This window comes from Niallia sp. FSL K6-0212 (assembly GCF_038007605.1).
GTDB lineage: Bacteria > Bacillota > Bacilli > Bacillales > Cytobacillaceae > Niallia > Niallia circulans.
Genome location: NZ_JBBOXL010000001.1, coordinates 1,252,501 through 1,310,171 on the forward strand (window position 1 = coordinate 1,252,501; position 57,671 = coordinate 1,310,171).

General features: G+C 37.9%; 50 protein-coding genes, 3 tRNA genes, 5 rRNA genes, 1 other RNA gene, 1 pseudogene, 1 riboswitch and 1 other annotated feature (1 of these 62 running past the window's edge). Of the genes and pseudogenes, 53 read left to right on the forward strand and 7 right to left on the reverse strand.

Annotated features, from left to right (window positions below; genetic code table 11):
* Together MHH96_RS05725 and rrf (MHH96_RS05730) are read left to right on the forward strand one after the other, a co-directional pair.
* A 23S ribosomal RNA gene (locus MHH96_RS05725) occupies positions 1 to 2,889 on the forward strand (it extends 45 nt beyond the left edge of the window).
* A gap of 129 nt (positions 2,890 to 3,018) precedes the next feature.
* A 5S ribosomal RNA gene (gene rrf, locus MHH96_RS05730) occupies positions 3,019 to 3,135 on the forward strand.
* A 100-nt stretch (positions 3,136 to 3,235) separates the two neighbouring features.
* On the opposite strand, the gene MHH96_RS05735 is transcribed toward rrf (MHH96_RS05730), so the two are convergent.
* Entirely contained in the window at positions 3,236 to 4,198 is a 963-nt protein-coding gene (locus tag MHH96_RS05735) for a YaaC family protein (RefSeq protein WP_328283224.1), read from the reverse strand.
* A gap of 113 nt (positions 4,199 to 4,311) precedes the next feature.
* Between MHH96_RS05735 and guaB the strand changes: the two genes are divergently transcribed.
* The 6 genes from guaB (at position 4,312) to MHH96_RS05765 (ending at position 10,841) form a co-directional block, all read left to right on the forward strand.
* Positions 4,312 to 5,778: an IMP dehydrogenase gene (gene guaB, locus MHH96_RS05740; protein ID WP_047944872.1), complete on the forward strand. Its 1,467-nt coding sequence runs from the start codon at positions 4,312 to 4,314 to the stop codon at positions 5,776 to 5,778.
* 174 nt (positions 5,779 to 5,952) lie between these two features.
* Positions 5,953 to 7,284: a D-alanyl-D-alanine carboxypeptidase family protein gene (locus tag MHH96_RS05745; protein WP_061801298.1), complete on the forward strand. Its 1,332-nt coding sequence runs from the start codon at positions 5,953 to 5,955 to the stop codon at positions 7,282 to 7,284.
* Positions 7,285 to 7,454: 170 nt separating this feature from the next.
* Complete coding sequence (pdxS, locus tag MHH96_RS05750; RefSeq protein ID WP_061801297.1) at positions 7,455 to 8,336, forward strand: pyridoxal 5'-phosphate synthase lyase subunit PdxS; 882 nt, start codon at positions 7,455 to 7,457, stop codon at positions 8,334 to 8,336.
* A 1-nt stretch (position 8,337) separates the two neighbouring features.
* The gene (gene pdxT / locus MHH96_RS05755; protein ID WP_047944865.1) at positions 8,338 to 8,943 is read left to right on the forward strand and encodes a pyridoxal 5'-phosphate synthase glutaminase subunit PdxT; all 606 of its coding nucleotides are present in this window, start codon (positions 8,338 to 8,340) and stop codon (positions 8,941 to 8,943) included.
* 51 nt (positions 8,944 to 8,994) lie between these two features.
* Positions 8,995 to 9,220, forward strand: a binding site (T-box leader).
* Positions 9,221 to 9,314: 94 nt separating this feature from the next.
* Positions 9,315 to 10,595, forward strand: coding sequence for a serine--tRNA ligase (serS, locus tag MHH96_RS05760; protein ID WP_061801296.1), 1,281 nt, complete (start codon positions 9,315 to 9,317; stop codon positions 10,593 to 10,595).
* A gap of 153 nt (positions 10,596 to 10,748) precedes the next feature.
* Positions 10,749 to 10,841, forward strand: a tRNA-Ser gene (locus MHH96_RS05765).
* Positions 10,842 to 11,057: 216 nt separating this feature from the next.
* Here the strand turns inward: MHH96_RS05765 and MHH96_RS05770 are convergent.
* On the reverse strand, positions 11,058 to 11,729 hold the full coding sequence (locus MHH96_RS05770; RefSeq protein ID WP_061801295.1) for a deoxynucleoside kinase: 672 nt from the start codon (positions 11,727 to 11,729) through the stop codon (positions 11,058 to 11,060).
* On the reverse strand, positions 11,707 to 12,366 hold the full coding sequence (locus MHH96_RS05775) for a deoxynucleoside kinase (RefSeq protein ID WP_047944861.1): 660 nt from the start codon (positions 12,364 to 12,366) through the stop codon (positions 11,707 to 11,709). Before MHH96_RS05775 ends, MHH96_RS05770 begins: the two co-directional genes overlap by 23 nt.
* A gap of 293 nt (positions 12,367 to 12,659) precedes the next feature.
* Positions 12,660 to 12,769, forward strand: a riboswitch (TPP riboswitch).
* A 133-nt stretch (positions 12,770 to 12,902) separates the two neighbouring features.
* Here MHH96_RS05775 and MHH96_RS05780 point away from each other — a divergent pair.
* The 5 genes from MHH96_RS05780 to MHH96_RS05800 are packed head-to-tail and all read left to right on the forward strand — an operon-like array spanning position 12,903 to position 16,597.
* A complete protein-coding gene (locus MHH96_RS05780; protein ID WP_341116890.1) occupies positions 12,903 to 13,517 on the forward strand; it encodes a thiamine phosphate synthase in 615 nt (204 codons plus the stop codon).
* A complete protein-coding gene (gene thiO / locus MHH96_RS05785; RefSeq protein WP_061801292.1) occupies positions 13,498 to 14,604 on the forward strand; it encodes a glycine oxidase ThiO in 1,107 nt (368 codons plus the stop codon). The genes MHH96_RS05780 and thiO overlap by 20 nt, the downstream gene beginning before the upstream one ends.
* 15 nt (positions 14,605 to 14,619) lie before the next feature.
* Positions 14,620 to 14,823 (forward strand): sulfur carrier protein ThiS, encoded by a 204-nt coding sequence (gene thiS / locus MHH96_RS05790; RefSeq protein WP_047944857.1) that lies wholly within the window; start codon positions 14,620 to 14,622, stop codon positions 14,821 to 14,823.
* 2 nt (positions 14,824 to 14,825) lie between these two features.
* Positions 14,826 to 15,593, forward strand: a complete 768-nt coding sequence (locus MHH96_RS05795) for a thiazole synthase (RefSeq protein ID WP_061801291.1) — start codon at positions 14,826 to 14,828, stop codon at positions 15,591 to 15,593.
* A complete protein-coding gene (locus tag MHH96_RS05800) occupies positions 15,590 to 16,597 on the forward strand; it encodes a ThiF family adenylyltransferase (protein WP_047944851.1) in 1,008 nt (335 codons plus the stop codon). The genes MHH96_RS05795 and MHH96_RS05800 overlap by 4 nt, the downstream gene beginning before the upstream one ends.
* Before the next feature lie 127 nt (positions 16,598 to 16,724).
* Here the strand turns inward: MHH96_RS05800 and MHH96_RS05805 are convergent, their stop codons facing one another.
* A complete protein-coding gene (locus tag MHH96_RS05805) occupies positions 16,725 to 18,011 on the reverse strand; it encodes a glycosyl hydrolase family 18 protein (RefSeq protein WP_095323156.1) in 1,287 nt (428 codons plus the stop codon).
* Positions 18,012 to 18,045: 34 nt separating this feature from the next.
* Positions 18,046 to 18,609, reverse strand: coding sequence for an isochorismatase family cysteine hydrolase (locus MHH96_RS05810; protein ID WP_047944847.1), 564 nt, complete (start codon positions 18,607 to 18,609; stop codon positions 18,046 to 18,048).
* 171 nt (positions 18,610 to 18,780) lie between these two features.
* On the opposite strand from MHH96_RS05810, the gene tadA reads away from it, so the two are divergent.
* The 12 genes from tadA (at position 18,781) to rrf (MHH96_RS05870) (ending at position 29,025) form a co-directional block, all read left to right on the forward strand.
* Positions 18,781 to 19,293, forward strand: coding sequence for a tRNA adenosine(34) deaminase TadA (tadA, locus tag MHH96_RS05815; RefSeq protein WP_047944845.1), 513 nt, complete (start codon positions 18,781 to 18,783; stop codon positions 19,291 to 19,293).
* Positions 19,294 to 19,378: 85 nt separating this feature from the next.
* An RNA gene (gene ffs, locus MHH96_RS05820) (signal recognition particle sRNA large type) lies at positions 19,379 to 19,643 on the forward strand.
* A gap of 208 nt (positions 19,644 to 19,851) precedes the next feature.
* A complete protein-coding gene (dnaX, locus tag MHH96_RS05825; RefSeq protein WP_047944844.1) occupies positions 19,852 to 21,558 on the forward strand; it encodes a DNA polymerase III subunit gamma/tau in 1,707 nt (568 codons plus the stop codon).
* Between the two features lie 78 nt (positions 21,559 to 21,636).
* The gene (locus MHH96_RS05830; protein WP_047944843.1) at positions 21,637 to 21,957 is read left to right on the forward strand and encodes a YbaB/EbfC family nucleoid-associated protein; all 321 of its coding nucleotides are present in this window, start codon (positions 21,637 to 21,639) and stop codon (positions 21,955 to 21,957) included.
* A gap of 11 nt (positions 21,958 to 21,968) precedes the next feature.
* A complete protein-coding gene (recR, locus tag MHH96_RS05835) occupies positions 21,969 to 22,565 on the forward strand; it encodes a recombination mediator RecR (protein WP_016205308.1) in 597 nt (198 codons plus the stop codon).
* 18 nt (positions 22,566 to 22,583) lie between these two features.
* On the forward strand, positions 22,584 to 22,802 hold the full coding sequence (locus MHH96_RS05840) for a YaaL family protein (RefSeq protein ID WP_047944839.1): 219 nt from the start codon (positions 22,584 to 22,586) through the stop codon (positions 22,800 to 22,802).
* Positions 22,803 to 23,050: 248 nt separating this feature from the next.
* Complete coding sequence (locus MHH96_RS05845; protein WP_047944838.1) at positions 23,051 to 23,314, forward strand: pro-sigmaK processing inhibitor BofA family protein; 264 nt, start codon at positions 23,051 to 23,053, stop codon at positions 23,312 to 23,314.
* A gap of 416 nt (positions 23,315 to 23,730) precedes the next feature.
* Positions 23,731 to 25,278: ribosomal RNA gene (locus tag MHH96_RS05850) — 16S ribosomal RNA — on the forward strand.
* A 123-nt stretch (positions 25,279 to 25,401) separates the two neighbouring features.
* Positions 25,402 to 25,478 (forward strand) — tRNA-Ile (locus tag MHH96_RS05855).
* Between the two features lie 28 nt (positions 25,479 to 25,506).
* Positions 25,507 to 25,582 (forward strand) — tRNA-Ala (locus MHH96_RS05860).
* A 261-nt stretch (positions 25,583 to 25,843) separates the two neighbouring features.
* Positions 25,844 to 28,779 (forward strand): 23S ribosomal RNA (locus MHH96_RS05865).
* A 129-nt stretch (positions 28,780 to 28,908) separates the two neighbouring features.
* A 5S ribosomal RNA gene (gene rrf, locus MHH96_RS05870) occupies positions 28,909 to 29,025 on the forward strand.
* The 16S, 23S and 5S rRNA genes sit together here with 2 tRNA genes alongside, the layout of an rRNA operon.
* A gap of 49 nt (positions 29,026 to 29,074) precedes the next feature.
* Here rrf (MHH96_RS05870) and MHH96_RS05875 read toward each other — a convergent pair.
* Positions 29,075 to 29,278 (reverse strand): sigma factor G inhibitor Gin, encoded by a 204-nt coding sequence (locus MHH96_RS05875; RefSeq protein WP_047944345.1) that lies wholly within the window; start codon positions 29,276 to 29,278, stop codon positions 29,075 to 29,077.
* 252 nt (positions 29,279 to 29,530) lie between these two features.
* On the opposite strand from MHH96_RS05875, the gene MHH96_RS05880 reads away from it, so the two are divergent.
* The 10 genes and pseudogenes from MHH96_RS05880 to rsmI all read left to right on the forward strand — a co-directional run bounded on the left by MHH96_RS05880 (position 29,531) and on the right by rsmI (position 36,890).
* Positions 29,531 to 30,967 (forward strand): aminotransferase class I/II-fold pyridoxal phosphate-dependent enzyme, encoded by a 1,437-nt coding sequence (locus tag MHH96_RS05880; RefSeq protein ID WP_047944346.1) that lies wholly within the window; start codon positions 29,531 to 29,533, stop codon positions 30,965 to 30,967.
* A 20-nt stretch (positions 30,968 to 30,987) separates the two neighbouring features.
* A complete protein-coding gene (gene tmk / locus MHH96_RS05885; protein ID WP_095323102.1) occupies positions 30,988 to 31,617 on the forward strand; it encodes a dTMP kinase in 630 nt (209 codons plus the stop codon).
* Positions 31,618 to 31,791: 174 nt separating this feature from the next.
* The gene (locus MHH96_RS05890) at positions 31,792 to 32,121 is read left to right on the forward strand and encodes a cyclic-di-AMP receptor (RefSeq protein ID WP_047944348.1); all 330 of its coding nucleotides are present in this window, start codon (positions 31,792 to 31,794) and stop codon (positions 32,119 to 32,121) included.
* Positions 32,122 to 32,461: 340 nt separating this feature from the next.
* A pseudogene (locus MHH96_RS25590) lies at positions 32,462 to 32,557 on the forward strand (hypothetical protein); the annotation flags it as partial.
* Positions 32,558 to 32,683: 126 nt separating this feature from the next.
* Complete coding sequence (gene holB, locus MHH96_RS05895; protein ID WP_047944349.1) at positions 32,684 to 33,691, forward strand: DNA polymerase III subunit delta'; 1,008 nt, start codon at positions 32,684 to 32,686, stop codon at positions 33,689 to 33,691.
* Positions 33,684 to 34,511 carry a PSP1 domain-containing protein gene (locus MHH96_RS05900; RefSeq protein ID WP_047944350.1) on the forward strand — a complete coding sequence of 276 codons (828 nt, stop codon included), beginning with the start codon at positions 33,684 to 33,686 and terminating at the stop codon, positions 34,509 to 34,511. The genes holB and MHH96_RS05900 overlap by 8 nt, the downstream gene beginning before the upstream one ends.
* Before the next feature lie 12 nt (positions 34,512 to 34,523).
* Complete coding sequence (gene yabA / locus MHH96_RS05905; protein ID WP_047944351.1) at positions 34,524 to 34,901, forward strand: DNA replication initiation control protein YabA; 378 nt, start codon at positions 34,524 to 34,526, stop codon at positions 34,899 to 34,901.
* A 127-nt stretch (positions 34,902 to 35,028) separates the two neighbouring features.
* Positions 35,029 to 35,772, forward strand: coding sequence for a tRNA1(Val) (adenine(37)-N6)-methyltransferase (locus tag MHH96_RS05910; RefSeq protein WP_047944352.1), 744 nt, complete (start codon positions 35,029 to 35,031; stop codon positions 35,770 to 35,772).
* Positions 35,762 to 36,049 (forward strand): GIY-YIG nuclease family protein, encoded by a 288-nt coding sequence (locus tag MHH96_RS05915; protein ID WP_047944353.1) that lies wholly within the window; start codon positions 35,762 to 35,764, stop codon positions 36,047 to 36,049. Before MHH96_RS05910 ends, MHH96_RS05915 begins: the two co-directional genes overlap by 11 nt.
* The gene (rsmI, locus tag MHH96_RS05920; protein ID WP_047944354.1) at positions 36,027 to 36,890 is read left to right on the forward strand and encodes a 16S rRNA (cytidine(1402)-2'-O)-methyltransferase; all 864 of its coding nucleotides are present in this window, start codon (positions 36,027 to 36,029) and stop codon (positions 36,888 to 36,890) included. Before MHH96_RS05915 ends, rsmI begins: the two co-directional genes overlap by 23 nt.
* A 169-nt stretch (positions 36,891 to 37,059) precedes the next feature.
* Here rsmI and MHH96_RS05925 read toward each other — a convergent pair whose 3' ends face one another.
* Positions 37,060 to 37,344, reverse strand: coding sequence for an AbrB/MazE/SpoVT family DNA-binding domain-containing protein (locus MHH96_RS05925; protein WP_047944355.1), 285 nt, complete (start codon positions 37,342 to 37,344; stop codon positions 37,060 to 37,062).
* A 468-nt stretch (positions 37,345 to 37,812) separates the two neighbouring features.
* Between MHH96_RS05925 and metG the strand changes: the two genes are divergently transcribed.
* The 18 genes from metG (at position 37,813) to mfd (ending at position 57,534) form a co-directional block, all read left to right on the forward strand.
* Complete coding sequence (gene metG, locus MHH96_RS05930; protein WP_047944356.1) at positions 37,813 to 39,801, forward strand: methionine--tRNA ligase; 1,989 nt, start codon at positions 37,813 to 37,815, stop codon at positions 39,799 to 39,801.
* A gap of 196 nt (positions 39,802 to 39,997) precedes the next feature.
* Positions 39,998 to 40,765: a TatD family hydrolase gene (locus MHH96_RS05935; RefSeq protein WP_047944357.1), complete on the forward strand. Its 768-nt coding sequence runs from the start codon at positions 39,998 to 40,000 to the stop codon at positions 40,763 to 40,765.
* Positions 40,766 to 41,002: 237 nt separating this feature from the next.
* Positions 41,003 to 42,184 (forward strand): G5 and 3D domain-containing protein, encoded by a 1,182-nt coding sequence (locus tag MHH96_RS05940; protein WP_061801126.1) that lies wholly within the window; start codon positions 41,003 to 41,005, stop codon positions 42,182 to 42,184.
* 260 nt (positions 42,185 to 42,444) lie between these two features.
* Positions 42,445 to 43,005: a ribonuclease M5 gene (gene rnmV / locus MHH96_RS05945; protein ID WP_047944360.1), complete on the forward strand. Its 561-nt coding sequence runs from the start codon at positions 42,445 to 42,447 to the stop codon at positions 43,003 to 43,005.
* Entirely contained in the window at positions 42,998 to 43,879 is an 882-nt protein-coding gene (gene rsmA / locus MHH96_RS05950) for a 16S rRNA (adenine(1518)-N(6)/adenine(1519)-N(6))-dimethyltransferase RsmA (RefSeq protein ID WP_047944362.1), read from the forward strand. The genes rnmV and rsmA overlap by 8 nt, the downstream gene beginning before the upstream one ends.
* A gap of 253 nt (positions 43,880 to 44,132) precedes the next feature.
* A complete protein-coding gene (gene yabG / locus MHH96_RS05955; RefSeq protein WP_047944409.1) occupies positions 44,133 to 45,017 on the forward strand; it encodes a sporulation peptidase YabG in 885 nt (294 codons plus the stop codon).
* Between the two features lie 325 nt (positions 45,018 to 45,342).
* Positions 45,343 to 45,606 carry a biofilm formation stimulator Veg gene (gene veg, locus MHH96_RS05960; RefSeq protein WP_016204729.1) on the forward strand — a complete coding sequence of 88 codons (264 nt, stop codon included), beginning with the start codon at positions 45,343 to 45,345 and terminating at the stop codon, positions 45,604 to 45,606.
* Positions 45,607 to 45,805: 199 nt separating this feature from the next.
* The gene (locus MHH96_RS05965; RefSeq protein WP_016204730.1) at positions 45,806 to 45,988 is read left to right on the forward strand and encodes a small, acid-soluble spore protein, alpha/beta type; all 183 of its coding nucleotides are present in this window, start codon (positions 45,806 to 45,808) and stop codon (positions 45,986 to 45,988) included.
* 419 nt (positions 45,989 to 46,407) lie between these two features.
* The gene (gene ispE / locus MHH96_RS05970; RefSeq protein WP_047944410.1) at positions 46,408 to 47,277 is read left to right on the forward strand and encodes a 4-(cytidine 5'-diphospho)-2-C-methyl-D-erythritol kinase; all 870 of its coding nucleotides are present in this window, start codon (positions 46,408 to 46,410) and stop codon (positions 47,275 to 47,277) included.
* Positions 47,278 to 47,332: 55 nt separating this feature from the next.
* A complete protein-coding gene (purR, locus tag MHH96_RS05975; protein WP_047944363.1) occupies positions 47,333 to 48,154 on the forward strand; it encodes a pur operon repressor in 822 nt (273 codons plus the stop codon).
* Positions 48,155 to 48,174: 20 nt separating this feature from the next.
* On the forward strand, positions 48,175 to 48,549 hold the full coding sequence (locus MHH96_RS05980) for a RidA family protein (RefSeq protein WP_341116900.1): 375 nt from the start codon (positions 48,175 to 48,177) through the stop codon (positions 48,547 to 48,549).
* A 184-nt stretch (positions 48,550 to 48,733) separates the two neighbouring features.
* Positions 48,734 to 49,024 (forward strand): septation regulator SpoVG, encoded by a 291-nt coding sequence (gene spoVG / locus MHH96_RS05985; RefSeq protein ID WP_026574035.1) that lies wholly within the window; start codon positions 48,734 to 48,736, stop codon positions 49,022 to 49,024.
* Positions 49,025 to 49,327: 303 nt separating this feature from the next.
* Entirely contained in the window at positions 49,328 to 50,686 is a 1,359-nt protein-coding gene (gene glmU / locus MHH96_RS05990) for a bifunctional UDP-N-acetylglucosamine diphosphorylase/glucosamine-1-phosphate N-acetyltransferase GlmU (RefSeq protein WP_047944365.1), read from the forward strand.
* An 85-nt stretch (positions 50,687 to 50,771) separates the two neighbouring features.
* Positions 50,772 to 51,728, forward strand: a complete 957-nt coding sequence (locus tag MHH96_RS05995; RefSeq protein ID WP_047944366.1) for a ribose-phosphate diphosphokinase — start codon at positions 50,772 to 50,774, stop codon at positions 51,726 to 51,728.
* Between the two features lie 169 nt (positions 51,729 to 51,897).
* Positions 51,898 to 52,539 (forward strand): 50S ribosomal protein L25/general stress protein Ctc, encoded by a 642-nt coding sequence (locus tag MHH96_RS06000; protein WP_047944368.1) that lies wholly within the window; start codon positions 51,898 to 51,900, stop codon positions 52,537 to 52,539.
* Between the two features lie 156 nt (positions 52,540 to 52,695).
* Positions 52,696 to 53,259 carry an aminoacyl-tRNA hydrolase gene (gene pth, locus MHH96_RS06005; protein ID WP_047944369.1) on the forward strand — a complete coding sequence of 188 codons (564 nt, stop codon included), beginning with the start codon at positions 52,696 to 52,698 and terminating at the stop codon, positions 53,257 to 53,259.
* A gap of 89 nt (positions 53,260 to 53,348) precedes the next feature.
* A complete protein-coding gene (locus MHH96_RS06010; RefSeq protein WP_047944370.1) occupies positions 53,349 to 53,579 on the forward strand; it encodes an anti-sigma-F factor Fin family protein in 231 nt (76 codons plus the stop codon).
* 415 nt (positions 53,580 to 53,994) lie between these two features.
* Positions 53,995 to 57,534 (forward strand): transcription-repair coupling factor, encoded by a 3,540-nt coding sequence (gene mfd / locus MHH96_RS06015; protein WP_047944371.1) that lies wholly within the window; start codon positions 53,995 to 53,997, stop codon positions 57,532 to 57,534.
* Positions 57,535 to 57,671 lie beyond the last annotated feature (137 nt).

The following is a 57,671-nucleotide window of genomic DNA, read 5'->3' on the forward strand; positions in this document are numbered from 1 at the left end:
CCGATGAAGGACGGGATTAACACCGATATGCTTTGGGGAGCTGTAAGTAAGCTTTGATCCAGAGATTTCCGAATGGGGAAACCCTCTATCCGTAATGGGATAGAATCTTTACCTGAATACATAGGGTACTGAAGGCAGACCCGGGGAACTGAAACATCTAAGTACCCGGAGGAAGAGAAAGCAAACGCGATTCCCTGAGTAGCGGCGAGCGAAACGGGATTAGCCCAAACCAAGAGGCTTGCCTCTTGGGGTTGTAGGACACTCTATATGGAGTTACAAAGGAACGGGGTAGACGAATCGATCTGGAAAGGTCAGTCGTAGAAGGTAAAAACCCTGTAGTCGAAACTTCGTTCCCTCTTGAGTGTATCCTGAGTACGGCGGGACACGAGAAATCCCGTCGGAAGCAGGGAGGACCATCTCCCAAGGCTAAATACTCCCTAGTGACCGATAGTGAACCAGTACCGTGAGGGAAAGGTGAAAAGCACCCCGGAAGGGGAGTGAAATAGATCCTGAAACCGTGTGCCTACAAGTAGTTAGAGCCCTTTTATGGGTGATAGCGTGCCTTTTGTAGAATGAACCGGCGAGTTACGATTACATGCGAGGTTAAGTTGAAGAGACGGAGCCGCAGCGAAAGCGAGTCTGAATAGGGCGAAATAGTATGTGGTTGTAGACCCGAAACCAGGTGATCTACCCATGTCCAGGGTGAAGTCCAGGTAACACTGGATGGAGGCCCGAACCCACGCACGTTGAAAAGTGCGGGGATGAGGTGTGGGTAGCGGAGAAATTCCAATCGAACTTGGAGATAGCTGGTTCTCTCCGAAATAGCTTTAGGGCTAGCCTCAAGATTTAGAGTATTGGAGGTAGAGCACTGTTTGGACTAGGGGCCCCCATCGGGTTACCGAATTCAGACAAACTCCGAATGCCAAATACTTATTCTTGGGAGTCAGACTACGAGTGATAAGATCCGTGGTCAAGAGGGAAACAGCCCAGACCACCAGCTAAGGTCCCAAAGTATACGTTAAGTGGAAAAGGATGTGGAGTTGCTTAGACAACCAGGATGTTGGCTTAGAAGCAGCCACCATTTAAAGAGTGCGTAATAGCTCACTGGTCGAGTGACTCTGCGCCGAAAATGTACCGGGGCTAAACGTATCACCGAAGCTGTGGATTGACATCTATGATGTCAGTGGTAGGAGAGCGTTCTAAGGGCGTTGAAGCTAGACCGTAAGGACTGGTGGAGCGCTTAGAAGTGAGAATGCCGGTATGAGTAGCGAAAGATGAGTGAGAATCTCATCCACCGAATGCCTAAGGTTTCCTGAGGAAGGCTCGTCCGCTCAGGGTTAGTCGGGACCTAAGCCGAGGCTGAAAAGCGTAGGCGATGGACAACAGGTTGATATTCCTGTACCACCTTTAAATCGTTTGAGCAATGGGGGGACGCAGGAGGATAGGGTAAGCGTGCTGTTGGATTAGCACGTCCAAGCAGTTAGGCTGGTAATGAGGCAAATCCCATTACCACATAAGCGGAGCTGTGACGGCGAGGGAAATATAGTACCGAAGTTCCTGATTCCACACTGCCAAGAAAAGCCTCTAGCGAGATTTAGGGTGCCCGTACCGCAAACCGACACAGGTAGGCGAGGAGAGAATCCTAAGGTGAGCGAGAGAACTCTCGTTAAGGAACTCGGCAAAATGACCCCGTAACTTCGGGAGAAGGGGTGCTCTTGCGGGTGCAAGCCTGCGAGAGCCGCAGTGAATAGGCCCAGGCGACTGTTTAGCAAAAACACAGGTCTCTGCGAAGCCGCAAGGCGAAGTATAGGGGCTGACACCTGCCCGGTGCTGGAAGGTTAAGAGGAGGGGTTAGTCGTAAGACGAAGCTCTGAATTGAAGCCCCAGTAAACGGCGGCCGTAACTATAACGGTCCTAAGGTAGCGAAATTCCTTGTCGGGTAAGTTCCGACCCGCACGAAAGGTGTAACGATCTGGGCACTGTCTCAACGAGAGACTCGGTGAAATTATAGTACCTGTGAAGATGCAGGTTACCCGCGACAGGACGGAAAGACCCCGTGGAGCTTTACTGCAGCCTGATATTGAATTTTGGTACAGCTTGTACAGGATAGGTAGGAGCCTTGGAAGCCGGAGCGCCAGCTTCGGTGGAGGCATTGGTGGGATACTACCCTGGCTGTATTGACATTCTAACCCGCACCCCTGATCGGGGTGGGAGACAGTGTCAGGTGGGCAGTTTGACTGGGGCGGTCGCCTCCTAAAAAGTAACGGAGGCGCCCAAAGGTTCCCTCAGAATGGTTGGAAATCATTCGTAGAGTGTAAAGGCACAAGGGAGCTTGACTGCGAGACCTACAAGTCGAGCAGGGACGAAAGTCGGGCTTAGTGATCCGGTGGTTCCGCATGGAAGGGCCATCGCTCAACGGATAAAAGCTACCCCGGGGATAACAGGCTTATCTCCCCCAAGAGTCCACATCGACGGGGAGGTTTGGCACCTCGATGTCGGCTCATCGCATCCTGGGGCTGTAGTCGGTCCCAAGGGTTGGGCTGTTCGCCCATTAAAGCGGTACGCGAGCTGGGTTCAGAACGTCGTGAGACAGTTCGGTCCCTATCCGTCGTGGGCGTAGGAAATTTGAGAGGAGCTGTCCTTAGTACGAGAGGACCGGGATGGACGCACCGCTGGTGTACCAGTTGTCTTGCCAAAGGCATCGCTGGGTAGCTATGTGCGGAAGGGATAAGTGCTGAAAGCATCTAAGCATGAAGCCCCCCTCAAGATGAGATTTCCCATAGCGCAAGCTAGTAAGATCCCTGAAAGATGATCAGGTTGATAGGTCAGAGGTGGAAGCATGGCGACATGTGGAGCTGACTGATACTAATAGATCGAGGACTTAACTAAAATGAAAAGCGGAGACGCCTGTTTATCGGAAGTTTGATAGGCGTTGGAGCTGGACAAAATGATTACTTGGCAACTTGGAATACTTCTAAATGATTTAGTTTTGAGAGAATAATTCTCGAAATAAATAAGTCTGGTGGCGATAGCGAGAAGGTCACACCCGTTCCCATACCGAACACGGAAGTTAAGCTTCTCAGCGCCGATGGTAGTTGGGGGTTCTCCCCCTGTGAGAGTAGGACGTCGCCAGGCAATAAGGAAACAAGCATCTATTCGTTAGATGCTTGTTTTTTTTTAAAATAAAAATTGCCTTTTAGTGGGCAAATATGTCTTGGACAGAAATTGGTAAGTCTTAGCTTATGGCTAGATTCTCTAAAAATTGATAAATTAATTCAGGACCTTTTTCTGCAGAAACTTGTATAAAAGACTCAATAAAGGGATAGTCTCTATTTGGCATCGTCTTTAATAGTTCACTCCACCATTCAATTTCATACCGTGCAATCATACTTAAGTTATATAGGATTAAATAATGGCTTAATAATTCATTGGAAAAACAAGTTTTTTCTTTATCAGCAGAAACGACATAAGATTCTTCTTTACTATCCCATTTAATAAAACTACCTTGGCTGAGCGGTTCTAACAGGCGAATGGTCAACTCGTTCTTATTCTCTTCTATTCCCTCTATTTGTATACTATGATTCCTTTCTAAATAATTTTTAAAGTGATTTATGTTCATATAGTATAAATCTAATATTTGATTCGAAATAATAATTTTATTACCTGTTTGATCATGTACTTTAAAAAAGGTTGGTCTTCCTTCTAATGCTTGAAATAAGTTAGATAATTCAGGGATATGACTTAAAAGATGCCCCATTTTTACTTTTTCCCCTTCTAAATTTTTGCAGGCAAACATTTTTTCAGCCATATAAGTGAAAAGTCCATTTTTTTGTATCTTTACTTCATCTTGGAAAAATAAATACTGTTGTTTTTTTAGTTTTCTTGTTGAAACTCCGTGGGCAAGAACAGAGGTGGAGTTTGGATAATTAGGGTCGATCGTAAGCAAACATGCTTTTATTAAATGAACAAGACCATAAAATAAGAGAATGGGCTGAATACTCATTGGAGCATTTATAGCTTGGTGATAATACAATTTGCCGTGTTCTAAAAAGTACATAAAGGGATAACAATTCTGATAACTTTTAGAGTCTATATCAGAAATATGTAAATTGCGATAACATTTTTTTAGAAAATTTTGGGTGTATTCTGCTGAAAAAAAACAACTATAAGAGCTCCAGCCTTTGTAGAATTTGGACATTTGTAAACCTCCTTAAATTTTTTGAAAAATTAAACATATTAAACTGACCTTGACAGTATTTTGTCCAATTGATAACCTACTAATAATATTTTTAACAATATGGAGGCGTTAAAATGTGGGAAAGTAAATTTGCTAAAGAAGGATTAACGTTTGATGATGTTCTTTTAATTCCAGCTAAATCTGAAGTTTTGCCTCGTGATGTAAGCTTAAAAGTACAATTAGCAAAAAATTTAAATTTAAACATTCCGCTAATTAGTGCAGGAATGGATACTGTAACAGAAGCAGAAATGGCTATTGCTATTGCTAGACAAGGTGGATTAGGTATTATTCATAAAAATATGTCTATCGAGCAACAGGCTGAACAAGTAGACAAAGTAAAACGCTCAGAAAGTGGTGTAATCACAGATCCTTTCTTTTTAACCCCTGAACACCAAGTATTTGATGCAGAGCATCTAATGGGTAAATATAGAATCTCTGGTGTGCCAATTGTTAATAACAACGAAGAGCAAAAGTTAGTAGGTATTCTTACTAACCGTGACCTTCGCTTTATTGAAGACTTTTCCATTAAAATTTCGGATGTTATGACCAAAGAAAATTTAGTAACGGCTCCTGTAGGAACTACATTAGAGGAAGCAGAAAAAATCTTACAACGATATAAGATTGAAAAATTGCCTTTAATTGATGAAGAGGGTGTATTAAAGGGATTAATCACCATTAAAGATATAGAAAAAGTAATTGAATTTCCACATTCAGCAAAAGATTCTCAAGGAAGATTATTAGTTGGTGCTGCAGTTGGGGTAACAAACGATGCATTAAAACGAGTTGAGCTGCTTGTTAAATCTAATGTCGATGTAGTTGTCATTGATACTGCTCATGGCCACTCACAAGGTGTGCTAGAGGGTGTCAGAGATATTAGAAATGCGTACCCTGATTTAACTATTATTGCTGGTAATGTAGCTACGGCAGAAGGAACAAAAGCTTTAATTGAAGCCGGAGCAGACATTGTTAAAGTAGGTATTGGACCTGGTTCCATTTGTACAACACGTGTAGTTGCTGGTGTAGGTGTACCTCAAATTACAGCAGTTTATGACTGTGCTACCGAGGCAAGAAAGCATGGTAAATCAATTATTGCAGATGGAGGAATTAAATACTCTGGTGATATTGTAAAAGCTTTGGCTGCAGGTGGACATGCGGTGATGTTAGGTAGTTTACTTGCAGGTGTTTCTGAAAGCCCTGGAGAAACAGAGATTTTCCAAGGAAGAAGATTTAAAGTATATAGAGGAATGGGCTCTGTTGCTGCAATGGAAAAGGGATCGAAGGACCGTTATTTCCAAGAAGATAATAAAAAGTTTGTTCCAGAAGGTATTGAGGGCAGACTTCCTTATAAAGGACCACTTTCCGATACTATTTACCAATTAGTAGGCGGTATCCGTTCAGGTATGGGATATTGTGGAACAAAAGATTTGTATGAATTAAGAGAAAATGCACAATTTGTAAAAATGACAGGTGCTGGTTTAAGAGAAAGTCATCCACATGATGTTCAAATTACAAAAGAAGCACCAAACTATTCTCTTTCTTAAACAAAGAAGGCTAGAGTTATATTAGTTTATGGAAAGTTTCCTTAATTTACTTTAGACAGTGAAGATGTCACTGTCTATTTTTTTTATTTTTTTTATGTTAAACTGTACAAGGGAAATAATTAACTTAAAAATAAAGATAGATTAATAGATAAAATAGTTTTGGAGGTTTTAATATTGAAACAAGTAAAAAAGTGGACGGTGTCATTCATCATTGCTGTACTTTTCCTAAGTACACTATCAACGGTTCTACCCTATCAAGCAAATGCTGCTGAAAAGGACGAACTAGGATTAGATACAGGAGCAGCTATACTGGTAGATGCTAAGACTGGGGAAATATTATATGAAAAAAATTCAGATGAACTCCTTGGTGTTGCCTCCATGTCAAAAATGATGACAGAATATATTGTTCTGGAATCGATAAAGAACGGGAAAATTTCTTGGGATCAAAAGGTAAAAATAAATAATTATATTCATAGATTATCTGGAGCTCCAGAGTTATCAAATGTAGGGTTAACTGAAGGAGAAGAGTATACAGTTAAAGAATTGTATGAAGCAATGGCAATCCACTCAGGAAATGCAGCTACTGTTGCATTGTCAGAATTAATTGCTGGTACAGAGAAAAATTATATTAGTGTAATGAATAAAAAAGCCGAGGAATTAGGGTTAAAGGATTTCAAATTTGTTAACTCTTCTGGTTTGAATAACAGTGATTTATTAGGGAATATCCCAGCTGGATCTGAAAAAGATGAAAATAAAATGTCTGCTAAGGCTGTTGCTAAGCTAGCATATCGTTTAATCAATGATTTTCCAGAAATACTAGAAACATCTGGTATGCCGAGCTTAAAGTTTAGAGATGGAAGAGAATATAAAAACTTTAATTGGCTAATTCCTTCTCTAATTTATGGATATGAGGGTGTAGATGGGTTAAAAACAGGTTCTACTGATTATGCTAAATTTAATGTTACCGCTACTGCAAAAAAAGGTGATCAACGATATATTGTCGTTATTATGAAAAGTGAAACAAAGGATTCTCGTTTTGCAGAAGCTAGAAAAGTTTTAGACTATGCTTTTAATAATTTTTCTACTGAAGAGGTACTTCCAGCAAGTTACGTAGACGCAAAAAATAAAACAATTGATGTTATAAAAGGAAAAGAAGATAAAGTAAGCATTGGAACAAAAGATGCCGTTAACTTAGTAATCAAAAACAATGAGAAAGAAAACTACGTTGCCAAGGTTGTACTAGATAAGAAGAAATTAAATAAAGATGGTGAACTAACAGCTCCAATTAAAAAAGGAGATAAGGTTGGTTATGTAACAGTGCAAACGAAGGACGGAAAAGATGTGCCATTCTTAACAAATGATGGAAAAGAGAAGGCACAAGTGGATTTAGTAGCAAACGAAACAGTTGAAAAGGCAAATTGGTTTGTTCTGGCAATGCGCGGAATTGGTTCATTCTTCGCCAATGTATGGGGGAGCGTTTCTGATACAGTAAAAGGTTGGTTTTAATTAAAAACCATTTAATAGCTAAGAACAATAATTTTGGAAATTGAAAGAAAAAGAGCTTCTTGTATTGACAGAAGCTCTTTTTTATTGTTTATTTTCATTAGGAATAATAATTTTATTTGAAAGATTACAATAATTCAGACTAGAAAAAGATACTTTACAGGGGGCAAACAATGAAAACTGGGACTGATAGAGTAAAACGTGGTATGGCTGAAATGCAAAAAGGCGGAGTAATCATGGATGTCATCAACGCAGAACAGGCCAAGATTGCAGAGGAAGCAGGAGCAGTAGCCGTTATGGCTCTTGAACGTGTTCCTTCAGATATTCGTGCAGCTGGCGGAGTTGCTAGAATGGCTGATCCTACAATAGTAGAGGAAGTAATGAATGCTGTAACTATCCCTGTAATGGCAAAGGCGCGTATTGGTCATATTGTCGAAGCAAGAGTGCTTGAAGCTATGGGTGTGGATTATATTGATGAGAGTGAAGTTCTAACTCCGGCAGATGAAGAGTTTCATTTAAATAAAAATGAATATACTGTTCCATTTGTATGTGGTTGTCGTGACCTTGGAGAAGCAGCAAGACGTATCGGCGAGGGTGCTTCTATGCTTCGTACAAAAGGGGAACCAGGAACAGGAAATATTGTGGAAGCAGTCCGTCACATTAGAAAAGTAAATGCACAAGTCCGTAAAGTTGTTTATATGAATGAAGATGAATTAATGACAGAAGCGAAGATATTAGGAGCGCCATATGAGCTTCTTTTAGAAATTAAAAGTCTAGGCCGCCTGCCAGTTGTTAATTTCGCTGCTGGCGGTGTTGCAACGCCTGCTGACGCAGCTTTAATGATGCAATTAGGTGCCGATGGTGTATTTGTTGGTTCTGGTATTTTTAAATCAGATAATCCTGAAAAATTTGCTAGAGCAATAGTAGAAGCCACTACTCATTATCAAGATTATGAGCTGATTGCGGAAATTTCTAAAAACCTTGGAACAGCAATGAAAGGGATTGAAATTTCTAGTTTAGCTCCAGAAGCTCGTATGCAAGAGCGTGGTTGGTAAGATGAGCGCAACAGCAAACATAAAAATAGGGGTCCTTGGTTTACAAGGAGCTGTTAGAGAACATGTTAATGCAATTGAAGCGAATAATGCAGAGGCAGTTGTCGTAAAGAAAGTAGAACAATTGGATGACATTGATGGTCTTATTATCCCTGGTGGAGAAAGTACAACTATGCGACGCTTGATTGATAAATATGAATTTATGGAGGCGCTGCAGGCATTTGCTCAGTCAGGGAAACCAATGTTTGGGACATGTGCAGGGTTAATTTTATTGGCAAACTCCATTAAAGGCTATGATAAACCACATATTGGTGTAATGGATGTACAAGTGGAGCGTAATTCCTTTGGGAGACAACGAGAGAGCTTTGAGGTCAACCTAGATATTGCAGGAGTCGCGGAGGATTTTACTGCTGTATTTATCCGAGCACCGCATATTGTTAGTGTTGGTGAAAATGTCGAGGTTTTAGCTAAATACAATAATCATATTGTAGCGGCGCGGGAAGGTCAGTTCTTAGGATGTTCTTTCCATCCTGAGTTAACGGAGGATCATCGCTTAACTGGCTATTTTATTAAGATGGCGATGGAAGCGAAGCAACACTTATTTGCATAAGCTGTTGAATTTCGGAAATAATTATAGTAAGATAAATGCAACTAATATATGGAATCTACTATGATAGGAAATAGTAACAGGTTACTTATTCTTTAAAGAGAGCCGATGGTTGGTGTGAATCGGTGAATAAAGCCTGCGAATCCATCCTAGAGTAAAAACAAGGAACGCACATGCTGCAAGTAATTGTTTTCGGCTGAAAACCGTTATGATCTTTAAGGTGAAAAGCAGTTTTATGCTTTTAACTAGGGTGGCAACGCGGGTAACTCTCGTCCCTTTTGGGGATGGGAGTTTTTTATTTGCAAAAAAGATTAAGATCACAGGGCGTTGTAACAGTAGATTGCATGTAGAAATAAAACATAGGAGGAATAATAATGTTAGATATCAAATTTGTTCGTGCTAATTTTGATTTTGTAAAAAGTCAGTTACAGCATCGAGGAGAAGATTTATCAGAGCTTGATAATTTTGAAGCATTAGATGTCAGAAGAAGGGAATTAATCGTTGAAACAGAGCAGTTAAAAAGTAAACGAAACGAGGTTTCTCAGCAAGTTGCTGTATTAAAGAGAGAGAAAAAAGATGCAGAAGCTCTTATTGTGGAAATGAGAGAAGTTGGCGAAAAAATTAAAGAATATGATAATGAGCTCCGTGATGTAGAAGAAAGATTACAAACAATTATGCTCGGTATTCCAAATCTCCCTCATGAAAGTGTTCCAGTAGGAGATACGGAAGAGGATAATGTTGAAATTAGAAAATGGGGCGAAATTAGAAAATTTGATTTTGAACCAAAACCTCACTGGGATGTTGCAACAGATTTAGATTTACTTGATTTTGAACGAGCAGCGAAGGTGACAGGAAGCCGCTTTGTATTTTATAAAGGATTAGGGGCAAAACTAGAAAGAGCGTTATTTAATTTCATGCTTGATTTGCATACAGAGGAACATGGCTATAAAGAAATTATCCCACCATTCTTAGTAAATCGAGCTAGCTTAACAGGAACTGGCCAATTACCTAAGTTTGAGGAAGATGCTTTCTTAATAGAAAAAGAAGATTATTTCTTAATTCCAACATCTGAAGTACCAGTAACGAACTTGCATAGAGATGAAATTCTGGATGGGGATCAGCTACCAATCAAGTATGCTGCATTTAGTGCAAACTTCCGTTCAGAAGCAGGATCTGCTGGAAGAGATACTAGAGGATTAATTAGACAGCATCAATTTAATAAAGTAGAGCTAGTTAAGTTTGTTAAGCCAGAGGATTCTTATGAAGAGTTAGAGTCTTTAACCAAAAATGCAGAAAAGGTATTACAGCTTCTAGGTTTACCATATCGTGTATTGAGCATGTGTACAGGTGATTTAGGGTTTACAGCGGCAAAGAAATATGATGTTGAAGTATGGATTCCAAGCTACAATATGTACCGTGAAATTTCTTCTTGCAGTAACTTTGAAGCATTCCAAGCAAGAAGAGCTAATATTCGATTCCGTAGAGAGCCAAAAGGAAAACCGGAGCATGTGCATACATTGAATGGATCTGGCCTTGCTATCGGAAGAACAGTTGCTGCGATTTTAGAGAATTATCAGCAAGCAGACGGTAGTGTGATAATTCCTGAAGTACTACGACCTTATATGAGAAATAGAGAAGTAATTGCACCCGAATAATAGGTTAAACAGTTAAAAAGGGTTGACCTCTTTAGAAGGATTGTATATCCTTTGGAGGTCAGCTATTTTTCCTAACTTTTTGATTAGAAAAATAAAAATAAAAAATATAGTTGACTTATGAATTAATAGATGATATATTATTACTTGTCTGATGGAGGAATACCCAAGTCCGGCTGAAGGGATCGGTCTTGAAAACCGACAGGCGGGTCAAACCGCGCAGGGGTTCGAATCCCCTTTCCTCCTCCATGATTTTATATTTTACATTGCGCATAATATTTGGAGATATATGTGACCTGCTACTACGGTAGCAGGTTTTTTATGTTTTATAAGGCTTTTTTATAAAAATTATTACTAGTAGCATCCATAGATTGAATAAATAAAAAAGGATTTTCCTTTGTTTTCTTTACAGCCAGACTTTTTGATGAACGCCTGGCTGTAAAAGGGAAAACATGGAAAGTCCTTTTACGCTTTTTTGCTATAGTTTTTATGTTGAAGAATAGTACCTATTTTTTCTATTATAGGTTCGATAGATTGGCTGCCAGCAATTGCATCATATTCGTTAATATTTAGACGAAGTACTGGACATGCGGAGAAAGAATCAATCCATTTCTCATATCTTCCATGCATCTCTTTCCAATAATCAATTGGCGTTTGCTTTTCCATTTCTCGGCCTCTTCGATCAATACGCTGTAAAATGTCTTCGAGAGAGCCTTCTAGGTATATTAAAAGGTCCGGATGTGGGAAGTATGGAGTCATAACCATCGCTTCAAAAAGACTTGTATATGTTTCGTAATCTACTTCCGACATGGTTCCTTTTTCATAATGCATTCTTGCGAATATACCAGTATCCTCATAAATGGAACGATCTTGAATAAATCCGCCGCCATATTCAAAGATTCTCTTTTGTTCTTTAAATCGTTCTGCTAAAAAATATACTTGCAGATGAAAACTCCAGCGACTAAAGTCGTGATAAAATTTATCAAGATATGGATTTGTGTCAACTTTCTCAAAGGAAGTCCTAAATTGCAAGGCATCTGCTAGTGCATTTGTTAATGTAGATTTTCCTACGCCAACTGTTCCAGCAATTGTAATAACAGAATTACTCGGAATATTATATTTTGTTCGTAGATTCATGATTAAAGGCTCCTATATTTAAAGTTTCTTTTATTGTGTTTATAATTTTTATTAAGTCTTGTTTGTTTTGAACAAAGTCCAATGTATCACCATTGAAATCTAATACTGGGATCTGTGGGTTATTCTTTTTGAAGTCATTCATGACAACATCGTAATCAGAAGCTAGTTGTTCTAGATAAAGAGGACTAATATTTTTTTCGATGTCTCTATCTCTTTTTTTGATTCTTGCCATAAGCGTATCTAAACTTGCATGTAAATAAATAATAATATTCGGCATCGGCAGGTCTTCTGTTAATATGTCGTATATCCGAACATACTTGTCTAGATCACTATCCTGCAGGGATCTTTTTGCGAAAATGAGATTTTTTAATATATGATAATCTGCAACTACAGGTATGTTTTTATTTAAGTAATGGTCTCTTGTATCGTTTAATTGCTTAAATCGATTACATAAGAAAAACATTTCTGTTTGAAAACTCCATTCATCAATGTTTTCATAAAATTTTCCGAGAAAGGGATTTTCCTCTACAATCTCCTTAAGAAGTTCGTATTTAAAATACTCTGAGAGCAATTTAGCTAAAGAAGTTTTCCCCACTCCGATAGGTCCTTCTACTGTAATAAAAGGGATACTATTCACACTTGTCCCTCCAGTTCTTTTATTTTAAGAAGCGAACTTTTTTAGGCTGCCTATTAATGGCTATCAATGGACAACAGCTTTTATAAGGATTGCTTCTTTTAGTAGGTAATAAAAATAGTACAAGAGTCATTTTAACACATGGAAGGGAATGTGGACATATGCTTGTTTTTTCCTGAAAAAATATTTTTAGATTCTAGGAGTACTTTTTAAATGAATGATTAAAAAATAAAAAATTGAGAATTTTTATTGCGAAATTATCAGTCTATGGTATTATATGGGTAAAGTTTATAATTGAATCACACTAGGGGATCCCTTGATAAGGGCTGAGAATAAAGTAGTTACTTTTAAACCCTTAAAACCTGAACAGGTTCGTACCTGCGTAGGAAAGTGGATACCTTTAAATATGTGTGCCTAATGGTCTTTTTTCATTAGGTGTAATTATTAACCACTTTTCTATTATGGGGAAAGTGGTTTTTTGTTGTTTTTTTTAAAATTTTAATATTAAAACGCTGAAATTGATAGTTGGGGGTGATGAAATGAAGATAATGGCTGTAACAGATAATAAACATTCTTTTGAAAGACTCTCCTCCATTTTATTAGAAATCCACCCATATGTGGACTATGTGCAAATTAGAGAGAAAGCAAAAAGCCCAAAAGAAATTTATTTACTTGGTGAGAGGCTGCTTAAGGAAGGGATACCAGCCCGGAAAATAATCATAAATGACCGCCTAGATGTTGCAGCATTGCTCTCTTTAACACATGTGCATTTACCAGGCAATGGATTACCTATTCAACCAGTAAAAAATATTTATCCAACATTATCTATTGGTGTATCTGTTCATAGTCAACAGGAAGCAATTATAGCAGAAAATGTTCGGGCTGATTATGTGATATATGGCCATTGCTATCCAACTGATAGTAAAAAAGGAAAGATACCTATCGCATTGTCATCGATCACTGGCATAAAGAGAGATCTAACTATTCCTCTCTATGCTATAGGCGGAATAAATGAAGAACGAGTAGGTCAATTAGCAAGTTTAGGCGTAGATGGAGTAGCGATTATGTCTGCTATATTTTCAGCGTCTCAGCCATTAAGGGCAGTACAACGAATAAGGGAAAGATGTGAAGAGTGTGGAAACCAAAAAATTTGATGTTGTTATTGTTGGTGGGGGAATTATTGGTAGTTCTATTGCTTACTATTTAGCAAAAGAAAACAGGAAGGTAGCTGTATTAGAAGCAAATACAATAGGCGGAAAATCAACAAGTGCAGCAGCTGGGATGCTTGGTGCTCACTCTGAATATAAAGAGTTTAAGCAGCTTTATCCATTTGCAAGAAGTAGTCAGCTTCTATATAAGGAGCTTTATGAAGAGATAAGGGAGCTTACTGCTATTGATTTTGAGAAAAGAAATGGCGGTTTATTAAAGCTTGCTTATTCAGAGGAAGAAAAAAGGGAACTAGAAACTATTTTGGCTCTATCATCTGTGGAATGGCTGGATGCTGAACTAGCAAAGAAAATGGTTCCCCAGCTTTCTGGCAACATCATTGGAGCAGCATTTTTGAAAGAGGATGTACATATCACTCCATTGATAGCATGTAACGGTTTAAGTAAAGGAGCGCAGCTATTCGGAGCAGAGGTTTATGAATATACCCGCGTATTAGGAGTCAAAAAGAAGGGGATAGACTACGTAATAAAAACGTTGCAAGGTGATTTTTTTGCAGAAAATGTAGTCATTGCAAGCGGAGTATGGAGCAATTACTTCTTCCAGAAATTAGGATTATCACACCAAGTTATCCCGGTTAAGGGAGAATGTGTATCTGTAGAAAATGAAGGATTTCCCTTGCAGTATTCTGTATTTCATAATCAATATTACATTGTACCAAGAAACAATAAGGAGTTTATTATTGGAGCAACGAAAAAATGGAATGAATGGAGCGAGGAACCTTCAGTAGATGGGATAGAAGAAGTTATACAAAAAGCAAAGGAGATGATACCAGAAGTTGGAAATATGAAGTGGAAGAGAGCGTGGGCTGGTCTAAGACCACAAACATATGATGGTTATCCATTTATAGGAGAGCATCCAGAGATGAAAGGCTTGTATTTTGCAACTGGCCACCAAAGAAATGGGATTCTTTTAGCTCCTATAACAGGAAAGATGATTAGAGATTTAATGTTGGGTATGCCTGTAAAAAGTGAATGGCTAGATGCCTTTAAAGTTGAGCGTCCTATTTTAGTTTAATGGGGAGGGTAGTAATTGAATATACAATTGAATGGTAAGGAACAACAGCTGCCTAAAGAGGTTGTTACAGTAGAGGATCTCCTACACTTTTTTGAATTAAATAATCGTATTGTCATAGTAGAAATAAATCGAGATATTTTGCGAAAAGAACAGTACCAAACACATGTATTAAAAGAAAGCGATAGAGTAGAATTAATTCACTTTGTTGGAGGAGGATAAAAATGTTAAAAATAGCAAATCGTACTTTTCAGTCTCGTTTATTACTTGGAACAGGAAAATACCCATCATTTGAAATTCAAAAAAAAGCGGTAGAAGTATCAGAAAGTGAGATTCTAACCTTTGCGGTACGAAGGATGAATATATTTGAAAAATCACAGCCTAACTTCTTGGAACAGCTAGATTTAAAGCGTTATACTCTCCTTCCGAATACGGCGGGAGCGAAGACTGCAGAAGAAGCGGTAAGAATTGCTAAACTTGCGAAGTCATCTGGACTATGTGACATGATTAAAGTAGAAGTAATCGGTTGTGATAAGTCGCTGCTGCCAGATCCAATAGAAACTTTGAGAGCATCTGAACAATTATTAGAAGAGGGATTCATTGTGTTACCTTATACCTCTGATGATGTTGTGCTGGCTAAACGGTTAGCACAGTTAGGTGTACATGCTATTATGCCGGGTGCTTCCCCAATTGGGTCTGGAAAGGGAATTATCAATCCGCTAAATTTACAATTTATTATAGAGCAAAGTAATGTACCTGTTATAGTGGATGCGGGAATTGGCTCGCCAAAGGACGCAGCATATGCAATGGAGCTTGGCGCAGATGGGGTACTTTTAAATACAGCGGTTTCGAATGCATATGATCCAGTTACAATGGCTCAGGCGATGAAATTAGCTATAGAAGCTGGGAGATTGGGATATGAAGCAGGGAGAATCACAGAGAAGAATTATGGTGTTGCAAGTAGTCCGATTACGGGGATGATTCCATCTTGACTAGTCGTTTTTTAAAGCAGGAATTATTTATTGGTAAAGAAGGACAAAGAAATATTGAAGCTAGTCATGCCGTTATTTTAGGGGCAGGAGCCTTAGGATCAGCTAGTTCCGAAATGCTGGTAAGAGCAGGAATAGGAAGGCTGACTATTATCGATCGTGATTACGTAGAAGAAAGCAATTTGCAAAGACAACAGCTCTATACGGAAGAGGATGCAGCCGATAAACTCCCTAAAGCAGTTGCAGCAAAGAGGAGATTAAAGGATATTAGCAGTCATACGGTTATAGAGGCAGTGGTGGAGGATATAAACTGTCATACAATCGAAAAATTTATAGATGGTGCTTCTATTCTAATAGATGGTACCGATAATTTTGAAACAAGATTAGTCATAAATGATGCTGCAATTAAGCTGAAAATACCATTTCTTTTTGGGGCATGTGTAGGGAGCTATGGGCTTTCCTATCCAGTTGTTGGGGAGGATGCGCCATGTCTTCATTGTTTAATTGAACAGCTCCCTTCCCAGGAAATAACCTGTGATACCGCAGGGGTTATCAGTCCTATTGTTCAATGGGTTGCTGCTATGCAAGTATCGCAAGCCATACAGATTCTTTCCGGTGAAAAGCTGTTCCCAGTATTGCGCTCTTTTGATATTTGGAAAATGGAATATGCGGAAATGAATGTTGAAAAGCTAAAAAAATTAGAGTGTCCTACATGCGGAACAAGAGCAGATTTTCCGTATTTGTCTTTTCAAAATCAAACAAAGGCAGCGGTGTTATGTGGGAGAGATGCTGTTCATATTCGCCCAGCTATGCCAAAGGGGTTGGATCTCTATGTGCTTTCAAAGCAATGGAAGGCGCTTGTCCAAAACTTAATTACCAATCCTTACTTAGTGTCTTTTCAATACAATGATTATCGGGTAATTCTTTTTAAAGATGGACGTGCGATCATCCATGGAACATCAGAAATAAGTGTAGCAAAATCCATTTATTCGCGATTGATTGGATAGAGTTAAAAAAGAAAAGATCTTATCAAATAGATCTTTCCTTTTTTAATCAATATACTCCAATTGGTCTTGCTTGGTGTACAGGAGTTTAGCCGAATCATGCATGTTCTTTTAAGTGAAAACAAGTTGACTATGTTCTTTTGGTTATGTGAAAATTATCGGCCAGTAAAAGCCAGTTTTGGGGAAAGGCTAAACCTAATTTCCAATAACTAATGCCTCTTAAATTCAACTCTTTGATTAAATTAAATTTTGCTTGAATAGAACGAGCATCCTCAAACCATACTTCATGCAGTCTGCCTTCACTGTCTGTGTATTTAAAATAGGGAGCCTGTGCTTTTTGATCATATAGTATCTCCGCATTATAATCTGCTGCAAGTTGAATGGCGGCTTGAGGGCTAAGTGCTTTTGCTACTGTTCCTTCGACAAAGGGAAGGGTCCAATCATAACCATACAAATTTTGCCCCATCGTAATTTTAGAGGGAGGCATCTCCGTGATGGCATATTCTAAAACATCTCTAACGGGTCCAATAGGAGAAACAGCCATCGCGGGTCCCCCGCTATACCCCCATTCATAAGTCATGATAACGACAAAATCGACAATTTCTCCGTGTGCTCTGTAATCATGTGCTTCATACCATTTTCCTTTTTGAGCAGCGCTAGTTTTTGGAGCCAAAGCAGTAGATATTAACCAACCCTCTTGGGAAAAACGATTTTTCGCTCTACGGAGAAAACGATTATAGGCTTCCCGATCTTCCGGGCGTAAATATTCAAAATCAAAATGGATATCTTGAAATCCATATTTCTTAGCGGTAGTAACAATATTATGGAGAAAGTTATTTTGAATGGATTCCTCATTTAATAGGATTCGTCCGAGTTCATCACTGAATTGATCATTTTCTTGATTCGTAATTACCATCATAAGTACATTATTATTTCTCTGGGCAATTTCAGGGAAATTATTAAGAAGCGGTTCTTTTAAACTGCCATCTCGTAACGCTTGAAAACTGAATGGTGCAAGATAGGTTAAATAAGGAGCTGCTTCTCGTGCACTTGCCTCAAGATTAGGTGCGACATATGTACCACGTGGTTCTACATATGCATTAGACTCGACCGGTCTTTTCGGCCTCTCGGGGATGTATAAACGTAAACCAACTTGTAAAGGTTGGTTAACAGCAATAGAATTGATAGAAGCTAATTGTTCATAATTCAGCCGAAACCGTTGAGCAATAGACCAAAGTGTATCTCCTGATTGAACCCAATAAAAGCTGCCGATAATAGGGATAACGAGTGCTTGCCCTATTACTAATCGGTCTGGATTTGGTACATCATTCGCTTCTACTATATCATTAACCGTAGTACCGTATGCAGCTGCAATGCCTGTTAATGTTTGATTATTACGAACAACGTGAATTTGCATATTCTTCCCTCCTGACAGGATACATTATTATAGTTTATGAGGAAGAAAGAGCAGAAATGATTGTATTTTCATTGAATGTAAATATTTTCGCATTCATGACATTCTTCATCATGCGAATAGCATATTGATTATCCTCATTATCAACAGAAGCAATGCAATTATCTGGAATAAGAAGCGGGTACTCTCGCATATAGGCATCATTAGCAGTAAATAAAACGCAAATATTTCCGGCAATTCCAGTAAGAATAAGGTTTTTGACCTGCAATTGGTGAAGTAGTGTATATAAAGCCGTGCCATAAAAAGCAGAATGTCTCGGTTTGATTAAAAAATAGTCGGTATCATCAGGTCTGATTTTATCAATAATAGGTTCACTTTTTTCATTACTACAATAATCAATTACTTTATTCAATTCAGCTTGCCATAGATTATAATGGTCGTTGATATAAATAATCGGTATTTTTTCTTTTTTGCATTGTTTTTTTAGCAATTGAATATGTTCTGCAATTATTAATGCTTTTTCTGCTAAAATATTTCCATGCTCAAAGTGAAAGTCATTTATCATATCAATAATCAAGAGAGCTGTGTCAGATGATTTCATATGGTTCTCCTTTTCTATGTAAGATGGTAGAATAAAAAATTAGCTAGTGCGATGGAAGATAAACTAAATTCCAGCATAGGTTAGTTGGAAAAGAGGATTGATTTTCTTAGTTTAAGTAAAAGAAGAATTTTCATTACAAATTTTGTGTTTTTATATAGGTGGGCTGTAATTATGGAAGTAAATCAAGATCAATTATTTATGAAAATAGCTATAGAGGAAGCAAGGAAGGCTGCAGAAATAGGAGAAGTGCCGATTGGTGCAGTTGTTGCTTATAAAGGAGAAGTAATTGCTAGAGCACATAATTTAAGAGAAACAGACCAATCTGCCATTGCTCATGCTGAATTGCTTGCTATTGAGAAGGCATGCACAGCATTGGGAACATGGAGACTAGAGGAAGTTACGCTTTATGTTACGTTAGAGCCATGTGCTATGTGTTCTGGGGCTATCCTGCTGTCACGAATTCCAAGGGTGGTTTATGGTGCAGCTGATCCAAAGGGAGGATGCGCGGGTACTTTTATGAATTTGCTTCAAGATAACCGATTTAACCATCAGAGTGAAGTAATTACAGGTGTATTAGCAGAAGAGTGTGGACAGTTATTAACATCTTTTTTTCGGGAGATTAGAAACCGAAGAAAGAAGAAAAAAGAACGGAAGACAAGCAATTCGGATGCTTACAATAATTAACAAATGCTTTATGTTGATTTTTCCGTCCATTATCAGTATACTAAGAGTGTGTCTTAGGACACCTAATACTTCGGTATCAATTTTGTCGTGCTAAGCGGGGAGGTAGCGGTGCCCTGTACTCGCAATCCGCTCTAGCGAGGCTGAATTCCTTTCTGAGGCTGGTATCCTGTAGGGTCTGCCTTAAGTAAGTGGTGTTGACGTCCGGGTCCTGCGCAATGGGAATCCATGAACCATGTCAGGTCCGGAAGGAAGCAGCATTAAGTGGACACCCCCATGTGCCGCAGGGTTACCTGGACTGAGCTAACTACTTAAGTAACGCTTATGGGTGCCAGTCGATGAAAGGTGCACGGCAGTTATATTTATACATACAAAACTCATCCTATGTGGATGAGTTTTTTTGTAAGTTAAAGGGAGTGGCTGCATTCCTTTTGTTTGAAAATAGTTGTTCTCTTAGAAAAAGAGAATAACTATTTTCATGTCTTTATGTATGCTATTATGGATGTAAAAATATAAACGGATAAGCTATAATAAAAAGGAAAATAAAAAATGGAGGGTACTATGAACTATCAAGCTTTATATCGGGTTTGGCGTCCTCAACAGTTTATAGATGTAGTAGGGCAGGAACACGTAACAAAGACATTACAAAATGCCCTTCTTCAGCAAAAAATCTCTCATGCTTACTTGTTTTCTGGGCCGAGAGGGACAGGGAAAACAAGTGCGGCAAAAATATTAGCGAAAGCTGTTAACTGTGAGAGAGCACCCATTAGTGAACCTTGTAATGAATGTGATGCATGTAGAGGAATTACAGATGGTACTATCCCTGATGTAATTGAAATAGATGCTGCTTCCAATAATGGAGTAGAAGAAATAAGGGATATAAGAGATAAGGTGAAATTTGCTCCTAGCTCTGTACCTTACAAAGTATATATTATTGATGAAGTTCATATGCTGTCAATTGGAGCGTTTAATGCGCTTTTAAAAACATTGGAGGAACCCCCTAAACATGTAATCTTTATTTTAGCCACTACTGAGCCTCACAAAATTCCTTTAACCATTATTTCAAGATGTCAGCGGTTTGATTTTAGACGAATTACATCGCAAGCGATTGTCAATCGAATGAGATTGATTATGGATGAATCAGCGATCTCTTGTGAGGAAAAAGCATTACAAATGATTGCAAGAGCAGCAGATGGTGGAATGCGTGATGCTTTAAGTTTACTAGATCAAGCGATTTCTTATAGTAATGAAGTAGTTACGGTTGAAGATGCTTTGACAGTCACGGGTGCTGTTTCACAAAACTTTTTAAATACATTGTCGAGAGCTATTTTAGATGGAGATACGGTAAGAGGGCTCCAATCCTTAGATGAATTACTGCTTGCCGGGAAGGACTCTAATCGATTTATCGAAGATTTCATCTTTTTCTATCGCGATATGCTGCTTTATAAAACGGCCCCTAATTTAGAGGAATCCTTAGAAAGAGTTTTATTGGATGATGATTTTAAAGATCTTGCAGAAACACATTCACATGAACAAATTTATGAGCTCATAAATTTGCTGAATAAAACACAGCAAGATATGCGCTGGACAAACCATCCGAGAATATTTTTAGAAGTAGCCATTGTGAAATTATGTCAGTTGGAAGCACCAAACATATCTGGACAATCCAATGTAAACATCCCAGAAATCCAATCTTTGCTGAGTAAGATAACTTCTTTAGAAGAAGAGTTGGCGAATATTAAGCAAAAGGGTGTTACAGTAGTCACTGAAGCACAGCCTACACAGAAAAAAACAAGAACAAATAGAAAAGGATTTCAAGCACCTTTAGGGAAAATAACAGAAACACTAAAAAATGCAACAAAGCAAGAATTGCAAAGTATAAAGAGTAATTGGGGAGCTATGCTGAATACTCTTGTGCAAAACCAAATGAGATCGCAAGCTGCATTGCTGAATGAAGCAGAACCAGTTGCTGCATCAACGGATTCCATCATTATTAAATTTAAATATGAAATCCACTGTCAAATGGCATTAGATAATGTTAAATTTATAGAGACAATCACTAATTCTTTGTATCAACTCCTTGGAAAAAGGTATAATTTATTAGGAGTCCCTGAAGATCAATGGCTCAACATTAGAGAAGAATTTCTCAATAGCTCCCAGCACTTAGATTCTTCTGAAGAAGGAGACGGTGAAGAGCGACAAGATAACTCCGTTGTATCAGAAGCAATAAAATTATTTGGTGAAGAATTATTAGAAGTGAAGGATTAATTTTGAACCTATTGGTTATATATGTAAGTAATCTATTATGTAAAAACCAATGGAAACTATAAATTGGAGGTAGTATATATGCGTGGAATGGGAAATATGCAAAATATGATGAAACAAATGCAAAAGATGCAAAAGAAAATGGCAGAGGCGCAAGAACAGCTTGGTGAAGAAAAGATTGAAGGAACAGCAGGCGGCGGAATGGTAACTGTTGTTGTATCTGGTCATAAAGAAATTATTGATGTGATTATTAAGGAAGAGGTTGTGGATCCAGAAGATGTAGAAATGTTGCAAGATTTAGTTTTAGCAGCAACAAATGATGCTTTGAAAAAAGCGGATGAATTAACAAATTCTACAATGGGTCAGTTTACAAAAGGATTAAACCTTCCTGGAATGTTTTAAGGGGGGAGATTATGCATTATCCTGAACCTATATCAAAGCTAATTGACAGCTTTATGAAATTGCCAGGCATTGGGCCTAAAACGGCCTCTAGACTGGCTTTTTTTGTATTAAATATGAAGGAAGATACCGTGCTGGATTTTGCGAAAGCACTAGTTAATGCGAAAAGGAACTTAACTTATTGTTCTGTTTGTGGACATATTACAGATCAAGATCCATGCTACATCTGTGAAGACAGTAGAAGAGATCGAAGTATTATATGTGTAGTACAAGATCCAAAGGATGTCATTGCAATGGAAAAAATGAAAGAATATAACGGGCTTTATCATGTTCTCCACGGGGCTATTTCTCCGATGGATGGGATTGGACCAGAAGATATTAATGTACCTTCGTTGATAAAGAGATTACAGGATGATGAGGCCCAAGAAGTTATTATGGCAACAAATCCGAATATAGAAGGAGAAGCGACGGCTATGTATATTTCTCGTCTGCTCAAACCATCAGGTATTAAAATCACTAGAATTGCTCATGGTTTACCGGTAGGTGGAGATTTAGAATATGCAGATGAGGTTACACTATCTAAAGCATTAGAAGGTCGAAGAGAAGTGTAGGGTACAGGAGGGCTAGCGATGTTCTTTCGAAGAAAGGGAAAGTTAAGGAAGGAATTTGATGAGAAGCTATTAGTTCAATTTAGCCATTTGAAAAAAGAATGGTTAAATGATAAAAGTTTGTTAGATAAGAGTTTTGATCCTTCCGATGAAGTAATTAGTGAGGCTAAATTATCAGAGGCAAAATATTTCTTTTTATTTAAAGAAGCAAAACAAAGAAAAATAAATTTATTGAAATAATAAGCAGACCGAGTGAAGAATGAACTGCTCCTCCATTAGATAACAGATTTTATCTGTCTACTTAATGAGGAGCATATCAGAATCGTGTACTCGGTTTTTTTGTTTTCGCATCATCTTTTCAACTTTGTTAAAGTAAATAAGCGCATGGCTGAAAAGTGCTAATTAAAATGAAAAGTTGTCCATCCTAGGTCTTATTTATCGAAATGATACATATTTATAAATACAAGCATAATAAGGGAGGATGGACAGTGAGCCCGGTTGTTATTATATCTATTGTCATTGGTTTGGTTATTTTGTTGTTAGTAGTTGGTACACCAATAAAACCACTTAGAATGATTGGACAAGGTATTATAAAAATTATGATAGGTGCGTTATTTTTATTTTTCTTAAATACGGTCGGTAATCAATATGGTATACATGTGCCAATTAATTTTGCAACCTCCACCGTATCAGGAATATTAGGGATTCCGGGAGTAGCAGCATTAGTAGCAATTCAATTATATATTATTTAAATGAAGCGTATAATTATACTCAATTGAGATTATCTAGATTCAGAACAAAGGAGAGAAAGCTTTGTGAGGATTTATAGTTAATCTCTTTTTATTTGTGAGCTGATTTTATTAATTAAAAACAGGGTTTGGGAATAAAGATAAAATACTATTAAAAAGTATTGACTTCATATATAAAGGGTGATAATATATAAAAAGTCGCCAGATTGGTTAGCTTAATCACTGGAAATGCTTTTAAAAAAGTATTTGACATATAATATGTTTTTGTGATATTATATAAAAGTTGCTTCTGATAGCAACAAACAAATTGCTCTTTGAAAACTGAACAAACAAACGTCAACAATAATCGTTTTATAACGAATGTTGTAAAACAAAAAAGTAACAAAAAGCTAGAGTTTAGCAATGAGCTAATCAACTCTTTATTGGAGAGTTTGATCCTGGCTCAGGACGAACGCTGGCGGCGTGCCTAATACATGCAAGTCGAGCGGACTTTAAAAGCTTGCTTTTAAAGTTAGCGGCGGACGGGTGAGTAACACGTGGGCAACCTGCCTGTAAGACTGGGATAACTTCGGGAAACCGGAGCTAATACCGGATAATCCTTTTCCTCTCATGAGGAAAAGCTGAAAGACGGTTTACGCTGTCACTTACAGATGGGCCCGCGGCGCATTAGCTAGTTGGTGAGGTAACGGCTCACCAAGGCGACGATGCGTAGCCGACCTGAGAGGGTGATCGGCCACACTGGGACTGAGACACGGCCCAGACTCCTACGGGAGGCAGCAGTAGGGAATCTTCCGCAATGGACGAAAGTCTGACGGAGCAACGCCGCGTGAGTGATGAAGGTTTTCGGATCGTAAAACTCTGTTGTTAGGGAAGAACAAGTACAAGAGTAACTGCTTGTACCTTGACGGTACCTAACCAGAAAGCCACGGCTAACTACGTGCCAGCAGCCGCGGTAATACGTAGGTGGCAAGCGTTGTCCGGAATTATTGGGCGTAAAGCGCGCGCAGGCGGTCCTTTAAGTCTGATGTGAAAGCCCACGGCTCAACCGTGGAGGGTCATTGGAAACTGGGGGACTTGAGTGCAGAAGAGAAGAGTGGAATTCCACGTGTAGCGGTGAAATGCGTAGAGATGTGGAGGAACACCAGTGGCGAAGGCGACTCTTTGGTCTGTAACTGACGCTGAGGCGCGAAAGCGTGGGGAGCAAACAGGATTAGATACCCTGGTAGTCCACGCCGTAAACGATGAGTGCTAAGTGTTAGAGGGTTTCCGCCCTTTAGTGCTGCAGCAAACGCATTAAGCACTCCGCCTGGGGAGTACGGCCGCAAGGCTGAAACTCAAAGGAATTGACGGGGGCCCGCACAAGCGGTGGAGCATGTGGTTTAATTCGAAGCAACGCGAAGAACCTTACCAGGTCTTGACATCCTCTGACACTCCTAGAGATAGGACGTTCCCCTTCGGGGGACAGAGTGACAGGTGGTGCATGGTTGTCGTCAGCTCGTGTCGTGAGATGTTGGGTTAAGTCCCGCAACGAGCGCAACCCTTGATCTTAGTTGCCAGCATTCAGTTGGGCACTCTAAGGTGACTGCCGGTGACAAACCGGAGGAAGGTGGGGATGACGTCAAATCATCATGCCCCTTATGACCTGGGCTACACACGTGCTACAATGGATGGTACAAAGGGCAGCAAAACCGCGAGGTCGAGCAAATCCCATAAAACCATTCTCAGTTCGGATTGTAGGCTGCAACTCGCCTACATGAAGCTGGAATCGCTAGTAATCGCGGATCAGCATGCCGCGGTGAATACGTTCCCGGGCCTTGTACACACCGCCCGTCACACCACGAGAGTTTGTAACACCCGAAGTCGGTGGGGTAACCTTTTGGAGCCAGCCGCCTAAGGTGGGATAGATGATTGGGGTGAAGTCGTAACAAGGTAGCCGTATCGGAAGGTGCGGCTGGATCACCTCCTTTCTAAGGAAAATGGAATTTACATTCCATCAAAGATTGTTGACGATTTGATTGTTCAGTTTTGAGGGAGCAATTCCTTAAAAAATAGATAAAGAATGAACCTTTTTACTTTATCGAGCATAAAATGGGCCTATAGCTCAGCTGGTTAGAGCGCACGCCTGATAAGCGTGAGGTCGATGGTTCGAGTCCATTTAGGCCCACCATTTTTTTGAAAAAACATATACCATTTTTGGGGCTTTAGCTCAGCTGGGAGAGCGCCTGCCTTGCACGCAGGAGGTCAGCGGTTCGATCCCGCTAAGCTCCACCAAAATTGTTCTTTGAAAACTAAATCATTTAATAGAAGTAACCAAGATAAACCGAGTAATCGCCATCTTAGATTCTCTATTTTAGAGAATTACTTCTTTGAAAGTAGTCGTATTAAACGAATACTCCTTCAAAGATTGGAGAGCAAAGAGAAGCAAGTAGGTCAAGGAAGCGACCGAACGAGCACCGGAGCGTACGAAAGTACGTGAGGAGCAGAGTGAAGAAGCTGACGAAGAGATACGCCGCTTATCTTTGGTCGAAACTAAGTTAAGTTAGAAAGGGCGCACGGTGGATGCCTTGGCACTAGGAGCCGATGAAGGACGGGATTAACACCGATATGCTTTGGGGAGCTGTAAGTAAGCTTTGATCCAGAGATTTCCGAATGGGGAAACCCTCTATCCGTAATGGGATAGAATCTTTACCTGAATACATAGGGTACTGAAGGCAGACCCGGGGAACTGAAACATCTAAGTACCCGGAGGAAGAGAAAGCAAACGCGATTCCCTGAGTAGCGGCGAGCGAAACGGGATTAGCCCAAACCAAGAGGCTTGCCTCTTGGGGTTGTAGGACACTCTATATGGAGTTACAAAGGAACGGGGTAGACGAATCGATCTGGAAAGGTCAGTCGTAGAAGGTAAAAACCCTGTAGTCGAAACTTCGTTCCCTCTTGAGTGTATCCTGAGTACGGCGGGACACGAGAAATCCCGTCGGAAGCAGGGAGGACCATCTCCCAAGGCTAAATACTCCCTAGTGACCGATAGTGAACCAGTACCGTGAGGGAAAGGTGAAAAGCACCCCGGAAGGGGAGTGAAATAGATCCTGAAACCGTGTGCCTACAAGTAGTTAGAGCCCTTTTATGGGTGATAGCGTGCCTTTTGTAGAATGAACCGGCGAGTTACGATTACATGCGAGGTTAAGTTGAAGAGACGGAGCCGCAGCGAAAGCGAGTCTGAATAGGGCGAAATAGTATGTGGTTGTAGACCCGAAACCAGGTGATCTACCCATGTCCAGGGTGAAGTCCAGGTAACACTGGATGGAGGCCCGAACCCACGCACGTTGAAAAGTGCGGGGATGAGGTGTGGGTAGCGGAGAAATTCCAATCGAACTTGGAGATAGCTGGTTCTCTCCGAAATAGCTTTAGGGCTAGCCTCAAGATTTAGAGTATTGGAGGTAGAGCACTGTTTGGACTAGGGGCCCCCATCGGGTTACCGAATTCAGACAAACTCCGAATGCCAAATACTTATTCTTGGGAGTCAGACTACGAGTGATAAGATCCGTGGTCAAGAGGGAAACAGCCCAGACCACCAGCTAAGGTCCCAAAGTATACGTTAAGTGGAAAAGGATGTGGAGTTGCTTAGACAACCAGGATGTTGGCTTAGAAGCAGCCACCATTTAAAGAGTGCGTAATAGCTCACTGGTCGAGTGACTCTGCGCCGAAAATGTACCGGGGCTAAACGTATCACCGAAGCTGTGGATTGACATCTATGATGTCAGTGGTAGGAGAGCGTTCTAAGGGCGTTGAAGCTAGACCGTAAGGACTGGTGGAGCGCTTAGAAGTGAGAATGCCGGTATGAGTAGCGAAAGATGAGTGAGAATCTCATCCACCGAATGCCTAAGGTTTCCTGAGGAAGGCTCGTCCGCTCAGGGTTAGTCGGGACCTAAGCCGAGGCTGAAAAGCGTAGGCGATGGACAACAGGTTGATATTCCTGTACCACCTTTAAATCGTTTGAGCAATGGGGGGACGCAGGAGGATAGGGTAAGCGTGCTGTTGGATTAGCACGTCCAAGCAGTTAGGCTGGTAATGAGGCAAATCCCATTACCACATAAGCGGAGCTGTGACGGCGAGGGAAATATAGTACCGAAGTTCCTGATTCCACACTGCCAAGAAAAGCCTCTAGCGAGATTTAGGGTGCCCGTACCGCAAACCGACACAGGTAGGCGAGGAGAGAATCCTAAGGTGAGCGAGAGAACTCTCGTTAAGGAACTCGGCAAAATGACCCCGTAACTTCGGGAGAAGGGGTGCTCTTGCGGGTGCAAGCCTGCGAGAGCCGCAGTGAATAGGCCCAGGCGACTGTTTAGCAAAAACACAGGTCTCTGCGAAGCCGCAAGGCGAAGTATAGGGGCTGACACCTGCCCGGTGCTGGAAGGTTAAGAGGAGGGGTTAGCACGTTAGTGCGAAGCTCTGAATTGAAGCCCCAGTAAACGGCGGCCGTAACTATAACGGTCCTAAGGTAGCGAAATTCCTTGTCGGGTAAGTTCCGACCCGCACGAAAGGTGTAACGATCTGGGCACTGTCTCAACGAGAGACTCGGTGAAATTATAGTACCTGTGAAGATGCAGGTTACCCGCGACAGGACGGAAAGACCCCGTGGAGCTTTACTGCAGCCTGATATTGAATTTTGGTACAGCTTGTACAGGATAGGTAGGAGCCTTGGAAGCCGGAGCGCCAGCTTCGGTGGAGGCATTGGTGGGATACTACCCTGGCTGTATTGACATTCTAACCCGCACCCCTGATCGGGGTGGGAGACAGTGTCAGGTGGGCAGTTTGACTGGGGCGGTCGCCTCCTAAAAAGTAACGGAGGCGCCCAAAGGTTCCCTCAGAATGGTTGGAAATCATTCGTAGAGTGTAAAGGCACAAGGGAGCTTGACTGCGAGACCTACAAGTCGAGCAGGGACGAAAGTCGGGCTTAGTGATCCGGTGGTTCCGCATGGAAGGGCCATCGCTCAACGGATAAAAGCTACCCCGGGGATAACAGGCTTATCTCCCCCAAGAGTCCACATCGACGGGGAGGTTTGGCACCTCGATGTCGGCTCATCGCATCCTGGGGCTGTAGTCGGTCCCAAGGGTTGGGCTGTTCGCCCATTAAAGCGGTACGCGAGCTGGGTTCAGAACGTCGTGAGACAGTTCGGTCCCTATCCGTCGTGGGCGTAGGAAATTTGAGAGGAGCTGTCCTTAGTACGAGAGGACCGGGATGGACGCACCGCTGGTGTACCAGTTGTCTTGCCAAAGGCATCGCTGGGTAGCTATGTGCGGAAGGGATAAGTGCTGAAAGCATCTAAGCATGAAGCCCCCCTCAAGATGAGATTTCCCATAGCGCAAGCTAGTAAGATCCCTGAAAGATGATCAGGTTGATAGGTCAGAGGTGGAAGCGTGGCGACATGTGGAGCTGACTGATACTAATAGATCGAGGACTTAACTAAAATGAAAAGCGGAAACGCCTGTTTATCGGAAGTTTGATAGGCGTTGGAGCTGGACAAAATGATTACTTGGCAACTTGGAATACTTCTAAATGATTTAGTTTTGAGAGAATAATTCTCGAAATAAATAAGTCTGGTGGCGATAGCGAGAAGGTCACACCCGTTCCCATACCGAACACGGAAGTTAAGCTTCTCAGCGCCGATGGTAGTTGGGGGTTCTCCCCCTGTGAGAGTAGGACGTCGCCAGGCAATAAGGAAACAAGCATCTATTCGTTAGATGCTTGTTTTTTATTTATATCTAAGCTTGTCGTCTTTCCTGAAGAGTTCGTGCTTTTCCCATTTGATGAACAAAAAATCGGTATTTGGGATCATTTGTCTTCGTATTAACAATCTCTCTTTCGCAATCCATACATATAAAGGATTCGAATAGATGAATGCCTTCTAATTTATATTCTTCGCATATGAGACAGGCTTCTGCTCTACTTGATTGATACTTCCCCATTTCTCCACCTCCATAGACATTATTCTAACCATTTTAGTAATCACGCATACCTTTATTCTTGAAAACTACTAAACTAAAATATTACTAATAAGAAAGACTAAAGGGGTATTGATAAATAGCCCAGTATGAATGAATAAGGGATTTATATTATCTAAAATACTTTAAATAAGAAAATAGAAAGAAGCGTAAATTACTTCCTATAAAGAAAAAATGATAAAATAAATAGAGTGAAAAAAGAAAAGAGGAATACAATTGCAAGAAAACACACCGTTATATTCTAAACTTTTGCAATTTCAGTCGAAAAATAATATTTCTTTTCATGTACCTGGTCATAAGAATGGAGAATTAATTTCTCCGGAAGATGAGTGGAAAGGACCTTTATGGAATTTTGATGTGACAGAGCTTAATGGCTTAGATGATTTACATGCACCAACTGGTGTTATTGCAGATGCAGAAAAACTACTAACAGATTTTTATGGAGTTAAGAAAAGTTATTTTCTTGTAAATGGGAGTACTGTTGGTAATTTAGCAATGATATTAGCCACCTTAACAGCGGGTGACAAAGTATTTGTACAAAGGAATAGCCATAAATCAATTATGAATGGAATAAAGTTAGCAAAGGCACAGCCCATTTTACTTAGCCCGGATTATGAGGAAGATTGGAAAGTCGATACAGTCCTTTCGAAAAAAACAATTGAGCAGGCAATTGCACGATTTCCAGAAGTCAAAACGCTTATTTTAACTTCTCCTAATTATTATGGAATGGTTGGAAATTTACAAGAGATTATTGACTTAGCCCATGCTAATGGAATTTGTGTATTAGTAGATGAAGCGCATGGGGCTCATTTTAAAGGAAATTCAAATTTTCCACCTTCAGCAGTTGAGTCAGGTGCAGATATAGTTGTTCAATCAGCACATAAGACGCTTCCAGCATTAACAATGGGTGCTTATTTACATTATAATACGGCATTCGTTCAACAAGAGGATGTTAAACATTACTTAGACATTTTACAGTCCAGCAGTCCCTCTTACCTTATTATGGCCTCCCTAGATAAGGCTAGGCATTATATAGCAAACTATAGCATGGAGGATTGGGAATACCTACATACAATGGTAACTTTTTTTCGGGAACAACTTCATACAATTCCTCAGCTAAACGTACTAAACTATCCTTATGATGGAGATCCTTTAAAAATTACTATTCAATCAACAGAAAATAGAAGCGGATTTGAATTACAAAAAGAATTAGAAAAAGAGGGTATATATACGGAGTTAGCTGATTCAAATAATATATTATTTGTCTTTCCATTGTTAAAGAAAGGAATCTCTTATCCTTTAGAGAAGATTATTTTTAAAATAAAAAGGGCGCTTCTTAAAAATATACATACTCATTCTGCTCAGAGTGAGACAGTTGAATCTATAAAAAAGCGTGAGGATATAGTAGAATTAAAACTTAGTGAAAAAGAACAAGCCACACGAAGTAAGGTGGAAGTTTCATTAAGTGAAGCTTTACATGCAGTTTGTGCAGAAACAATTATTCCATATCCACCAGGAATTCCTATTTTAATGCCTGGAGAGGAAATAACGAACTATCATATTAAACAAATAACGAACTTATTAAAGGATGGAGCAAGATTTCAAGGAAGCCCATCTATATATAAAAATAAAATTACCATTTTTGAGAAATGACAACTTAGGAGGACAATAAGGTGACAAAAGGTATCTTTATTACATTAGAAGGACCAGAGGGAGCGGGAAAGACAACCGTTATTGATATGTTGTTAAATTATTATCAAGAAAAAGAACTACAGATTATAAAGACAAGGGAGCCAGGTGGTATTCCTATTTCAGAAAAAATTAGAAATATTATATTAGATCCTAAGCATACTGAAATGGATGCGCGAACAGAAGCATTGCTTTATGCAGCTGCTAGAAGACAGCATTTAGTAGAGAAGGTCATTCCAGCTTTAAACGACGGAGCGATTGTATTATGTGACCGTTTCATTGATAGTTCATTGGCATATCAAGGGCATGCAAGAGGAATTGATATGGATGAAATTTGGGAAATTAATCAATTTGCAATTGGAGATACCATGCCTGAGCTAACCATTTATTTTGATTTAGATCCAAGGGTTGGTTTAGCAAGAATTAATAATACGAGTGATAGAGAAATTAACCGTTTGGATTTAGAAAAGATTGAATTCCATGAAAAAGTACAAGAAGGCTATTATAAGGTAATAGAAAGATTTCCAGAGAGAATCATAAAAGTAGATGCATCGAAACCATTAGAACAGGTTTTGGAGGATACAGTAGATATTATTAATCGTTTTTTAAAGTAGAAGTGCGTTGCTATTTAAATAATAGGGTATTATGCATATAGTGATGACAAAATAAAAAATGGATAGGCTCTCAAAGAATTATTTTTTCTTTCAGCTGTTTGTTTTTATATTTATTGCTATAATAGGAACAAGTTATAAAATCATTCGGAAACTATAATAAGGGGCGGGATAAAAATGAAATTAATTCTAACAGTCATTCAAGATAAAGATAGTAACAAATTACTTAATGCACTAGTTGAAAATAATTTTAGAGCGACAAAGCTTGCAAGTACTGGCGGATTCTTGAAATCTGGAAATACCACTTTTATGATAGGAACGGAAGATATACGTGTGGAAAAGGCATTACAAATCATTAAAGAAAATTGTCAATCAAGAGAACAATTAGTAGCACCTGTATCGCCAATGGGAGGAAATGCAGATTCTTATGTCCCTTATCCAGTAGAAGTAGAAGTTGGCGGAGCAACAGTCTTTGTATTACCTGTAGAGCAATTTAAACAATTTTAAGCTGTACATCGGTAACTTCTGTTACCGATGTACTTTCATAGTTAAATGATAAAAGTTAAAAAGTAGGATACGCATATCCTTTTCTAATAAGTAGCAGACCGCTCTTCAGGAGGAAAAATAGAAGTTAATAAAGAGATTTGAATCAATCTGGAAAATAGATTAGAAACAAAGGTAGTCTTAGGAGCTTCTAAATTTCAGATATGTCCAACAACAAAATGAGAAATTAAAGGTCGATCAGCTTCAAAATTGTTGAAAAACATCGATGATATTAAAGCAATAGGTTAGGGAAACCCAAAATTTCAAAGACTTAACTAAATATAAATCTCTTGTTAAACAGTTTGTAAAAGAAGCTGTTGAATTTGGGATGAAAGGTAAAAAGTACAACGCGAGGGATCAGTTTGGCCTAGGAAAATTCGCGTGTTGTACAGGTAATTGATGATAAGTTAGTATAATCAACAGAAGAAGTAATCGCGAATGAGAAAAATGGCATAAATACCTTAGAAAAAAATGGTAAAATTAAAGGTCTACTAATTAATATATATATGTAAATGGAGTGATTGTCTTGACAAGGACGTGGGAACAGCTTGAAGGGACACAACCCATTGTTTTAAAGATGCTAAAAAACAGCTTGAAAAAAGAGCGATTAGCTCATGCTTATCTTTTTGAAGGAATGAAGGGAACAGGTAAAAGGGAAATAAGTCTAGTTCTCACTAAGAGCATTTTATGTGAAAATACTATAGAAGGATATGTTCCATGTGAAACATGTTCAAATTGCAAGCGGATAAATAATGGTAACCATCCTGATGTGCATTTACTTGAGCCAGATGGATTATCCATAAAGAAGCATCAAATACAAAGCCTACAAGAAGAGTTTTCCAAGACTGGAGTAGAGTCAAAGCAAAAGGTGTATATTCTTGTTCATGCAGATAAAATGACTACAAATGCGGCTAACAGTTTACTGAAGTTTTTAGAGGAACCGAATGCAGAAACAACGGCCATTTTAATAACAGAACAAATTCAGCAAATATTGCCGACTATTTTGTCTCGGTGTCAGGTCCTTTCCTTTACACCATTATCCCCAAATGAAATGGCTAAAGAACTAGTAAGAAATGGAATAAAACCAAATGAAGCCCCTTTACTTGCGCAAATTACCAATAATTTTGAAGAGGCATTGTCACTTAGTACGGATGAATGGTTTGTACAAGCGCAAAAAATAGTGGTAAAATTATATGAGGCTCTTAAAGGAGCTCCTTTAGAAGCATTAGTAGCTCTTCAAAGAGACTGGTTTTCTCAATTTAAAGAAAAGGACCAGTTTGATAGAGGACTTGATTTATTATTGCTGCTTTATAAAGATTTATTATATATACAGCTTGGCAAGCACGATCAGATTGTATACGTTAGCGAAAAGGGACGATTAGATACTTACGCTTTGAGAACTTCTAACAGACGCTTAACGGAACAAATGACAGCTATTTTTGAAGCAAAGCGAAAGCTGCAGGGGAATATGAATCCACAGTTATTGATGGAGCAGCTGGTGCTAGAGCTGCAGGAGGGATCTTCAGTTGTATGATGTTGTAGGAATCCGCTTTAAAAAAGCTGGAAAAATATATTATTTTGATCCAAACGAATTAATCATTCAAAAGGGAGACTTCGTCATCGTCGAAACTGTTCGGGGTGTAGAATTCGGGAGAGTAGTTATTGGACCGAAAAAAGTAGATGAAAATGATGTAGTTTTACCTTTGAAAAAAGTATTAAGAATCGCGGATCATAAAGATCAGATGATTGTAGCCGAAAACAAGGTTGCAGCAAAAGAGGCTTATGATGTTTGTTGTGAGAAAGTGACGCTGCATGAATTAGATATGAAATTAGTGGATGTAGAATATACATTTGACCGTAATAAAATCATTTTTTATTTTACCGCAGATGGTCGAGTAGACTTTAGGGAATTGGTAAAAGATTTAGCTTCCATTTTTCGAACAAGAATTGAACTTCGTCAGATTGGTGTAAGAGATGAAGCGAAAATGCTAGGCGGGATTGGTCCTTGTGGAAGAATGTTATGCTGTTCGACTTTCTTAGGGGATTTCGAACCAGTATCTATTAAGATGGCAAAAGACCAAAACCTTTCCTTAAACCCAACGAAAATTTCCGGATTATGCGGGCGACTAATGTGTTGTTTAAAATATGAGAATGACGATTATGAAGCTGCAAAGGAACTTTTACCAGACTTAGGTGATTGGATTGATACACCGGATGGAAAGGGAAAAGTTGTTGGTTTAAATATTTTAGAACGTGTACTCCAAGTGGAAATTTCTGAACAAGAACGAGTGCTTGAATATACATTAGATGAGATACTGCAAGAGGATGCTGTTTCAGTTCAATCCACAGATTAATGAGGTGGAAGAGTGGATAAAAAAGAAGTTTTTGAATCAGTAATAAATATGGAAAGTCAAATTGGTAATTTATATAAGCAATTAGGTGATCTTAAACAGCATGTAGCAGAGCTTATTGAAGAGAATAATAGGCTGCAGCTAGAAAATGAAAATCTAAGAAGGCACTTAGAGGATATACCAAGAGAAAAGGATTCGAAACAAGATAAAAATAAAAGAAGGAACATAAAACAAGGTAAGATGATAGAGGAGAAAAATATTGATATAGGGGAAGGGTATGACAACCTGGCAAGACTATATCAAGAAGGTTTTCATATTTGTAATCTTCATTTTGGAAGTCCTCGAAAAGATGGAGATTGTCTTTTTTGTTTATCGTTTCTTAATAAAAAATAAGGATGTCTCAAAGAAATTATTGCCCGAGTATGTAAGCAATACAACCAATGTATTGTCAGGGGATGACTCTTCTTCTTGAGACATCTCTTTTTCTATGCAGGAAATAGGAAAGATGGAGGTATAAAGAGTGGTTCCATTAATTGGAGATGAAAGATTAGATTATTTGCTGGATGAACGATTAAGAATTATTCAAAGTCCATCTGTTTTCTCCTTCTCATTAGATGCAGTATTATTAGCGGATTTTGTCTCTATTCCTGTGAAAAGGGGGGCGATTGTTGATTTATGTAGTGGGAATGGAGTAATTCCACTCTTTTTGTCGCTTCGAACAGAGGGAGATATTGTAGGAGTAGAAATACAAGCAAGATTATATGATATGGCAAATAGAAGCATTCAGTATAATCGTTTAGAGCAAAAGATAAAAATGATTCATGGTGATATTAAGGATGCTCCTGGTTTACTTGGGTATGAGAAATATGACGCAGTGACGTGTAATCCACCTTACTTTAAGAAGACTAATTCAGTGGAAGAGATTAATGGTAATGAGCATCTTGCTATTGCGAGACATGAGATCCTCTGTACGCTAGAGGATACAATTAGTATATCTAGTCAATTGGTTAAACAAGGTGGAAAAGTAGCTTTTGTTCATCGACCAGGAAGACTATTAGATATTATTACATTAATGAGGGCAAATCGATTGGAACCAAAGCGTATCCGATTTGTTTATCCAAAGGAAGGAAAAGAAGCGAATATTTTATTAGTTGAAGCGATAAAAGATGGGAAACCAGATTTAAAAGTTCTCCCTCCGTTATTTGTTTATAAAGATGGCAACAATTATACAGAGGAAATGAGCAGAATACTGTATGGAAAATAAGAGTCATTATTTTTATGTATTAATGTGTAAGGATGGCAGCTATTATGCTGGCTATACAAATGATCTTCAAAAGCGCGTAAAAACGCATAATGAAGGTAAAGGAGCAAAATATACAAGAGGACGTTTACCGGTATCTGTTATTTACTATGAGGAATTTCAGACAAAACAAGAAGCCATGAAAGCAGAGTATGCTTTTAAACAGCTAGATAGAAAGAAGAAGGAAAAGTTTTTATGGAAGGAAGTAGGTGAAGGAAATGAAACAACAAAAAAGCTTTAAAGAAAAAGGGGGAGCGTTGTATTTAGTCCCTACTCCTATCGGGAATTTAGAAGATATGAGTTTTCGAGCAATTAGAATTTTGAAAGAGGCAGATATTATTGCTGCAGAAGATACACGTAATACAAAAAAACTATGCAATTATTTTGAAATTGCTACTCCAGTAGTCAGCTATCATGAACATAATAAAGAGGCTAGTGGTCAAAAGCTAATACAAGCTTTGAAAGAGGATAAAATAATCGCATTAGTAAGTGATGCGGGAATGCCAACCATTGCAGATCCAGGATATGAACTAGCTATAGATGCTATTAATCAAGAAATACCAGTTATTCCTCTTCCAGGAGCGAATGCAGCATTAACAGCACTGATTGCTTCGGGGCTTCCGACACATCCTTTCTACTTTTATGGTTTCCTTAATCGCCAAAAGAAGGAGAAGAAAAAGGAGTTGCTTTTTCTAAAGAACGTTCCAGGCACGCTGCTCTTATATGAATCCCCACATCGTTTAAAAGAAACATTGGTTTTAATAAGGGAGATTCTCGGTAATAGAAAGATTACATTATGTAGAGAGCTGACAAAGATATATGAGGAATTTATTCGTGGAACTCTAGAGGAAGCAATTGCTTGGTCTCAATCAGAAGAAATAAGAGGAGAGTTTTGTTTAGTTATTGAACAAGGAGAATTACAAACAGAAGAAAATAATTGGTGGGAAGACTTGTCTATTGTTCAACATGTAGATCACTATGTGGAAAAAGAGGGAATTACGGTAAAAGAAGCAATTAAAAAGACTGCATTAGATAGAGAAATGCAAAAAAGAGACATATATCAAGAATATCATATTCAATAAGAAAAAGGGCTGCTGCCTTAAATCGGAACATCAAAAATATGATGGTGTTCCCCTTTAAGGCGGCAGTCCTTTAGTTTATAAAAAGAACGAATAAGTATTTCTCTTAATTTTTTTCAAGAAGCTACGAATCAATAAAGAGTGATGTACTTACACATTGCTTACTTTATTTTTATTTTGCAAGTTCAAAATTGCTTTTGATTTCCGCGATTAATTGCTCTGCACCTTCACGGCTGAGGATTAATTTACCACCAGCTAAAGATAGATTATCATCTGATACTTCGCCAGTAACTTGGCAAGTCATGTTTGGTTTATATTTTTTTAAGATGATTTTTTCATCATCTACATAAATTTCTAGAGCATCCTTTTCAGCAATTCCTAATGTACGTCTTAATTCGATTGGAATAACCACACGACCTAATTCATCAACTTTACGAACAATACCTGTAGATTTCATTTTCTTTTCTCCTCCCAAAAGTAAGTATTTATATTTTTTTCGCTAATTTTCGACAAATTTCTTTGTATGTTTATTATAATACCAGCCATTCCCATAAACGTCAATTATTTTATTTTGAAATTATTGTATTTTAAAAACCTTATTAAATTAGGCTTTTCAGGAGAATAAATTGATAAATAAACATAGGATGGGATAAATTGGTATAGTCTTTTTGTTCTATTTTTATTATTTTTTCGACAAAAAACAACATTTTTATTTCTCATTCTTTCTTCCAAAACATCGCTGTTGCATTACTAATTATTTTTAGGTATATTTTGATGGGATAAAAGGAAAAATGGCAATAATTATGCGGTTTATAAATGTTCTTATACTTTTTTGTTTCGATAAAAAAGAAGAATGGTTACAATAGTAATAGCAGTTATCTTACTAAAGGTACATATTATATACATATATATAGGAGGAAATTAAGTGAAGGATCAAGAAAAAACTTTTTATATTACTACGCCAATCTATTATCCAAGTGGCAATTTACATATTGGACATGCTTACACAACAGTTGCTGGAGATGCAATGGCTCGTTATAAAAGAATGAGAGGATATGAAGTTCGTTACTTAACTGGAACGGATGAACATGGGCAAAAAATTCAGCGCAAAGCAGAAGAAGCAGGAATTACACCTATTCAGTATGTAGATGAAATTGTGGCAGGAATAAAGGAATTATGGGATAAGCTTGATATTTCCTATGATGATTTTATCCGTACAACAGAAAAACGACATACAGATGTTGTCGAAAAAATGTTTAAGAAATTAGTGGATCAAGGAGATATTTATTTAGATGAATATCAAGGATGGTATTCTGTTTCTGATGAAACATATTATACAGAACTGCAGTTGGTTGATCCTATTTACGATGAACATGGCAAAATAATTGGAGGGAAAAGCCCCGACAGTGGTCATGCCGTTGAACTAGTAAAAGAGGAATCCTATTTCTTTAGAATGGGAAAATATGCAGATCGCTTGTTAGCATTTTACGAGGAAAATCCAGAATTTATCCAGCCAGAATCTCGCAAGAACGAGATGATCAATAACTTTATTAAGCCTGGATTGGAAGACTTAGCAGTATCAAGAACTACTTTTGATTGGGGAATTAAAGTGCCAGGGGATCCGAAGCATGTGGTATATGTATGGATCGATGCCCTTTCCAATTATATTACTGCGCTAGGGTATGGCTCTGATGATGAGAGTTTATATAAAAAGTTTTGGCCGGCAAATGTACATTTAGTTGGGAAGGAAATTGTTCGTTTCCACACGATATATTGGCCAATCATGCTTATGGCATTAGATCTACCATTGCCAAAGAAAGTCTTTGCACATGGCTGGATTCTAATGAAAGATGGCAAAATGTCTAAATCAAAAGGAAATGTGGTTAATCCAGTGACGTTAATTGACCGTTATGGATTAGATGCTCTTCGTTATTATTTATTAAGAGAAGTACCATTTGGCTCTGATGGTGTGTTTACTCCTGAAGCGTTTGTAGAGAGAGTAAATTTCGATTTAGCAAATGACTTAGGGAATTTATTAAATCGTACAGTGGCGATGATTAATAAGTACTTTAATGGTGAAATTCCTACCTATAAAAATTCAGAAGGCACTTTTGAAAAGTCACTTGTGGAAGCACATCAAGAAACGGTTAAGAAATATGCGGAGCATATGGAGAATATGGAGTTCTCTGTTGTACTAACAACATTATGGCAATTAGTCAGCAGAAATAATAAATATATCGATGAAACACAGCCATGGGTATTAGCGAAAGAGGAAAAGACAGAAGAATTAGCAGTTGTGATGAATCATTTAGCAGAATCTTTAAGAAGAATCGCCATTTTGTTAAAACCATTTTTAACAAGAACACCTGACAAGATTTTTAGACAGTTGAACATACAAGACGAATCCTTACAGACATGGGACAGCCTGGAACGTTTTGGTGTCATTCCTGCGGGTACTATAGTAGAAAAGGGAGATCCTATTTTCCCTAGATTAGACATTCAAGAAGAAGTGGAATTTATCAAAAGCGAAATGAAGGGACCTCAAATGGAAGAGGAAAAGAAACAAGAGGTTCAAGAAGTTCCGGACGTAGAGGAAATTACAATAGATGACTTTATGAAAGTAGACTTACGTGTAGCACAAGTACTGGAAGCTGAACCTGTAAAAAAAGCGGACAAGTTATTGAAGTTACAATTGGATCTAGGTTATGAAAAAAGACAAGTTGTTTCTGGAATCGCTAAATATTATTCTCCTGAAGACTTGGTAGGACGAAAAGTTATTTGTGTAACAAATTTAAAACCAGTTAAATTAAGAGGCGAGCTTTCACAGGGAATGATTTTAGCTGGAAGTCATGACGGTGAATTGTCTCTAGCGACAATCGCAGAGGCTTTACCACTCGGTGCAAAAGTAAAATAAAATGATATAAAAAACATGGAGATGTTTTAATGGGGAAATCGCCAAGATCTTTTATGGAGAAGAATGGGCGGGGAAATTCCATATTTTAATCATCTCTATGTTTTTTCTTCTTTCATTAAGACTGTGGCGCAAGGATAGAACGGTCTTAAAAAATAAAGTGTAAATATATCTAACAGATGATGGAGGGATGTTTATCATGTTATTTGATACACATACACATATTAACGCAAATGAGTTTCAAGATGATATAGAAGAAGTGGTACAACGGGCACTTGATGTAGGAATGGAAAAAATGGTAGTGGTGGGGTTTGATAGACCTACTATTACAAAGGCGATGGAGCTTATTGAGCAGTACGATTTTGTTTATGCAAGCATAGGATGGCATCCTGTAGATGCTATCGATATGGTAGATGAAGATTTGGCTTGGATTGAAGAATTGGCAAAGCATCCAAAGGTCATTGCAATAGGAGAAATGGGACTAGATTATCATTGGGATAAATCGCCAAAAGATATTCAAAAAGAAGTATTTAGAAAGCAAATTCAATTAGCAAAAAAAGTAAAACTCCCGATAATTATTCATAACCGTGAAGCGACTGCTGATATTGTTGAAATCTTAAAAGAGGAGGATGCAAAAGAGGTAGGCGGGATTATGCATTGTTATGGAGGAAGCGTAGAAACTGCACTGGAATGCATAAATATGAATTTTTATATTTCGCTTGGTGGAACGGTTACTTTTAAAAATGCACGAAAGCCAAAGGAAGTTGCAGAAGCCATTTCGTTAGATCATTTATTAATCGAAACGGACTGCCCATATTTGGCTCCGACCCCTTTTAGAGGAAAACGCAATGAACCTAGTTATGTAAAACTAGTAGCAGAAGAGATAGCTGCTATTAAAGGGATTTCCTATGAAGAGGTGGCATCAAAAACAACTGAAAACGCAAAAAAATTATTCGGCATAAACTGATAAAGTTTTTTGTCGAATGCAGAAAGAGCTTGTCCGAACTTCCTCTTATTTTTAATGGTTCTACATTGCTTCCTTTTCTCATAGACTAATTATGTCGAGATTTCTTTCTTTCCTTTCGCTTGTTTTTTTTGCATAATAGGATATACGTTCAGAGATTCTAAAGGGTTGACAGCGGACATGATACTCTATATAATCACTCCGAGAGAAAAGGAGGCGTTTTTCATCGTAATCAAAAACATGAAAAACCTGTTTTCAAAATCTTTGAGCAAGAAGAAAGTGTCTATCTTTTTAGCTAGTTTCATCGTTTTTGCGAGTAGTATTGGATTTATAATTTATGAAACTACTAAAAGTACTGTGGCACTAACGCTAAATGGTAAAGAACAAATCATCGAGACGCACTCATCTACTATACAACAAATATTTGATGATTTAGGCATTACCGTTGGCTCAGAAGATTATGTGTTTCCCTCGTTAAACACAAAGGTGACAGATAACTTAGAAGTTGTCTGGAAAGAAGCTAAACAGGTTGAATTGCAAAAAGACGACGAGAAGAAAACGGTTTGGACAACAGTCGATACTGTTAAGGAGTTTTTAGAAGAACAAAAAATTTCTTTGAACGAGCATGATCAGATCAATCAGAAAGAAAATAACCCTATAGAACATAAAATGGAAGTTGTCGTACATACAGCATTTCCAGTAACACTAGTAGACGCAGGAAAGAAAAAGCAAGTATGGTCCACTTCGACTACGGTCGCTGACTTTTTAACACAACAGAAGATCTCACTTGATAAATTAGACCGAGTTGAACCAGCTCTAAAGGAAAAAGTGAAAGACGAAGCTATTGTTAATATAACAAGAATAGAAAAGGTCACCGATGTAGTGGAACAACCGATTAATTTTGCCGTAATCACCCAAAAGGACGATGATCTTCCACACGGAACAGAAAAAGTACTTAAAGAGGGAACAGAAGGAGTGGTCTCTAAAAAGTATGAGGTGACGAAGGAAAACGGCAAAGAGATTTCCCGAAAATTGCTAAGTGAAACAACAGTGAAAGAAAAGCAGGATAAAATTGTATCTGTTGGAACAAAAGACGACGTCATTCAACTTGCATCACGTGGTGAAGAAAATGGGCAAGAAGTGTTCGTCAATTCAACAGCATATACTGCTAGCTGTAATGGATGTTCTGGCCGAACGGCTACTGGTATTGATCTGAAAGCTAATCCGAATGCAAAAGTAATCGCTGTCGACCCAAGTTTTATCCCTTTAGGAACAAAAGTTTATGTTGAAGGCTATGGCTACGCTGTTGCCGCAGATACTGGCGGAAGTGTAAAAGGGCAGAAAATAGATGTTTTCTTTTCCACGAAAGCCGAAGCTTACCGTTGGGGTAACAGGCAAGTTAAGATAAAAATAATTAATTAGGTAAAATAGAAATCTCGACATTTTATCATCTAATATTGATGATAGAAAGATAGCTGATTTGGCAGAGGAAGCATCTCCTCTGTCTTTTTTATGGTTCAATATCTGTTAATTAACTTGCAAAGAGTCAGCCATTTGTTTAAACATAAATATTAGCTATAATGATAATAATTAAAATATTTCTCTCTCTGTATATATAGACGATTCATGTTACAATTATGTTTCATTTTTTTTTCAAATTTTAAATATTTTTTGGAGGTTCCATGAAGATTAAAGAAATAATAGTAGTGGAAGGTCGAGATGATACCACCGCTATTAAGCGAGCGGTTGATGCAGATACAATTGAAACAAACGGTTCAGCCATTAATCAAGAGACATTAGATAAAATAAAGCTAGCACAAAAAACAAGAGGAGTTATTGTTTTGACTGACCCAGACTATCCAGGTCAAAAAATTCGTCATACAATTGAAATGCATATTCCTGAATGCAAGCATGCCTTTATCCCGAAGGAGCTTGCTATCCATAAGCATGGTAAAGGTGTTGGGGTGGAACATGCATCAGTAGAAGTAATTAGAGAAGCATTAAAAGAAGCACATTTGATGCAGGAAACAATAAAGGAAGAAATTACGAAAGAAGATTTAATTGATGCAGGCTTAATTGGCGGTGCTGATTCTAAGGAGCGAAGAGAACAGTTAGGTAGGCTGCTTAAAATTGGGTATACAAATGGAAAACAGCTTTATAAACGATTACTGATGTTTCATATTACAAAGGCAGAGTTTGCACAAGCGATTAAGGAAATACGCCAGGAGGATAAGCATGTATAAAGATATAGCAACACCCGCGAGGACGAGAGCAATACTAGATAAATATGGATTTTCCTTTAAGAAAAGCTTAGGACAGAACTTTTTAATTGATACAAACATTTTAAGGAATATTGTGGATCATGCGCAGTTAACAGAAGAATCAGGCGCAATAGAGGTTGGTCCTGGAATTGGTGCATTGACAGAACAATTAGCAAAGCGCAGCAAAAAGGTTGTAGCGTATGAGATTGATCAACGTCTATTACCGATTTTAAAAGAGACACTTGAACCATATCCTCATGCAAAAATTATCCACCAGGATATTTTAAAGGCAAATGTAAAGGAAATGTTAGACACAGAGTTTAAAGATATTAAGGATATTATGCTTGTTGCTAATTTACCTTATTATGTTACAACGCCGATTATTATGAAGATATTAGAAGAAAAATTACCCTTAAGAGGCATTGTTGTGATGCTTCAAAAAGAAGTGGCGGAACGAATTTCAGCGAAGCCAGGAACGAAGGAATATGGTTCTCTTTCAATTGCCATTCAGTATTATACAAAACCAGAAGTGGTTATGATTGTACCAAAAACTGTTTTTGTTCCTCAACCAAATGTGGATTCAGCTGTTATTCGTCTTACGATTAGAGAAACACCGTCTGTTGTAGTGAAAAACGAAGCATTCTTCTTTCAAGTAACAAGAGCAAGCTTTGCCCAAAGAAGAAAAACGATTCTCAATAACTTATCGAGCCAATTAGAGGGTGGAAAAGAAAAGAAGGCAGAAATCATAGCAGCGCTGGAACAAGCGGGAATTGAGCCTTCTAGACGCGGAGAATCATTATCTATTGAAGAGTTCGCAAAGCTAAGTGACATACTTTATGAAACGTTTGGAAAATAATGATGATAAATAGGTGTACAGATTAATTTCTCTTCCTTAAAAAATTTCAAGGAAGAGGAAGCTTTCTGTGCACCTTTTTATATGATGCTTTATTTGATAAAGGTTGTTGTTAGAAAGAGAGCAGCAGATGTTTTAATTCTTCTTTTTGAATTGCTCACAACTTTATAGACGTATGCATAATTTATCAGAGATAGATATTGAATAATAATATCCACTCAGGAGAGACATGTTTGGGTTAATTGGAGTGACAAGAGTGACTATAAATATCATGGATATCGTCGGTAGAGAGTCTTATCAATGTGATTTATTGTTTCGAATAATTGACATGAAAGAGGTAAATGGCCAAAAAATTGCCATTCTTTATGGAGAAGATTTTCGCTTGATTGCAGATGCTCCATATGAGGATTTAGTATTGATTAATCAACCGATGCAACGAAAAATTTCCCAAAAGGTTCAGTTGATGGAGGAACAATCTCTCCAATTATTTCGACAAGATGTGAATCTTTTGCGCAGAAAGCAGGAGTATCAAGTAACAGAAGCTTATAGCAAGCCTTCTAACTATTTTCAATTACCAGGTAAGGTACTCCATATTGATGGAGATCCAAACTATTTGAAAAAGTGTCTCACTTTATACGAAAAAATTGGGATACCCGTAAATGGAGTGCACTGCAATGAAAAAGAGATGCCAAGTAAAATAGGCAGTCTTTTGGATTACTATCGCCCTGACATACTAGTTATAACAGGTCATGATGCTTATTCTAAAGCGTTAGGAGATAAAAGTGATATTAATGCCTACCGACACTCGAAATACTTTGTACAGACCGTCAGAGAGGCGAGAAAGAAGCTTCCTAATCTGGATCAGTTAGTTATTTTTGCTGGTGCTTGTCAATCCCACTTTGAATCGCTTATTTATGCAGGAGCTAATTTTGCAAGTTCCCCCTCAAGAGTAAATATTCATGCCCTTGATCCAGTTTATATTGTTGCCAAGATAAGTTTTACACCATTTATGGAAAGAGTAAATGTTTGGGATGTTTTAAGGAATACATTAACGGGTGAAAAGGGGCTAGGTGGAATTGAAACAAAGGGAGTTTTGCGAACAGGCATGCCATATCATGTAGATTCAACAGAAGAGGTGTGACAAAGATAGAAGCATATACTAGGTTTAACTATTACACACAGGATAAGGTAAGCTTTTGCCCTTTAATAAGGGGGTTATGCTAGCTGGATTCTGTGTGTTTTTATCCTGAATAATCTTTATTGCAATTGAAAGATATAAGTATTTGAAAAAAATTGAAATTTTCTACATATTTATGCTCACTTTGTGCAAACTATCTTTGTTGAAAAATTGGAGAAAAATAAGAATAAAAAATATTGACAACTTCTAAAAAAGACTGTTATAATTTATGTTTTTATTTGACTCTGTTGTGTCAGTATGATATACTTTACACAGTGAGGTGGACCGAATGGCAAAAACATTATCAGATATAAAAAAAGCTCTTGATTCAAATTTAGGAAAAAGACTTATGCTGAAGGCAAATGGCGGTCGTCGGAAGACAATTGAACGTTCAGGAGTATTAGCAGAGACTTATCCATCTGTGTTTGTAGTGGAGTTAGATCAGGATGAAAATGCATTTGAACGTGTATCATACAGCTATGCAGATGTTTTAACAGAAACGGTTCAAATTACCTTCTTCGAGGATACATCAGGACAAATTGCTTTAAGCTAACTATTATTGCTTGAAAGCATTAAGCGGCAGTGAACAATTTGTTTGCTGCTTTTTTCATGGAGAAAAATAATGATATGGCAAATAAAGATGCTTATAGATGTATAAATAAGCATATGTTTTGGCAACAAATAGATAACATGAAAAACTAGTGATGGATACATACTAAGCTTACCGTGGGTGATGAAAGGGGAGATTCACTTTGGGTAGACGAAAAGGAATTATGTCCGAAGGATTAAAGGAAGAATTAGCAAAAGAGCTTGGTTTCTATGATGTGGTCCAGAAAGAGGGCTGGGGCGGTATTCGTGCAAGAGACGCAGGGAATATGGTCAAAAGGGCAATAGAAATAGCAGAGCAAAGTCTTCTTACTCAAAATAAAGAGTAACCTGTAACTTCAAAATTCACTTTACGTCCATCTTATTTGTACGATAATCAAATTGGATTTACCCACGGCAATTTATAGAATCTATCATTAGCGAATATCTATATTATCCATTAAATAGTATAGATATAAGGAGTTAATGATAGATTCTTTTTTTATTCAAGATAATGGGGAGTAAGACCGCACCTCAAATGTTGATAAATTATAGGGAAAACACAATCTCGATTGTATGTAAGAGAATAATTTGTGGTAAAATCACTATATCTATATAGAAGATTAGATGAGCATAAAGCTTGTTAGACACGGAATAAGGGTAAGATAAAGTTCGTCTAGCCTACTATTATTATCTCCTTTAAGGAAAATCCTCTTTCGTTAGTTGGAGAAAAAAGTAAATGATGAAATTTGTTAAGTGGGTGGAAATATTGAAGCTTTTGGTGAAAGCGCCAGCTAAAATCAATTTGTCATTAGATGTGCTTCATAAGAGACCAGATGGGTATCATGAAGTAGAAATGATTATGACGACAATTGATTTAGCAGATAGAATTGAGCTAGCATTGTTAGACAACGATGTAATAAAAATAGTTTCTCTTAATAGGTTTGTTCCTGATGACCAAAGAAATCTTGCTTATCAGGCAGCAAGTATATTAAAGGAAAAATTTGATGTGAAAAAAGGCGTAGAAATTAAAATTGAGAAACATATTCCTGTTGCAGCAGGTCTTGCTGGAGGAAGCAGCGATGCAGCGGCAGTATTACGTGGTTTAAATAAGTTATGGGATTTAGGGTTAACATTAGATGAATTAGCTGTCATTGGAGCTGAAATTGGGTCTGATGTGTCCTTTTGCGTCTATGGGGGCACTGCCCTTGCAACTGGAAGAGGGGAAATCATTAAGGAATTGCCTGCGCCACCAGTGTGCTGGGTTATTTTGGCAAAACCGTTTATTGGTGTATCAACAGCTGATATTTATAAAAGGCTAGATACTGAGACAATACAGCATCCAAATACGGAAAAAATGATTGAGTCCATTTCAGCGAAAGATTATGATTTAATGTGTGAAAATGTCGGGAATGTGTTAGAGAATGTTACTCTAACCTTATACCCAGAGGTTGCTCAAATTAAAGAACAAATTTGCAAATTTGGTGCAGATGCTGTTCTTATGAGTGGAAGTGGACCTACTGTTTTTGGATTGATTCAACATGATTCAAGGATGAATCGTGTTTATAATGGTTTAAGAGGATTTTGTGATCAAGTATTTGCGGTTCGAATGATTGGACAGCGACATACCCTTGATTAAATCCGTATAATAATGTAAAATTGTCTTTAAATATTCGGATTTTGGGGGTTCAGTTATGAAATTTCGTCGTAGTGAGCGTTTAATAGACATGACGAATTACTTGCTGGAGCATCCTAGGCAGTTAGTATCTCTTTCTTACTTTGCAGAAAAGTACGGTGCAGCCAAGTCTTCAATCAGCGAAGATTTGGCTATTATTAAAGAAACATTTGAGCAAAGAGGAATAGGGACTTTACATACATTGCCAGGAGCAGCCGGTGGAGTAAAGTATCAAGTAAAAGTCAGTGATGAAGCAGCGAAACCATTTGTTGAAGAGCTTTGTGATTTGATAAAAAGTCCAGAAAGACTTTTGCCCGGTGGTTATCTATATATGAATGATATTCTGGGAAATACGACTATCATGCAAAAAGTGGGGAGACTGTTTGCCTCTGCCTTTGCTGATACGGATATTGATGTGGTCATGACAGTTGCTACTAAAGGAATTCCTTTGGCATATGCAGTTGGAACTTATTTAAATGTTCCTGTAGTTATGGTTAGAAGAGATAGTAAAGTAACAGAAGGTTCCACGGTGAGTATCAATTATGTTTCTGGTTCTACAAAAAGAATCCAAACGATGTTGCTTTCTAAAAGAAGTTTAGAAGATGGCTCAAAAGTTTTGATTGTGGATGACTTTATGAAAGCTGGCGGTACCATCAATGGTATGATTAGTCTATTAGAGGAATTTAATGCAAGCGTTGCAGGAATCGCAGTATTAGTAGAAGCCGAGGAAGCCGAGGAAAGACTAGTGGATGATTATTTATCACTAGTAAAATTATCCGGTGTCGATGTAAAAGAAAAGAAAATTTCTGTGGAAAATGGTAATTATTTCGACAAAAAGTAACTCTTAGGGGGAAAAGACAAATGAAAGTTGTTCAAACAAATAACGCACCAGCAGCTATCGGACCGTATTCTCAAGGGATTATTGTGAATAATTTATTTTTCAGTTCTGGTCAAATTCCTTTAACTGCAGAAGGTAACTTAGTAGAGGGAGATGTGCAGACACAGACACATCAAGTATTCAAAAACTTAGCAGCTGTTCTTAAAGAGGCAGGTGCTTCCTTTGAAACAGTTGTGAAAGCGACTGTATTTATTAAAAATATGGAAGACTTTCAAGCAATCAATGAAGTGTATGGAGAATATTTCTCTACACATAGGCCCGCTCGTTCATGTGTAGAAGTAGCTAGGCTCCCTAAAGATGTATTAGTTGAAATCGAAGTCATTGCGCTTTGTAAATAAGTTGCTTCCTGAAGGAGGATAGTCGGAGAATAAGTGGAAAAACAGAAGATTTTATCACTTTTCGGCATTTTTTCTTTATTTTATTCCTAAATATTCTAAAAAATTTCACCTAAAAGAAGGAGTTATGAAAATTCTGTTGAATTTAATAACTAGATTTTATCTTCTAGTAAAGGTGGTGAACAGGATGGAAGTAACTGATGTAAGGCTACGCCGAGTTAACACGGATGGACGTATGAGAGCTATTGCCTCTATTACACTAGATAATGAATTTGTTGTTCACGATATTAGGGTAATTGACGGAAATAACGGACTATTTGTAGCGATGCCAAGTAAACGAACTCCAGATGGTGAGTTTAGGGATATCGCTCATCCAATTAACTCTGGTACAAGAGGAAAAATCCAGGAAGCAGTTTTGGCAGAATACCACCGCCTGGGTGAATTAGAAATTGAGTTTGAAGAAGCTGGAGCTTCCTAAAATAATCTGCAGCTAGAGCCTACTTCCTAAGAGTAAGGCTCTTTTTTTTATTTCTATTTCTCTCCTATTTACCCCTTGATTTTCCAATGAAAACAATTTGTTCTTTTAGTATCATAAAATAGATAAGGTTTATCACTTTCTCATGGTTGGTGAAGGTATTCTCTATAGGGAAAAAAGAAAATGTTACAATTAATAAAACAGCTTTTATAAAGAAGCATACATAAAATGTGAATCCTTCCTTGAAATCAAGATGTATTTGAGATATATTTTTTAGTGGATAAAAAGGTTATTGGAGGCCTGTGAATGACAACTCGTTACGCAGTGATTTTAGCCGCAGGACAGGGTACTAGAATGAAGTCAAAACTTTATAAAGTACTTCATCCTGTTTGTGGGAAACCGATGGTACAGCACGTTGTAGATCAAGTGGAAAAGCTACAAGTGGATTCAATCGTAACAGTAATTGGCCACGGTTCAGAAAAAGTAAAAGCACAGCTTGGTAATAGTGTGAAATACGTAAATCAAAAAGAACAGCTTGGAACGGCACATGCAGTAATACAAGCAAAAGATCTCCTTGTAGACAAAGAAGGAGTGACACTCGTTATATGCGGGGATACGCCACTTATGACAAGTGAAACGATAGAAGCACTCTTTTTACACCATGAGAAAGTAGGAGCGAAGGCAACCATTTTAACGGCAAAGGCAAGTAAGCCAGATGGGTACGGCAGAATCATTCGTAACTCAATGGGAGTAGTAGAGAAAATTGTAGAACACAAGGATGCAACGGATGAAGAAAGAAAAATAACAGAAATTAATACAGGTACCTATGTATTTGATAATGCACTGCTATTTCAGGCGTTGGCTAATGTCTCCAATGAAAATGTTCAAGGAGAGTACTATCTGCCAGACGTTATTGAGATTTTAAAAAAGCAGGGAGAAACAGTAAGTGCATTCCAAACCACAGATTTCAATGAAACAATTGGTGTGAATGACCGGATTGCTTTATCTGAAGCAGAATCAATCATGAGAAAGCGAATCAATGAACAGCATATGCGGAATGGCGTAACGATAATTGATCCGTCCAATACTTATATTGAAGCAGACGTAGCAATTAAAGAGGATACCGTTATATATCCTGGAAGTATGATTAAAGGAAATACTGTAATAGGTGCAGATTGTATTATTGGGCCAAATACAGAAATAAATAATTGTACAGTGGGAAATAATACGGCTATTAAACAATCTGTCGCCCATGATAGCAGCATTGGCTCTGATGTGAATATTGGACCGTTTGCACATATTCGTCCAGCATCCATGATTGATGATGAAGTGAAGATTGGAAACTTTGTTGAAATCAAGAAAGCGACATTTGGAAAAGGCAGTAAGGCATCTCATTTAAGTTATATTGGAGATGCGAATGTTGGTAGTGATGTCAATATTGGCTGTGGAACCATTACAGTTAATTATGATGGCAAAAATAAGTTTATGACGACGATAGAAGATGGCGCATTTATTGGATGTAATTCCAATTTGATTGCACCTGTCACAGTTGGAAAAGGTGCTTATGTTGCAGCAGGCTCCACCATTACAGATAACGTTCCTTCTGAGGCACTTTCGATTGCCCGTGCACGTCAAGTTAATAAAGAGAATTATAAACGTAAATAAATAGGTTAAAAGGAAGAATAATTCGTTTAATAGATATGTTTCATTCTTCGTACTATAAGAGGAAAAAGACCAGTGGAGGTTCAGCATGCCAGTTAAGAATTTAGATCCAAATTTGAAGGTATTCAGTTTAAACTCTAATCCAGCTTTAGCGCAGGAAATTGCCGATTCAATTGGAGTAGAATTAGGGAAATGTTCAGTAACACGTTTTAGCGATGGTGAAATTCAAATTAATATTGAGGAAAGTATCCGTGGTTGTGACGTCTATGTTATTCAGTCAACAAGTGCACCTGTTAACGAACATATTATGGAGTTATTAATCATGATTGATGCATTGAAGCGTGCCTCAGCTAAGACGATTAACCTAGTAATTCCTTATTATGGGTATGCTAGACAAGATAGAAAAGCAAGAGCACGAGAACCAATTACAGCGAAATTGGTAGCTAATTTATTAGAGACAGCTGGAGCAACTCGTGTTATTACATTAGACTTGCATGCACCACAAATTCAAGGTTTCTTTGATATTCCGATTGATCACTTAATGGGTGTGCCAATCCTTGGTAATTACTTCAGTCAACGTGAATTCGATGGAGAGCTTGTGATTGTTTCTCCAGATCATGGCGGGGTTACAAGAGCAAGAAAACTTGCAGAACGATTAAAGGCGCCAATTGCTATTATTGATAAAAGACGTCCAAAGCCAAATGTTGCGGAAGTTATGAATATTGTTGGTAATATCGAAGGGAAAATTGCTATCCTTATTGATGATATTATTGATACAGCTGGAACCATTACACTTGGTGCCAATGCTCTCGCAGAAAATGGAGCAAAAGAGGTTTATGCATGCTGTACACATCCTGTTTTGTCAGGACCTGCAATGGAAAGAATTAATAATTCTAAAATCAAAGAATTAGTTGTAACAAATTCTATCGAATTGGGTGAAAAGAAACTTTCAGCTAACGTTATTCAATTATCAGTTGCTGACCTATTAGGTGAAGCGATTTTACGTGTTCACCAAGACCAATCAGTAAGTTTCTTATTTGATTGATAGAACCCTTCATATCATTCAGATTAGTCGCTTGTCTAAAAGGCAGGCGGCTATTGGTATTGTGCCTTTCTTTTAAACAGAAAGCAAATTCTTTATGTTTAAATATCTTCCATTTAGGGCATTTTTTATATAAGAGTGTTCATTTGATAAAATAATGGAAGGTGAAATCATGACAACAACTTTACAGGCAAAAAAACGTACGATGGACAAACATTCAAGCTTAACAAAATTAAGAAATAATGGAGAAATTCCAGGTATTGTTTATGGATCAAAAATAGAAAATACGGCAATTTCCTTGAGTGAGGCTAATTTCTTGAAAACGATTCGTGAAGTTGGGAGAAATGGCGTTATTTCACTAGATATTGATGGGGAAAATTATAATGTCGTTTTAAATGAGTATGATGCTGATCCAATTAAGCGAGGCATTATACATGTGGATTTTTTAGCGGTAGACTTATCAAAGGCTATCAGTGCACCAGTAAAAGTATCTTTAGTGGGGGAAGCTGCTGGAGTAAAAGATGGCGGCGTTATGCAGCAGGCTTTACACGAAGTAACAGTGACAGCAAAGCCTAATGATATCCCATCTAGTATTGATATTGATGTAACAGAGCTTCAGGTAGGAGATACGATTACTGTCGGAGATGTGAAGGGTTATGATAAAATAGAAATTAACCACGAAAAAGAGGAAGTTATCGCATCAATTCTTGCACCAAGACAGGAAGAAGAAATTAGTACAGGAGAACAACAAGAAGAAGGTATGCCGGATAATGTGGAAGGCAGAGAAACAGAGCCAGAAACAGCTGAAGAATAATCCGATTTATCTAAATGTATTCTCCCTGTACTTTTTTAGAAAGGGATTTCTAGAAAAGCAAAAGCAAGAAAAAGGTTTGACCGATTAGCATTCTATTGGCCAAACCTTTTTCTTGTATGATATAGGAGTATAGAATGAAAAAGCAGGGGGATTCATATGAAATTAATTGTAGGTCTTGGTAACCCAGGGAAGCAATATGATAGAACAAGACATAATATTGGATTTGAAGTAATTGATTTTTTATCAAGTCATTATAATATTCCATTAGATAAGGCAAAATTCAAAGGAAATTATGGAATAGGAGTTATTGGCGGTGAAAAAATGATTTTATTAAAGCCGCTTACATATATGAATCTTTCTGGGGAGTCTATTCGTCCAATTATGGATTACTATGATCTAGAGCCAGAAGATTTAGTCGTTATTTATGATGACCTAGATCTGCCAGTCGGAAGAATCCGACTTCGACAAAAAGGAAGCTCTGGCGGACATAATGGGATTAAGTCAACTATTCTTCATGTTGGCACAGAAAAGTTCAATCGTATAAGAGTTGGAATTGATCGTCCTAAAAATGGAATGAAAGTAGTTGATTATGTCCTTGGAAAATTTACTAAAGAAGAAATGGACATATTAGAGGGAACCATAAAAAAATGTGCAGATGCGTGTGTCCAATGGGCAGAAGAACCCTTTTTACAAGTAATGAATAAATATAATATCCAGTAAGATAGAGAACCATCTGCTTATTTTGGTTATATTTACATCCGAATAGGTGAATACTAGCAATATTAATGTGCTAGTAAGGAGGCCTAGGGATGGCTATACATTATCATTGCAGACATTGTGGTGTGCATATGGGAACACTTGATACAGAGTCCATTGCAGCAAATCGCTTAGGATTTGATCATTTATCGGACGAAGATCGATCAGAAATGATTCAATATCATCAAACAGGTGATATTGAGGTAAAGTCTATTTGTGAGGACTGCCAAGAATCATTGTCAAAAAACCCAGGCTACTATGAAAATGATTATTTGATTCATTAGAGGATTGTTTTTTAATTCGGAAAAAGCTTTGGAATAATCCAAAGCATTTTTCCGTTGTCTATATATTTGTTTTCTTGCGGGTAGCAGGAATATAGGCAAGATATCTCGTATATAACAACATTAAGGAGTATTTTCTTTCATCTTTTTTTAAATGATGTCATGATAAGCATGATTCCATTCTGCTTAAGGGGCATGAGCTGAAGGATTAATAGTAACTAGTCATTAATTAGGAAATAAATAGATTGCAATCATAGATATATCGTGTAAGATAAGAACAAATTATCAGGAATGGATGCACGTTGAAAATAAAAAGAGCTAGCAAGCAGGAAGTCATATACTTTACTAAAAAATAAGAAAAAACTAGCTCAACACCATTTTATGGTGTCTTTTGCTTTCGAATGGGAGGGAAAATTTTTTGTTAGGGCTAAAACAATTATTTAAACAGCAAGAAGATATACAAAATGTCATTTCAGGACTAGATGCTGGATTACATGAACAATTAGTTTCAGGACTTTCCAATTCAGCACGTACTTTATATATGACTTCAATTTATGAAAAAACAAAGAAGCCATTATTAATTGTGACTCATAATTTATTACAGGCGCAAAAGCTATACGATGATATTACCAATATAGTGGACGAAAAGGACGTTTTTCTCTATCCTGCAAATGAATTAATTGCAGCTGAAATTAGTATTGCAAGTCCAGAATTAAAGGCTCAGCGTATAGAGGTATTGAATTATTGGGCGAAAAAAAAGTCGGGAATCATGATTGCGCCAGTAGCAGGTCTGAGAAAGCTGCTTCCTCCAAAAAAGTTATGGAAGGAAGCGCAATTAAAACTTGAAATTGGGCAAGATCTTGATTTAGAAGCTTTTTTATTAAAGCTTGTTCATATGGGATATGTACGCTCGGAGATGGTTTCATCGCCGGGAGAATTTAGTGTGCGCGGTGGAATTTTAGATATTTATCCATTAACAGAGGAAGATCCGCTCCGTATTGAATTATTTGATACAGAAATTGATTCGATTAGAGCCTTTTCGCTTGAGGATCAACGCTCGAAGGAAAAAAAGGAAAACGTAAGCATTGGACCGGCGACAGAAATTCTTTATGATGAGAATGCAGTCGGCGACTTGCTGGCTATGCTGGAAAAAGGCTTAGCCCAAAGCTTAAAAAAAATAAAAGATGAAGCGACAAGAACGTTACTGACACAGAATATTAGCAGGGAAATGGAACAGCTAAGAAATGGGCAAAAGCCTGAACAACTATATAAATACTTATCCATTCTCTATGGAGAACATGTCAGTTTAATAGATTATTTACCGAGTAACGGTTTTTTAATTGTCGATGAAATTAGTAGAGTGCAAGAAATGAATGACACGCTTGAGAAAGAAGAAGCTGATTGGTATACAAGCTTGTTAGGTGAGGGAGAAATTATTCATGGGTTAACCTTATCTCAAAGTATCAATCATCTTTTACATCAGGCAAAACAGCCAATTGTCTATTTATCTTTATTCTTACGCCATGTTCCAAATACTAATCCGCAAAATATCATAAATGTATCCTGTAAACAAATGCAGAATTTCCACGGGCAAATGAATGTTTTGAAGACAGAAATGGAAAGATGGAAAAAAAATCATTACACCGTTGTTCTGCTTGGTAATAGTGAGGAGCGCTTAGAAAAGTTAGAGCAAGTTCTTCAAGATTATGATATGGAAGTAATGATTCAAAAAAACGCTAAGAAGATTTCCGAAGGGAAAATTCAATTATTAGAAGGTCATCTGCAGTCAGGATTTGAGCTTCCTATCCTAAAACTAGCGGTAATAACAGAAGAAGAACTATTTAAGACAAAGACTAAAAAGTTATCCAAAAGAAGACAAAAACTAACAAATGCAGAGCGTATAAAGAGTTACTCTGAGTTAAATGTTGGTGACTATGTAGTCCATGTTAACCATGGTATTGGTAAATACCTTGGGATTGAAACACTTCAAATTAATGGTGTCCACAAGGATTACCTACATTTACGATATCAAGGAAATGATAAGTTATACGTTCCTGTTGAGCAGATTGATTTGGTCCAAAAATATGTTGGATCAGAGAGCAAAGAACCAAAAATATACAAATTAGGCGGTAACGATTGGAAGAAAGTAAAGAAAAAGGTAGAGTCTTCTGTTCAAGATATAGCGGATGATCTTATTAAGCTGTATGCGGAAAGAGAGGCTTCTGTTGGTTATGCCTTCTCTCCAGACGGGGAAATGCAGCGAGAATTTGAAGCGGCATTTGCCTACCAGGAAACAGAGGATCAATTACGGTCTATTCATGAAATCAAAAAAGACATGGAAAGAGAAAGACCGATGGATCGTCTTCTTTGCGGAGATGTTGGTTACGGGAAAACAGAGGTTGCAATCAGAGCGGCTTTTAAAGCGATAGCGGATGGAAAGCAAGTAGCTTTCTTGGTTCCAACAACTATTTTAGCGCAGCAGCATTATGAAACGTTGAGAGAGCGTTTTCAAGATTATCCAATTGAAATTGGCTTACTCAGCAGATTTAGAACGAGAAAACAGCAAAATGACACGCTAAAAGGACTTAAAGCAGGAACCATTGATATTGTCGTAGGAACGCATCGGATTTTATCAAAAGATATCTCTTATCGAGATTTAGGTTTATTGATTATCGATGAGGAACAACGCTTTGGTGTAACGCATAAAGAGAAAATAAAACAATTAAAAACGAATATTGATGTATTGACGCTAACGGCTACACCAATTCCAAGAACACTCCATATGTCTATGCTAGGTGTACGCGACTTATCAGTTATCGAGACCCCTCCGGAAAATAGATTCCCTATTCAAACCTATGTAATGGAGTATAACGGTGGACTTGTAAGAGAAGCGATTGAAAGAGAACTTGCCAGAAATGGCCAAATTTATTTTCTGTATAACCGGGTTGAAGACATTGAGAGAAAGGCTGAGGAAATTTCAATGTTGGTGCCTGACGCCAGAGTTACTTATGCTCACGGGAAAATGACAGAAAATGAATTAGAATCAGTAATGCTTGGGTTTTTAGAAGGGGAATATGACGTTTTAGTAAGTACGACGATTATTGAAACAGGAGTAGATATACCAAATGTAAATACACTAATTGTCCAGGATGCAGACCGTATGGGGCTGTCGCAATTATACCAATTACGAGGCAGGGTTGGACGTTCGAATCGAGTAGCTTATGCATATTTTACGTATAAGAAGGATAAAGTTCTAACAGAGGTCGCAGAAAAAAGATTGCAAGCAATCAAAGAGTTTACGGAGTTAGGATCTGGCTTTAAAATTGCCATGCGCGATTTGACTATTCGTGGTGCAGGAAATCTTCTCGGTGCCCAACAACATGGATTTATTGATTCAGTCGGGTTTGACTTATACTCTCAAATGCTAAAAGAAGCTATTGAAGAGAGAAAAGGAACAATTAGTGAAGAACTAAGGCAGACGATTGAAATCGACTTAGATATAGATGCCTATATTCCTGATTTTTACATTAATGATGGACAGCAAAAAATTGAAATGTATAAGCGTTTTAGAGGTGTTACTTCCTTAGAGGATATGGAAGAGCTAAGAGAAGAATTAATTGATCGTTTTGGAGACTATCCAGAAGAAGTTTCGTATCTTTTCAAAATTACAGAAATGAAGATTTATGGAAAGCAAGCAGGAGTAGAGTTGATCAAGCAGACGAAGGATGAAGTACTTATTTTATTATCGGAACATGGAAGCGACCGTATGGATGGCCAAAAAATATTTGAGAAGAGTTCTAAGTATGGTCGAATGATTGGTCTTGGTATGGAAGGAAGAAAATTAAAAATGATCTTCCATGTAAAGGGTGTTGAAAAAGAAAAGTGGCTGAAGGCTTGCCATGAAATGGTAGAAGCATTAAATACATTTAAAAAAGAACCAGAACAAGTTACTAAATAATAGGGATGAGTTTCCTTACAGTCTTGTGATTGGAATGTAAGTATTCCCACAAAGGAGAAACCCGAATGATTATACGGATGCTAATAACATTTCGTATAATCATTTGGTTTTTTCATTTTCAAAGATCTAAAATCCTC

Excerpts from the sequence above, each read along its gene's own strand:
- MHH96_RS05735 (WP_328283224.1), bottom strand. The coding sequence starts at position 4,198 with ATGTCCAAATTCTACAAAGGCTGGAGCTCTTATAGTTGTTTTTTTTCA.
- guaB (WP_047944872.1), top strand. The coding sequence starts at position 4,312 with ATGTGGGAAAGTAAATTTGCTAAAGAAGGATTAACGTTTGATGATGTT.
- pdxS (WP_061801297.1), top strand. The coding sequence starts at position 7,455 with ATGAAAACTGGGACTGATAGAGTAAAACGTGGTATGGCTGAAATGCAA.
- pdxT (WP_047944865.1), top strand. The coding sequence starts at position 8,338 with ATGAGCGCAACAGCAAACATAAAAATAGGGGTCCTTGGTTTACAAGGA.
- serS (WP_061801296.1), top strand. The coding sequence starts at position 9,315 with ATGTTAGATATCAAATTTGTTCGTGCTAATTTTGATTTTGTAAAAAGT.
- MHH96_RS05770 (WP_061801295.1), bottom strand. The coding sequence starts at position 11,729 with ATGAATCTACGAACAAAATATAATATTCCGAGTAATTCTGTTATTACA.
- MHH96_RS05780 (WP_341116890.1), top strand. The coding sequence starts at position 12,903 with ATGAAGATAATGGCTGTAACAGATAATAAACATTCTTTTGAAAGACTC.
- MHH96_RS05795 (WP_061801291.1), top strand. The coding sequence starts at position 14,826 with ATGTTAAAAATAGCAAATCGTACTTTTCAGTCTCGTTTATTACTTGGA.
- MHH96_RS05805 (WP_095323156.1), bottom strand. The coding sequence starts at position 18,011 with ATGCAAATTCACGTTGTTCGTAATAATCAAACATTAACAGGCATTGCA.
- MHH96_RS05810 (WP_047944847.1), bottom strand. The coding sequence starts at position 18,609 with ATGAAATCATCTGACACAGCTCTCTTGATTATTGATATGATAAATGAC.
- tadA (WP_047944845.1), top strand. The coding sequence starts at position 18,781 with ATGGAAGTAAATCAAGATCAATTATTTATGAAAATAGCTATAGAGGAA.
- dnaX (WP_047944844.1), top strand. The coding sequence starts at position 19,852 with ATGAACTATCAAGCTTTATATCGGGTTTGGCGTCCTCAACAGTTTATA.
- MHH96_RS05830 (WP_047944843.1), top strand. The coding sequence starts at position 21,637 with ATGCGTGGAATGGGAAATATGCAAAATATGATGAAACAAATGCAAAAG.
- recR (WP_016205308.1), top strand. The coding sequence starts at position 21,969 with ATGCATTATCCTGAACCTATATCAAAGCTAATTGACAGCTTTATGAAA.
- MHH96_RS05840 (WP_047944839.1), top strand. The coding sequence starts at position 22,584 with ATGTTCTTTCGAAGAAAGGGAAAGTTAAGGAAGGAATTTGATGAGAAG.
- MHH96_RS05875 (WP_047944345.1), bottom strand. The coding sequence starts at position 29,278 with ATGGGGAAGTATCAATCAAGTAGAGCAGAAGCCTGTCTCATATGCGAA.
- MHH96_RS05890 (WP_047944348.1), top strand. The coding sequence starts at position 31,792 with ATGAAATTAATTCTAACAGTCATTCAAGATAAAGATAGTAACAAATTA.
- MHH96_RS05915 (WP_047944353.1), top strand. The coding sequence starts at position 35,762 with ATGGAAAATAAGAGTCATTATTTTTATGTATTAATGTGTAAGGATGGC.
- rsmI (WP_047944354.1), top strand. The coding sequence starts at position 36,027 with ATGAAACAACAAAAAAGCTTTAAAGAAAAAGGGGGAGCGTTGTATTTA.
- MHH96_RS05925 (WP_047944355.1), bottom strand. The coding sequence starts at position 37,344 with ATGAAATCTACAGGTATTGTTCGTAAAGTTGATGAATTAGGTCGTGTG.
- MHH96_RS05935 (WP_047944357.1), top strand. The coding sequence starts at position 39,998 with ATGTTATTTGATACACATACACATATTAACGCAAATGAGTTTCAAGAT.
- MHH96_RS05940 (WP_061801126.1), top strand. The coding sequence starts at position 41,003 with ATGAAAAACCTGTTTTCAAAATCTTTGAGCAAGAAGAAAGTGTCTATC.
- rnmV (WP_047944360.1), top strand. The coding sequence starts at position 42,445 with ATGAAGATTAAAGAAATAATAGTAGTGGAAGGTCGAGATGATACCACC.
- rsmA (WP_047944362.1), top strand. The coding sequence starts at position 42,998 with ATGTATAAAGATATAGCAACACCCGCGAGGACGAGAGCAATACTAGAT.
- veg (WP_016204729.1), top strand. The coding sequence starts at position 45,343 with ATGGCAAAAACATTATCAGATATAAAAAAAGCTCTTGATTCAAATTTA.
- purR (WP_047944363.1), top strand. The coding sequence starts at position 47,333 with ATGAAATTTCGTCGTAGTGAGCGTTTAATAGACATGACGAATTACTTG.
- MHH96_RS05980 (WP_341116900.1), top strand. The coding sequence starts at position 48,175 with ATGAAAGTTGTTCAAACAAATAACGCACCAGCAGCTATCGGACCGTAT.
- spoVG (WP_026574035.1), top strand. The coding sequence starts at position 48,734 with ATGGAAGTAACTGATGTAAGGCTACGCCGAGTTAACACGGATGGACGT.
- glmU (WP_047944365.1), top strand. The coding sequence starts at position 49,328 with ATGACAACTCGTTACGCAGTGATTTTAGCCGCAGGACAGGGTACTAGA.
- MHH96_RS05995 (WP_047944366.1), top strand. The coding sequence starts at position 50,772 with ATGCCAGTTAAGAATTTAGATCCAAATTTGAAGGTATTCAGTTTAAAC.
- MHH96_RS06000 (WP_047944368.1), top strand. The coding sequence starts at position 51,898 with ATGACAACAACTTTACAGGCAAAAAAACGTACGATGGACAAACATTCA.
- pth (WP_047944369.1), top strand. The coding sequence starts at position 52,696 with ATGAAATTAATTGTAGGTCTTGGTAACCCAGGGAAGCAATATGATAGA.
- MHH96_RS06010 (WP_047944370.1), top strand. The coding sequence starts at position 53,349 with ATGGCTATACATTATCATTGCAGACATTGTGGTGTGCATATGGGAACA.